General features: G+C 66.4%; 22 protein-coding genes and 1 pseudogene (1 of these 23 running past the window's edge). 18 read left to right on the top strand and 5 right to left on the bottom strand.

The window, feature by feature from the left end; all coding sequences use genetic code 11:
- Window positions 1–1,162: the final stretch of a Fe/S-dependent 2-methylisocitrate dehydratase AcnD gene (acnD, locus tag DFR29_RS09540; protein WP_133818365.1), read on the top strand. Its footprint begins 1,436 nt before the window's first position; only the last 1,162 of its 2,598 coding nucleotides appear in the window; the start codon falls outside the window, past its left edge; its stop codon occupies window positions 1,160–1,162.
- A 65-nt stretch (window positions 1,163–1,227) separates the two neighbouring features.
- On the top strand, window positions 1,228–2,412 hold the full coding sequence (gene prpF / locus DFR29_RS09535) for a 2-methylaconitate cis-trans isomerase PrpF (RefSeq protein WP_133818364.1): 1,185 nt from the start codon (window positions 1,228–1,230) through the stop codon (window positions 2,410–2,412).
- Window positions 2,413–2,645: 233 nt separating this feature from the next.
- Here the strand turns inward: prpF and DFR29_RS09530 are convergent, their stop codons facing one another.
- Entirely contained in the window at window positions 2,646–11,150 is an 8,505-nt protein-coding gene (locus DFR29_RS09530; RefSeq protein WP_133818363.1) for a glycoside hydrolase family 94 protein, read from the bottom strand.
- Between the two features lie 361 nt (window positions 11,151–11,511).
- On the bottom strand, window positions 11,512–13,452 hold the full coding sequence (locus DFR29_RS09525) for an LTA synthase family protein (protein WP_243746004.1): 1,941 nt from the start codon (window positions 13,450–13,452) through the stop codon (window positions 11,512–11,514).
- A 330-nt stretch (window positions 13,453–13,782) separates the two neighbouring features.
- On the opposite strand from DFR29_RS09525, the gene DFR29_RS09520 reads away from it, so the two are divergent.
- On the top strand, window positions 13,783–14,322 hold the full coding sequence (locus DFR29_RS09520) for a hypothetical protein (RefSeq protein ID WP_133818361.1): 540 nt from the start codon (window positions 13,783–13,785) through the stop codon (window positions 14,320–14,322).
- A gap of 143 nt (window positions 14,323–14,465) precedes the next feature.
- Window positions 14,466–15,479, top strand: a pseudogene (locus DFR29_RS29985) (TIGR03118 family protein).
- A 307-nt stretch (window positions 15,480–15,786) separates the two neighbouring features.
- Here the strand turns inward: DFR29_RS29985 and DFR29_RS09505 are convergent.
- Together DFR29_RS09505 and DFR29_RS09500 are read right to left on the bottom strand one after the other, a co-directional pair.
- Window positions 15,787–16,275, bottom strand: coding sequence for a glycine zipper domain-containing protein (locus DFR29_RS09505; RefSeq protein WP_133818358.1), 489 nt, complete (start codon window positions 16,273–16,275; stop codon window positions 15,787–15,789).
- 927 nt (window positions 16,276–17,202) lie between these two features.
- Window positions 17,203–18,126, bottom strand: coding sequence for a hypothetical protein (locus DFR29_RS09500; protein WP_208113552.1), 924 nt, complete (start codon window positions 18,124–18,126; stop codon window positions 17,203–17,205).
- A gap of 974 nt (window positions 18,127–19,100) precedes the next feature.
- On the opposite strand from DFR29_RS09500, the gene DFR29_RS09495 reads away from it, so the two are divergent.
- The 11 genes from DFR29_RS09495 (at window position 19,101) to DFR29_RS09445 (ending at window position 33,950) form a co-directional block, all read left to right on the top strand.
- Window positions 19,101–20,819, top strand: a complete 1,719-nt coding sequence (locus tag DFR29_RS09495) for an alpha-keto acid decarboxylase family protein (protein WP_133818357.1) — start codon at window positions 19,101–19,103, stop codon at window positions 20,817–20,819.
- A gap of 64 nt (window positions 20,820–20,883) precedes the next feature.
- Window positions 20,884–22,863, top strand: a complete 1,980-nt coding sequence (locus DFR29_RS09490) for a hypothetical protein (RefSeq protein WP_133818356.1) — start codon at window positions 20,884–20,886, stop codon at window positions 22,861–22,863.
- Between the two features lie 175 nt (window positions 22,864–23,038).
- The gene (locus DFR29_RS09485; protein WP_133818355.1) at window positions 23,039–23,833 is read left to right on the top strand and encodes a 4'-phosphopantetheinyl transferase family protein; all 795 of its coding nucleotides are present in this window, start codon (window positions 23,039–23,041) and stop codon (window positions 23,831–23,833) included.
- 305 nt (window positions 23,834–24,138) lie between these two features.
- A complete protein-coding gene (locus tag DFR29_RS09480; RefSeq protein WP_133818354.1) occupies window positions 24,139–25,560 on the top strand; it encodes an MATE family efflux transporter in 1,422 nt (473 codons plus the stop codon).
- Window positions 25,561–25,582: 22 nt separating this feature from the next.
- The gene (locus DFR29_RS09475) at window positions 25,583–27,085 is read left to right on the top strand and encodes an aldehyde dehydrogenase family protein (RefSeq protein WP_133818353.1); all 1,503 of its coding nucleotides are present in this window, start codon (window positions 25,583–25,585) and stop codon (window positions 27,083–27,085) included.
- Window positions 27,086–27,111: 26 nt separating this feature from the next.
- Window positions 27,112–28,074, top strand: coding sequence for an acyltransferase domain-containing protein (locus DFR29_RS09470; RefSeq protein WP_208113551.1), 963 nt, complete (start codon window positions 27,112–27,114; stop codon window positions 28,072–28,074).
- Between the two features lie 7 nt (window positions 28,075–28,081).
- On the top strand, window positions 28,082–28,843 hold the full coding sequence (locus tag DFR29_RS09465; RefSeq protein WP_133818352.1) for a metallophosphoesterase: 762 nt from the start codon (window positions 28,082–28,084) through the stop codon (window positions 28,841–28,843).
- A 123-nt stretch (window positions 28,844–28,966) separates the two neighbouring features.
- Window positions 28,967–30,331: a sigma-54-dependent transcriptional regulator gene (locus DFR29_RS09460; RefSeq protein WP_133818351.1), complete on the top strand. Its 1,365-nt coding sequence runs from the start codon at window positions 28,967–28,969 to the stop codon at window positions 30,329–30,331.
- Entirely contained in the window at window positions 30,328–31,686 is a 1,359-nt protein-coding gene (locus DFR29_RS09455) for a sensor histidine kinase (protein ID WP_133818350.1), read from the top strand. Before DFR29_RS09460 ends, DFR29_RS09455 begins: the two co-directional genes overlap by 4 nt.
- A gap of 196 nt (window positions 31,687–31,882) precedes the next feature.
- On the top strand, window positions 31,883–33,103 hold the full coding sequence (locus tag DFR29_RS09450; protein ID WP_243746003.1) for a beta-ketoacyl synthase N-terminal-like domain-containing protein: 1,221 nt from the start codon (window positions 31,883–31,885) through the stop codon (window positions 33,101–33,103).
- Window positions 33,104–33,149: 46 nt separating this feature from the next.
- Window positions 33,150–33,950: an enoyl-CoA hydratase/isomerase gene (locus DFR29_RS09445; RefSeq protein ID WP_208113550.1), complete on the top strand. Its 801-nt coding sequence runs from the start codon at window positions 33,150–33,152 to the stop codon at window positions 33,948–33,950.
- A 54-nt stretch (window positions 33,951–34,004) separates the two neighbouring features.
- On the opposite strand, the gene DFR29_RS09440 is transcribed toward DFR29_RS09445, so the two are convergent.
- Window positions 34,005–35,300: a cytochrome P450 gene (locus DFR29_RS09440; protein ID WP_133818349.1), complete on the bottom strand. Its 1,296-nt coding sequence runs from the start codon at window positions 35,298–35,300 to the stop codon at window positions 34,005–34,007.
- 530 nt (window positions 35,301–35,830) lie between these two features.
- Between DFR29_RS09440 and DFR29_RS09435 the strand changes: the two genes are divergently transcribed.
- The 3 genes from DFR29_RS09435 to DFR29_RS09425 all read left to right on the top strand — a co-directional run.
- Window positions 35,831–36,163, top strand: coding sequence for an acyl carrier protein (locus DFR29_RS09435; protein WP_133818348.1), 333 nt, complete (start codon window positions 35,831–35,833; stop codon window positions 36,161–36,163).
- 78 nt (window positions 36,164–36,241) lie between these two features.
- Entirely contained in the window at window positions 36,242–49,825 is a 13,584-nt protein-coding gene (locus DFR29_RS09430; RefSeq protein ID WP_133818347.1) for an SDR family NAD(P)-dependent oxidoreductase, read from the top strand.
- A 173-nt stretch (window positions 49,826–49,998) separates the two neighbouring features.
- A partial coding sequence (locus tag DFR29_RS09425; RefSeq protein WP_133818346.1) for an SDR family NAD(P)-dependent oxidoreductase occupies window positions 49,999–57,671 on the top strand: 7,673 nt, incomplete at its 3' end.

Raw genomic sequence — 57,671 nt, 5'->3', positions numbered from 1 at the left:
CGGTGCGCTGGATCCGGCCATTCAGCAGGAAATCATCGCCCGCGATCTCTACGCCACTGCCGTGCTGTCGGGCAACCGCAACTTCGACGGCCGCATTCATCCGTATGCGAAACAGGCTTTCCTGGCTTCGCCGCCGCTGGTCATTGCCTATGCCATCGCCGGCACCGTGCGTTTCGATATCGAGAAAGACGTGCTCGGCATCGACACGCAGGGCCAGCCCGTGCTGCTCAAGGACATCTGGCCCAGCGATGCGGAGATCGATGCCATCGTCGCCAGCAGCGTCAAGCCCGAGCACTTCCGCAAGGTCTACGACCCGATGTTCCGCCCTGCTGCGGCGCATGGCGAAAAGATCAGTCCCCTGTATGCCTGGCGCGCGCAGAGCACGTATATCCGCCGTCCGCCGTACTGGGAAGGCGCGCTGGCCGGCGAGCGCACGCTCAGCGGCATGCGCCCGCTGGCCGTGCTCGGCGACAACATCACGACCGATCATCTGTCGCCGTCCAATGCCATCATGGCCGACAGCGCCGCGGGCGAATACCTGGCGCTGATGGGCCTGCCCGAAGAAGATTTCAATTCCTACGCCACCCACCGCGGCGACCATCTGACCGCCCAGCGGGCAACCTTTGCCAATCCGAAGCTGATCAACGAAATGGCCGTGGTCGACGGCCAGGTGCAAGCCGGATCGCTGGCACGGCTGGAGCCCGAGGGCAAGGTCATGCGCATGTGGGAAACGATAGAAACCTATATGCAGCGCAAGCAGCCGCTGATCATCGTGGCCGGTGCCGACTACGGCCAGGGTTCGTCGCGCGACTGGGCCGCCAAGGGCGTGCGCCTGGCCGGCGTCGAGGCGATTGCCGCCGAAGGTTTCGAGCGCATCCACCGCACCAACCTGATCGGCATGGGCGTGCTGCCGCTGGAGTTCAAGCCCGGCACCAATCGCAAGACGCTGGGGCTGGACGGCAGCGAAACCTATGACGTGGCCGGCACGCGCCAGCCGCGCACCGATCTGACCCTGATCATCCGCCGCCGCAACGGCGAAGTGCTGGAGGTGCCCATGACCTGCCGCCTGGACACCGCCGAGGAAGTGTCGATCTACGAAGCCGGCGGCGTGCTGCAGCGCTTTGCCCAGGACTTCCTCGAATCGTCGTCACAGGCGGCCTGACCGCATCGTTCGCTACAGGCTCTTCCCGCTGGAACGCCACGGTGAAATAAAGGAAAAGTTACCGTATGTCGCATCTTCCGCAAATCCGCATTCCCGCCACGTACATGCGTGGCGGCACCAGCAAGGGCGTGTTCTTTCGCCTCGACGATCTGCCCGCCACGGCACAGGTGCCTGGCGAAGCGCGGGACAGCCTGCTGTTGCGCGTGATCGGCAGCCCCGATCCCTACGGCAAGCAGATCGACGGCATGGGCGGCGCCACCTCCAGCACCAGCAAGACGGTGATCCTGAGCCGCAGCAGCAGGCCCGGCCACGATGTCGACTACCTGTTCGGCCAGGTGTCCATCGATCGTGCCTTCGTCGACTGGACCGGCAACTGCGGCAACCTCACGGCTGCCGTCGGTTCGTTCGCCATCAGCAACGGCCTGGTCGACGCGGCGCGCATTCCCCGAGACGGCATCTGCACCGTGCGCATCTGGCAGGTGCAGATCGGCAAGACCATCGTCGCCCATGTGCCGGTCAGCAACGGTGCCGTGCAGGAAACCGGCGACTTCGAACTCGACGGCGTGACCTTTCCGTCGGCCGAGGTGCAGATCGAATTCCTCGACCCGGCTGACGAAGGCGAGGACGGCGGGGCGATGTTCCCCACCGGCAACCTGGTCGACGCGCTGGAAGTGCCCGGCGTCGGCACCTTGCAGGCAACGATGATCAATGCCGGCATACCGACCATCTTCGTCAATGCGCAGGATATCGGCTACAGCGGCACCGAACTGCAGGGCGCGATCAACGAAGACGCCAAGGCACTGGCCATGTTCGAGAGCATCCGCGCTCACGGCGCCGTGCGCATGGGCCTGATCGGCGACGTTGCCGAGGCGGCCGGCCGCCAGCACACGCCAAAAGTGGCGTTTGTGGCAAAGCCGGCGACCTATACCTCGTCCGGCGGCAAGGTTGTCGCGGCCGGGGACATCGACCTGCTGGTGCGTGCCGTGTCCATGGGCAAGCTGCATCACGCCATGATGGGCACGGCCGCCGTGGCCATAGGCACCGCCGCGGCGATTCCCGGCACGCTGGTCAACCTCGCCGCCGGCGGCGGCGAACGCCAGGCCGTGCGCTTCGGCCATCCGTCCGGCACCTTGCGCGTCGGCGCCGAAGCGCAGCAGGCCGACGGTGTGTGGACGGTGACCCGCGCCATCATGAGCCGCAGCGCGCGCGTGCTGATGGAAGGCTGGGTGCGGGTGCCGGCCGAGGTGTGATGGCTGCACCGGGTAGGGCGACAAGCGCAACGAATCGCGCCGTCAAGGCATGCCGTTTTTACGCAACGCCGCACACTTGGCGGCGCAATTCGCCACGCTCATCGCGCCCCGGACGATGCCGCGCGCCCTGCTTTTGTAGGGTGCGATGAGCGTAGCGAATTGCACCGTCAAGGCATCCGGGTTTGCGGCAATGCCACACCTCCCGCGGCGCAATTCGCATTGCTAATCGCGCCCTACGGAGCCTGCGCGATGACGAACTCCAGGAAATGCTCGCCGCCGTCGTCGACCAGTTCCAGCGTCGCCGGCAGCGCAATCGCCGTGCCTTCGCCGGCGACCACGATGCTGCAGCGGTAGACCGTCGCGCCGACGCGGTAGTTGAAGCGGAAGCCCGGCCAGTGCGGCGGCAGGCGCGGATCGATATGCAGGTGCATGCCGACCCGGCGCAGGCCGAGCAGCGATTCGACGATCAGGCGGTACATCCAGCCGGCCGAGCCGGTATACCAGGTCCAGCCGCCGCGCCCCGCATGCGGGTCTACCGCGTAGACATCGGCCGCGGCGACATAAGGCTCGACTTTGTACGTTTCCACATCCTGCGGCGTCAGCGCATGGCGCAGCGGGTTGATCAGGTCGAACAGTTCCCAGGCCTCGCGCGTGCGGCCCGCTTCGATGAAGGCCATGACCGACCAGATCGCCGCATGGGTGTACTGGCCGCCGTTTTCGCGCACGCCGGGGACATAGCCACGGATATAGCCTGGATCCAGCGGTGCCTTGTCGAACGGCGGATCGAGCAGCTGGATCAGCCGCGTCTGCGGCCGTACCAGATGCGACTTGAGCGCATCCAGCGCGCGCTGTGCGCGCTCGTCGCTGGCGGCGCCGGACAGCACGGCCCAACTCTGCGCAATCGCATCGATGCGGCATTCTTCGTTGCCGGCGGAGCCCAGCGGCGTGCCATCGTCGAAATAGGCGCGCCGGTACCAGTCGCCGTCCCAGCCGTGCAGCTCCAGGTTGGCGCGCAGTTTCGCGGCTTCGCTTTCGCAGCGGGCGGCGAACGGCGCATCGCCGCGCGCCTGCGCCAGCGGGGCAAAGTCCAGCAGTACGCGATAGAGGAAAAAGCCCAGCCAGACGCTTTCGCCGCGACCGTCCTTGCCGACGTTGTTCATGCCGTCGTTCCAGTCGCCGCTGCCGATCAATGGCAGTCCGTGCACGCCCAGGCGCAGGCCATGCTCGATCGCGCGTACGCAATGCTCGTACAGCGCTACATGTTCGTCCCAGCGCAGCGGCAGGTCGTAGTACGACTCTTCGCCCGGCACCAGCGCGCGCCCGTCGAGAAACGGCAGGGCTACGTCGAGTACCGCGCTGTCGCCGCTGCAGGTGACATAGCGGCAGGCGGCGAACGGCAGCCACAGGTAATCGTCCGAGCAGCGCGTACGCACGCCGCGGCCGCTGGGCGGATGCCACCAGTGCTGTACGTCGCCTTCCTTGAACTGGCGTTGTGCACAAAGCAGCAGTTGTGCGCGCAGCAGGCCTGGCGCGGCGTGGGCCAGGGCCATCGCGTCCTGCAGCTGGTCGCGGAAGCCGAACGCGCCGCCAGACTGGTAGTAGCCGCTGCGTCCCCACAGGCGGCAGGCGATCACCTGGTACAGCAGCCAGCCGTTGCCCAGCGCGTTGAGCGCCTCGTCCGGCGTATCCAGTTCTATCGTGCCAAGCAGGCCGCTCCATTGCGCGCGCACCGCATCCCAGGCCGCCCGGGCCGAGCCGGGCCGGCGCTGGCGCTTCACCAGCGCACTGGCCTCGTCGGCGCTCGCGGCCGAACCGAGGCGGAAGATGATTTCGCGCGACTGCCCTTCCTCCAATTCGAATGGAATCTGGATCGCGCCGCAGGGGTCCATCAGCGCGCCGACGCGGCCGGACAGGCGCGTGCGTTCCATTGCCGCCGGACGCGCCAGGTTGCCGTTGCGGCCGATGAATTCCAGCCGGTCACCGCTCAGGGTGCGGGCCGGCTCGTCGACGTCGAAGAACGACACCCACTCACCGAATTCCGGATGAAAGGGATTGCGCGCGAGCAGCGCACCACTGCCCGGATCGAGTTCGGTCACGACGTGCATGGCCGACTTGGAGGCCAGGTCGCCCAGCACCCATTCGACATAGCCGGTGGCCGACAGGGAGCGGCGCCGGTTGGATACATTGCGCAGTTTCAGCACGATGAATTTCACCGCGGCATCGGGCGCGACGTAGATGCGCTGCTCGCTGTGGATGCCGTTCTCGCAATGCTCGAACACGCTGTAGCCGAAGCCGTGGCGCGTGGTATACGGCTCGCTGCCGGCGGCGGGCAGGGCCGAGGGCGACCAGTACTGGCCGCTTTCCTCGTCGCGGATGTAGAAGGCTTCGCCGGCGCTATCGCCGACCGGATCGTTCTGCCACGGCGTCAGGCGGTATTCGTGCGCGTTCTCGCGCCAGCTGTAGCCGACGCCGCTTTCCGACACGATGCAGCCGAACTCGGGATTGGCGATGACATTGATCCACGGCACCGGCGTCGCTTCGCCCGGGCCGGTCGTGATCACGTATTCGCGTCCGTCGGCAGAGAATCCGCCGCGGCCGTTGAACAGGCGCAGCGGCGCGCGCACAACCGGCGCGGCCAGCTCCTTTGCCGTGCGCGGCGTGTTGTCTGTCGGCAGCAATCGCGGCATGCCGATGTCGGCGGGTTCGCGCCGCGCCAGGTGTTCGGCCAGGCTGCCTTTCTTGTCGTTGAGGACGATCCGCGCCACCGCCAGCAGCAGCATGCGGTCCTCGTGCGGAATCTGTTCTGCGGCGCGCACGAAAATGCCGCCTGGCCGCTCCAGCAGGTTGGCATCGACGCTGGCGGCGATCATGCCCATCAGGGCGTCGTGCAGGTTCTGCCGGTAGCCGCCGCGTTCTTCATTCCATATCACCAGGTCGGCCGACAGGCCTTTCATGCGCCAGTAGGCATGCGCCTGCACCGCATCGCGCGCCAGGCCCAGGTCGTCGCTGCTGCTGACCTGCAGCAGCAGGATAGGCAGGTCGCCCGAGATGGCGTAGGCCCATAGGCCCGGCTGGCCGCGCCGGTTGCGCAGCACCAGTTGCGCCTCGGCGCGCAGCGACGGATGGCTGTACAGCATGCGCCCGGCCAGGCGCGCATAGGTCTGTGCCTGGACTTCGCTGATATTGATCTGGCGCAACGAAACCTGGCTGTGCGTCCAGGCCAGGTCGATGACGCGGTCGGCCAGGCGCTGGTCGTGGTATTTGTCGACCAGTTGCAGGCAGATCTCGCGGTTCGGCGCGACGCCCATGACCAGGTCGACGTGTACGGTCTGTTCCGGCTGCACGACGATGCGGTGGCGCACCGCGACGACCGGGTCGAGCACCGAGCCCTGCGTGCCCGACAGCGTGGCGTTGCGTTCCATGGCCTGCGGATGGCTTGCCGAGCGGCGCCGGCCGAGGAAGCGCGCGCGATCGGTTTCGAACGTTACCTCGCGGCTTTCGCCATCGTGCACGGCGAGCAGGTGGAACATCCACGGCGTCGTGTCGTGCGCGTCGCGCGGCCGGCGCGAACAGAGGATCGCATCGCGCGCCGCAACGATTTCGGTCTGCACGAACAATTTGCTGAAGGCCGGATGCAGGCTGTCGCTGATCGCCGGCGCCAGCACCACTTCGGCGTAGCTGGTGATCTCGATGCTGCGTGCCGTTGCCGCGCGGTTGGTGATGCGGGTGCGGCGCAGCTCGATATCGTCTTCGGGCGAGACGACGATTTCGGTATGCGTTTCCCAGCCGTCGAGACGGCGGCGGAATTCCACGCGCGCTTCGGTGAACACGGTCTCGTAATCTTCGTCCGGCTGCAGCGTCGGCTGGAATGCGGTCGACCAGGTACGTCCGCTGTCCAGGTCGCGCAGGTAGCAGAAGCTGCCCCAGGCGTCGCGCGTCGGATCTTCGCGCCAGCGCGTCAGCGCAATGTCGCGCCAGCGGCTGTAGCCGCCGCCGGCGCTGCTGAGCATGACGTGGTAGCGCCCGTTTGACAGCAGCTGCAGCGCCGGCGTGGCCGGGTCGGGACGCTTGAAGACGCGCAGCGGCACGGCCGGCAGATCGCTGGTATTGCGCGCGTCGACGCGTTGTGGGTCGCTGGCCGGCGGTCCGGCGGCGCGCGGTACGCGCTCCTGCAGCAACAAAAGCGCAGACTGTACTTGTGCATCGGCCTCGAAGCGGCGCTGCATCGGCCGGTCCAGCAATACATGTGCGAAGGCGAGCAGGCTCATGCCCTGGTGATGCGCCATGAACGAGCGCACCACGGCGCAACGCTGCCCCGGCGGTATGCGCGGCGTGCTGTAGTCGATGGCTTCGTAGAAGCCGAACGGTGTCAGCCAGTTCTGCTCGGCCTGGCGCTGCAGGTTCGCCGCCGCCGCATTCGGTGCTACCAGCAAGGCGAGGGCGCTGGCATAAGGCGCGATCACCAGTTCCTTCGACAGCCCGCGCTGCAGGCCCAGGCCGGGTACGCCGAAGGCGCGGTACTGGTAGTTCTGCGCCGCATCGGTCAGGTGATAGCCGCATTCGGACACGCCCCAGGGCACGCCGCGCTCGCGCCCGTAGGCGATCTGGCGCGCCACCGCGGCCGCGGCGGTATGGGCGAGCAGCGACTGCGGATAGGCCGGCATGACCAGGTTTGGCATGAGGTACTCGAACATCGAGCCGCTCCACGACAGCAGTACCGGCGCACCGCCGGTGTGGGTCAGCAGCCGGCCCAGCGAAAACCAGGCTTTCTGCGGCACCATGCCCTGGGCCACCGCGACGAACACGCCCAGGCGCGCTTCGGAGGCGAGCAGGTCGTAATAGCCCGAGTCGCGGCGATGGTCGTTGACGTTGAAGCCGATGCTGAACAGGTCGCGCTTGCGGTCGTACAGAAACTCGTAGTCGAGTATCGCGAAAGCACCCGCGCGCTCGGCCAGTTCCTGCGCCGACTTCAGCCAGGCGCTGGCCGCGCTCGATCCCGCGTCGGCCAGGTCCGCCAGAACAGCGCCGGGTCGCGCTGAAAAAATCGCGATTTCTTCAAGGACTTCGGTGCATTGGGCGAGCAGTGCCTGGGCCCACTCGGCCGTTTCGGCGTCGGCGTTGGCGGCCGCGTCGTCGCGCAGGGTGTTGGCGAGGGCGAGCAGACGGTTCAGGTCGGCCGTCAGGTCGCTTTCGCCGGCATGCTGGGCGCGCTGCGCGGCGGCGGCGGTGCGGATGAAGTGCATCACCGGCGCCTGCAGCGCAGGCGGCGACAGGGCATGCAATACGCCTGCCGTGTCCTGCAGCCCGTCCAGCAGGCGTGCGCGCAGCGGCGTGTAGCGGCGCAGGCCGAGCAACCCCTGGCGCAGGGTGAGCAGGTGTCCGGCCAGGTTGCCGCTGTCGACGGTGGAAACGTAGCGCGGGTGCAGCGGCGCCAGCGTGCAGGTGTCGTACCAGTTGAACAGGTGGCCGCGATAGCGTTCCAGCCTGTCCATGCTATCGAAGGTGGCGCGGGTGCGTTGCAGCAGCCGGTTGAGCGTGAGGTAGCCGAAGTCGTGCGCGGCCAGGCTGGCGAGCAGGCTCAGGCCGATGTTGGTCGGCGAGGTGCGGTGGGCGATCACGTCGCCGGGCTGCTGCTGGTAGTTGTCCGGCGGCAGCCAGTTGTCGGCCGCGCCGACATGGCGCTCGAAGAAATGCCAGGTACGCCGCGCCGCATCGCGTAACAGCGGCTGATAGGCGGGGTCCAGCGTGGCCTGGGCCGACTGGCGCGGCCGGCTTGCGCGCCAGGCCAGCAGTGGCGCGACCAGCCAGAGCAGCAGCAGCGGCAAGGCCGCGGCGAGCGCGGCGGGATTCCAGTGCAGGAGGGCCGCGGCCAGTGCGATCGCCGCCAGCGGCGCAACCGCCATGCGGCGCAACAGACTGGGCAGGTCGTCGCCGCCGCCGTGCTCGACGACGCTCGACGGCGTCCATTCCAGCAGGTGGCGCCGCGACACGTAGAGGCGCCAGAGCGTGCGCAGGATCGCGTCCAGGGTGACCAGGGTTTCGAACGGCAGGAACGCCAGCGCGAATACGGTCTGGCCCAGGCGCTTGCCGGTGGCGCGGGCGACGACGTCGATATGTCCGCGCCAGCGCCAGTCGGCCGGCGCCCGCAGCAGCCCGAGCAGCGCTTCCACTGGCACCGGCGCCAGGGTCAGCAACAGCACGAAGACCGTCCAGCTGACCGCCTCCGGCAGCACCAGCCAGCCCAGCACGAACAGGGCGAACTGCGCCGGCGTGGCCAGGCTGCGGCGCAGATTGTCCAGCACCTTCCAGCGCGACAGCGGCGTCAGCGGGTTCTTGCCGGAGCCGGCCTCGGCGCGCGGCACGCGCGGCAGCAGCCAGCGGGCGATCTGCCAGTCGCCGCGGATCCAGCGATGCCGCCGCTTGATGTCAGAGCGATAGCTTTGTGGAAAATTCTCGAAAACTGCAATGTCGCTGACCAGGCCGGCACGAGCATAGCAGCCTTCGAGCAGATCGTGGCTCAGGATGCGGTTGTCGGGCAGGCGCCTGGCCAGGGCGTGTTCGAAAGCATCGACATCGTAGATGCCCTTGCCGGTGAATGAGCCTTCGCCGAACAGATCCTGGTAGACGTCCGATACGGCGCGCGTATACGGATCCAGCCCCGGGTCGCCGCCGAACAGCCGGGCAAAGTCGGACGCGCCGGCCAGCGGTAGGGTGGTGCCGACGCGCGGCTGCAGAATGCCGTAGCCCGACACGACACGGCCGCGCTCCGCGTCGAAGCGTGCGCGATTCAGCGGATGCTGCATGGTTGCGATGAGCTTGTGCGCGGTGTCGTGCGGCAGCCTTGTGTCGGCGTCCAGCGTGATCACGTAGCGCACCTGGCGCAGCAGTTCGATGTCGCCGACCAACTGGGCGAAGCGTTCGCCGCCAGCGCCACGCAGCAGCGCGTTCAGATCGCCGAGCTTGCCGCGCTTGCGTTCCTCGCCCATCCAGGCGCCTTCGCCCGCATTCCAGCGGCGCGGCCGGTGCAGCAGGAAGAAGCGCGAGCCGCCGCTGTCCGCATACAGGCGATTGAGGCGTTCGATGCCGGCGACAGCCGTGGCAAGTACGGCGGCGTCGCCGGGCTCGTGTTCGCTGGCGGCGTCGGGAAAATCGCTGAGCAGGGCGAAATGCAGATGATCGACGCGGTTGGCCAGGTAGCGTATTTCCAGGTCGTCCACTTCTTCCTGCGCCGAGGCGGTACTGCCCAGCAGGGTAGGCACGACGACCAGCGTGGCCGCTTCGGCGGGAATGCCGCGCGAGTAGTTCATGCGCGGCAGTGTCTTCGGCACGACGGCGAAGGTGGCGAGCCAGTTCACCACGACCAGGGCCAGCTGGCTGGCGGCGAACAGCAGCGGCAGCGCCAGCAGCGCAGTCCATTGCGCCGACAGGGTCAGGCCGGGCAGCAGCAGCGGCAACAGCGCAAACGCCGCCGTCAGCAGCAGGATGGCGCCCAGGTAGAGAGGCACCGGAATGCGCTGCAAGGTAGGGCGCAGGCCGAAGCCGCGCTCCAGTTGCGCCAGGCCGGCGTCGACCAGGTAGTAGCCCACATGGGTCTGCCGCGCGTCCGCTGCGTCGCCGCCCGCGGCCGCCAGGGCAACGGCCGCCCGAGCTACTTCGGCTTCGGGCCGAGCCGCCTTGCGCGCGACGCGTTCGACCACGTGGCGATAGGTGTCGCGCGTGCTGAAACTCATCTGCGTGTAGACGCCGGCCGGATCGCTGGCGAGCACCGCCTCGATCTGGCTAAGCCCCTCGACGAAGCCGCGCCAGTCCGTCGACAGCAGCAGGCGCAGGCTGCCGATGCTGTTGCTGACCGACATCTGGTCGGCGGCCTGCTGCTGGTTTTCCGATTGCACCAGCTGTTCGATCGTCACGCCGGCCTCGGCCAGGCGTTGTTCCAGCCACGACACGGGCAGCGCCAGCGACGCGTTCTGGCTGTGCAGGCGCTGCATCAGTTCGGCGACGAAGGAACTGCTCGCCGGCGGATCGGAGCGGGCCATGTCGGCGACGGCGAGGATCAGGCTTTTCGGATCGTGCGCGACGATCTCGGCCATGCGCTCGCCCCAGTCGGCGGCCAGGTCGCGATGGCGGCGGTCCAGCGCGACGCGCGTGGCGACGCGGCGCAGGTTCTCGATCAGGGCCAGACGCAGCATGATCGGGATCGCCCAGAGTTCGCCCAGGCTCAGCGGCGCCATGCCCTGGTAGGCGGCGACGAAGCGATGCAGGCTGTCCTGGTCGAAGCGGCCATCGCCATGGGAAATTGCGTTCAGTGCGATGTCGTAGATGCGCGGCAGCCCCGCCGACATGCCGTTGGCAAGGCGCGGCAATTGAGAACTGTAACCTTTGGGAAAATGCAGCCTTGCCGTGCGCAGGTGCTCGTCGATCAGGTAGTAGTTGTCGAGCAGCCATTCGCTGGCTGGCGTGACGCGGCGGTTTTCGCCGATCGCGCGGGCGAGCAGGGCGCAGGTGTCCAGCAGCACCGTTTCGTTCTCGTCCAGCCGCGCGAGCAGGTGGTTATGGCCGCGGCCGGGCTGTACGCGATGAAACGCCGCCAGGGCGCGGCCGTGGTCTTCCATCTGGTCGGCGCTGAACAGCTCGGCGCGCAGCGGCGATTCGGCGGCTTCGCTGTGGCGGCGGCGGTAGCGCGCGCCGGCCAGCAGCGAGACGAGCTTGTCACGGTAGTGCTTGAACGATTCTTTCACCGGTTTCCTCGGGTTTTCCACGGCGCAGGCAAGCCGGACATGGCGAACCGCGAAACCGTGCGTCGCGCTGAAGCCGCAGCGTCGGAAACGTCGTAGCGCGGTGCCGCGCGCAACAGGCGCCGGCAACCGGTAAAGCGAAGGCGGGCAGGGCAGTGGCGCCCCGCGACACAGGCGGAGCTGGGCGCGGGAAACCTCGGAGGCGCCGGTTATCATGCCTGTTTTTTCGTCGCTACGCGGTGAAAGCGGTTTGCGCTGTATGGATAGGCGGTCTCGTGCCGAGCGCCGCAAGTGCGCACAGCGGCCTGTCCGGTGAATGGCGGCGAACGATACCGGCAGCTTCCGGCGAACGTCGCCGACCCTGCTACGGCGTGGCCGCGACCTCAGTCCTCGGAGCCGACAGCATGCCCTTGCGGAACAGATAGCTCGCGGTCTGGTAGTAGCTGATCGCCTCGTCGGCCAGCGCCGGATCGATCGCTATGTCGGGCTGCTCGCTGTTCTTGTCGTAGTCGGGCCTGACGCTGTCGATATGACTGCCTGGCGCCAGTTCGATCAGCTGGTCGTTGCGCAGATAGCCCAGGCGCTGGTAGTTGCCGATGAAGGCGCGTTCGCGGCCGGGCTCCAGGCGGAAAACATCGGCACCGAAGAAACGGCTGCGGTAGTTCAGGCCGAGCAGGCCGATCACGGTAGGCGCGATGTCGATCTGGCCGACCAGGCGTTCCTCGCGCGCCGGCGGCACGTGCCTGGGGGAATAGATGAGCAGCGGAATGTGATAGCGGAATACCGGCAGGCTGGCGATGCCGCCGGACGAGGCACAGTGGTCGGCGGTGATGACGAAGACCGTATCGTCGAACCAGGGCTTTTCCCGCGCCCGGCGCAGCAGGTCGCCGATGGCCCAGTCGGTATAGCGCACCGCGCTTTCGCGCTTGCCCTGGGGCGCATCGATGCGGCCTTCGGGAAAGGTATACGGACGATGGTTGGACGTGGTCATGATATGGCCGAAGAACGGTTTGCCGGCGGCATGGATGCGGTCGAATTCGCTCAGCGCCAGGCTGTACAGGTCTTCGTCGGCCACGCCCCAGATATTCGCCTGGTGGATTTTTTCCGGCGCGATGGAGCCGCGGTCGCGCACCTCGTAGCCGTTGTTGCCGAAGAAATAGTTCATGTTGTCGAAGGCGCCATAGCCGCCGTAGAGAAACTGCGACTCGTAGCCGTTGGCATTGAACACCGTGGCCATGCTGAAGAGATTCTCGTTGTGCGGCCGCTTGACGATGGATTCGCCCGGCGTCGGCGGTATCGACAGGGCCAGTGCTTCCAGTCCGCGCACGGTGCGCGTGCCCGAGGCGAACAGGCGCGTGAACATCAGCGACTGGCCGGCCAGCTTGTCCAGTTCCGGCGTCAGGCTGGGATTGCCGCCGTAGGCGCCGGAATAGAACGCTGACAGGCTCTCGACGCTGATCAGCACGACATTGAGCTTGCGCGGCTCGCGATTGGCACGGATATCGCGGGTGATGTCGAACGGATCGTCGTTGACGAAGGTCGCGTCGGGTGTCTGCAGCAGGCGGCGCAGGTTGGCGAAGGCCTGCGCATCGGGCAGGTTCTTGTAGAAGCGCGGAAACGACAGTTCGCTGGAACGCACCGCGGCGAAGAACTCGTAGATGCCGTTGCCGGCGAGCTGGTTGACGTATTCGTTCGCGGTCTGCTGCTTCAGGTTGCCGTCGACGCCCAGGGTGATCAGTGCCGTGGCGACCAGCCAGCCCAGCGCGACGAGGCTGCGCGTCGCGAAGGTCGAGCTGTCGCCGACCGGCTGGCGCCAGCGCCGGGCCAGCAGGAAGATCGCCGTGGTTGCGAGCAGGATGCCGGCGAGGATGCTGCGGATCGGATACGACTCGCGGATATTGCCGATCACCTCGTTGGTATAGATCAGGTAATCCACCGCGATGAAGTTGAAGCGGGTCTGGAATTCGTCCCAGAAGGTCCACTCCGCGCCGGCGACAAACAGCACGATGAAGACCAGCAGGAAACACAGTGCTGCCAACGCAGTGCGGCCCAGGCGTGCCGTATGCCAGCGCCGCGGCATCAGCCACAGCAGCAGTACCAGCGGCCAGGCGAAATACACGAACGTGAGCAGGTCGTAGCCCAGCCCGACCAGGAAGGCAAACAGCCAATAGCCTGGCGACAGCGGAATGCCCGGTCCGGTCGCGATCAGCAAGGCCAGGCGGGTCAGTGTCGCTGCCGCGAGGAATACGCCAGCGAACCAGAGCAGCGGGCGGAAGCGGAGCCAGGTAGATTTGAATTTGTTCAAGATGGTTCCTGTGGATGTGTATACGCCGCGGCCGCGCGCGGCACTGACGGGGGCCGTATGCCGTTCATGCGCTGCGATGCGGCAGTTCGGCCAACTCAGGCGGCAAGCCTCGCGCTCGCGCTGTAAGCCGTTCTGAGCCGAATCTCAGGGGCCGGTTAACGCGGCCGTCCCGGCGGCGGAGGCGTATTCCGGGCTGCAAGCCGGAGCGGGCGATCGTCTGTGGCCCGTTTTTAATGCGAATCAATCGCATTAGCCTCATTTGGCTAGCGCAGGCCCGTGGGATTCGGCTGCCGCAACGGCGCAATCGGCTTGCCACAGAAGGGAGTTCAGATGGTCGACCGCAGCAACGGGCGGCGCCTGATCGCCTGCGCGATTGCCGTAATGCTTGCGCCGGCGGCGCAGGCGACGGAATCCATTTTTGCCAATACCTACCTGGTCGACACCCAGCCAGCCGGTGGCCACGAATGCGAACAGTGGCTGATCAACAAGCGCGGCAAGGCCGCGGGCGAATACAACGAGTGGTATCTGCGGTGCGAAGTGGAATTCGGCATTACCGACAAACTGCAGATTGCGCCGTATATCAATGTGCGCTACCAGAACGTCTACCGCAGCAGCGCCGACGGCCGCACCGAGGCCGAAAACGAAGCCCGCACCCTGTCCGGCGGCAAGCGCGAGCACCTGACCTGGTTCTTCGGCCCGACCCTGGCCTATGCCGACAAGAACTTCTTCGTCTCCGCCACCTGGGAACACCAGATGCCCTGGGCCAAGGTCTACGAAGCCGAATACCTGCCGGAAAAAGTCGGCGGACGCCTGTACGGCAACGAGCGCGAGCGCAACATCCTCACCTTCAAGTTCGGCATGCCGTTCTGACGTGCCCGTAGTATATAATATCAACTAATAAACTTTGTTGTATCGGTGGCGGCGTCCTCCTCGCCTTGCTGGTCGGCGCGGCCGCGGCCAATCCGATCACCGGCGGTTCCGGCAATCCGGGCAGTGCACTGACGTGCTACGAGGTGACGGTGCTGGTATCCAACAACGCGGTCTATCGGCCGCAGCTGGTCGACGAGCTGGTTGCCAATGCCTGGGGCATTTCGCTGCGCCCGGCCGGCCTGGGCGGCCACTGGTGGATCAACAATGCCGCCTCGGGCACGGTGACAGAATATGTCGGCGACGTCGGCACCACGCCGCTGTTCCAGGACGCGCTGAAAACCGTGCTGGTTGCCCAGTCGCCGTCGCTGCCGGATACGCCGGCCGAGCCGACAGGTATCGTATTCAGCGGCAGCGACACGGATTTCGTCGTCAGCCACGCTGGCCCGGTGTATACCGCGCCCAGTCGCTTCATCTTCTGCACCGCCAACGGCACCATTTCCGGCTGAGGCGAGCACCCCAACGGCGACGGCACCCTCACCCGTGCGCTGGAATCGGTAATGACCGTCGACAACGCCGAAGCCGGCGCGAGCTACTTCGGCTGCGCTGCGAGCGAAGCCGCCAGCGGCAATCGCCTTTACGCCGCCGACTTCGGCCGCAACGGCATCGACGTGTTCGACGCGAACTGGAATCCGATCGCGGTGGCCGGCGGCTTCGCCAATCCCTGCCTGCCGGCCGACTACTATCCGTGGAATATCCAGTACATCGACGGCTCGCTGTTCGTCGCCTATGCCAAGTACTCCGGCCTGCCGGGCGAGGAGCTGCACGGCAAGGGTTTCGGCCGCATCGCCGAATTCGACCTGGACGGCAATCTGATCAAGAACTGGGAAGACCTGGGCCTGCTGAACGCGCCCTGGGGCTTTGCCGTGGCGCCGGCGGATTTCGGCGACATGAGCGGCAAATGGCTGGTGTCGGATTTCGGCGACGGCCGCGTCACTGCCTTCGACCGCAGCAGCAAGAAAGCCACCGGCTACCTGCTCGGGCACAACGGCAAGCCGGTCTCGGTCGGTGGCATCTGTGGCATCTGGGGCATCGTATTCGGCAACGGCGCCAGCCTGGGCGAACACAATCACCTGTGCGCGCGCAGCTGGTCGAGGTGACGACTTCGCAAAGCGGCAACTTACGTGGTGCTACGCCAGCTGCCGGCGCTTCGCCCCGCCAACAGCGCAAGCCCGGCACACGGCGTGCCGGGCGATACGGTGGCGAAGACGGCTGCGGCACCGGTCGAGCTGCGTGTGACGCGCGAATAGCACCGCTGGTGCAAGGTGGCGAATCGTTGCCGTCCACGCAACCGGGTTTTCGTTTCCGCTCGAGCAAGCACTGCCCGCGCCAGCCCCGCCGCCTTCCGTGGCGGCGGGCTAGCCCTGGTACTAACTGGCGAAAGTGTCCCTGGCTGTATTGCGAAGGTCAGACCGCGCGGCGGCCGTCGAGGCGATACCAGGCGTCACGCACGGCTGGCTCGGCCCTGCTCCAGTCCAGGCCCGACATACCCGCGCGATGTGGCCAGCCGGCGGCGAGTTCCGGCGCTATCTCGTCCCATTCGCGGCCCGTGTACTGGGCGCGAGATTCCCAGCCATAGCGATACGCCGGTTCGTACTGCGGATACGGCTCGCCCGGCGCGACGTAGGGGCGTGTGGCGTAGTTGGCCTGCCAATACTGCGCTTCGGCGGTCGGGTCGATGGCTTCGGCCACGCCCTTGCCGGCAAGGCCGCCGATCACGGCACCGACGGCGGCGCCGACTGCCGTGCCGACAGGGCCGGCGACGGTACCGACAGCAGCGCCTGCTGCGGCGCCGCCCACGGCGGCACCGAGGCCAGTGCCCACGGGATGCGCGCCGGTGGCGCCGCTGAGTGGATCGAGATTGAGATCGGTCGAAACGGGCTTGGTGTTTGCCACGGTAGTTCTCCTGGTGGGTTGGAACAGCGGATGGGCTGTCGCAATCCACATGCCAAGCCTGCTGCGCGTGGTGACTTGCGTGAAAAGCCTGCAAAACAACGGGTTTTCGGTGCCGCATGCCGATCCGTCACAGGCAGCATGCCGCGCAGAACGCACGCCACGCGCACCCGGCCTCGCGGAATGCATGAACCTGCGCGCGGGCGCTTCTGTCGCGCAGCCATCGATAATGGAAATTGATGAATATGGACAATGCATGGGATGGACTGCGCCGGCGGACCGATGCAGTGCTCGGTCAGCCGCCTGCCTGCCTGACGCACCAGCCACAGGTTCAGAAGGCGTTGCGGGAAACGCGGCCGGAATGCAAGCGCTTTGACGGTACCGGGACGCGATCCGCGTCGATCTGGACGAGGCGCTGGTGCGGGTTGCGTCGCGGGTTGCTGCGAAACACGGTTCAGCGGGACGGTGCAGTCATCCGACCCCCGCGGCAGGGCCTGGCATGGCGACGCATCCAGCGGCTGGAATCGTTGAACAGAGTGAACACGGCCAGCCTCGCCACGACCCACTGGACCAGCAGAAGTCCGGCGGCAGACAGCAAACGACCGCTGCAGCCGCAGCGGTCGTTCGGAAAGCCGTGTGAACGCAGTGTGGATTTTTTCGGCTGCGGCTCGCTTGGACACTACAGGCAGCCAGCGCTCGCCGGGCAAGAACCGGCTACCGGCTGGCACGCGGGGATGCGCCGCCTGGGAGCCGGCGAACAGGGCAGGGCAGGGCAGCGAACAGCCTGCCCTGCCCGGTACATCAACGCACGAACAGGGCGATCAGAATCACGATGGGCAGCGGCACACCGAGCAGAAGCAGCAAAATGGATCGCATTGGATTCTCCAATAAGACAATAAGCAAGGAATTACATGAATCGAGGCGCTGGGCTCAGTCGATCAGGTCGCGCCGCTTGCCGCCCCAGGTTGCCGCATAGCTGGCGAAGAACGCACCGCCCAGCAGCGAAATGAACAGCCACAGCGCCCCCCAGGCCGTGGCCTTGCGCGCCTTGTCGGCGGCATCCTTGGCCGTGGCGATGCCTTGTTCCCATTGCGCATATGCCCTGCGCACGCGCGCTTCGCCTTCGGCCGCGCTCAGGCCGGTGCGGTTGGCGACCACCTGGCCGAGATAGCGCGTGTCTTCCGCGTTGAGCGAGCCCGCGCGCACCGCGTTGACGAAGATGCGGGCCGATTCGGCATTGGCATGGCCCGGCGGTTCGTTCGGCACGGGTCCGGCAGCGGCGGGCGCATTCGGTCCGGGGCGAAACAAGCTGTCGAGCAGATAGGCCTGGTTGTTGTCCGGCCTGCCGGCGACATCTGCCGCCATCGCAGCGGCGGCGCCGCTACCGCCGGCGACCGCGGCAGCCCCGATTTTCGCGCCGCCGCTGGCAATGGCGCCGATAGCGGAAACGAACAGCGCCGCGGTGGCGAGCGTGGCGACCGACCAGGCCAGAAAGCCATGTGCAGTATCACGGAAATACACTTCGTCGCTGTGCGTGTTCAGCCAACGCGTGCGCAGGCGACCCGCGAGATAGCCACCCAGCGCTGCTGCGGCGATCTGGGTCAGGGTGATCCATACGATGGAGCCCACGCCCAGCGCCTCGACGCTGGCGCCGCTGCCGGCCCAGGGCGAGATGGACGACATGCCCAGGCCGAAGCCGAGAAAGGCGAGGATCAGCGACAGCGATGCGGCGCCGGCGGCACCGGCCAGTACGGCGCCCCAGGAGACCGCGCCGGGGTTCGCAATTGCCGGCAGTTGCCCACGCTCGGCCAGGCGCGGTGCGTAAGGTGCAGTTTCGGTTAGCGGCTGTTGCATGCGGAATTCCTTGTCTCGCCAAGCCGACACGGCGTCGGGCTACGGGCGTGGCAAACGCATCGCAGGTTCCGTGCCGAAGCCACTTTGGCGTCAGAGCGCGCCGTGTGGCGCGCGGCGTCGCGCAATTCGCACGGAAGCGCACGGTCATCCTTGCGTTGGACACGCCGGGCTGCCGCTGGCCGGGCGTCGAGAACGGAATCGTGGCGACGGCCTGCCGGTCGTCTGACTGTGGCCGGTTCCGCACGCTGGCCTTGAGGCAGTATCGAGCCGCCCTTGGCCACCCCGTCTCGGGTGTGACGCCAGGCAAACGGGCTGGGCGCGAGTGGCGACTAGCCCGCGCTTTCGGTGGCGGTCCGGGTTGGGAGTGCTTCGCTATTCCTGCCGGATCGCTCCGGCCCGGTTCCGGCGCAGGCACCGATCAGTGCGACCAGCAGCACGCTGAACAGCAGGGCGAGCACCGACCGCAGCGTCCAGCGACAACCCACACGCCACGGAATATTTAGTGCCGTCTTCTCTATGAGCCTGCGTTCAAGTGGCAGCAGGGGGCGTCCCAGCCTGTCCACGGCGCTTGCCGGCAGGCTGTCCTCATTGCTGCTGTCGAACCCTTGGCGATGAATTTACTCACGTTTCCACTTTATTGCTGTTTGTGCAATTTCCAGCGGCTCTGCGGCGCGCTTTTCGCAGGCGATTGCTGACAGGAATTCTGCCGAAAATGCGCTAGTACCAGACAGCAGGGGCGAACGATGCAATGCCTCGGCCTGGGGTGAGATGCCAGCTCACGGCAGGAATGCGAGGGGATCGATGTGTCTATGAATAAAATGCCTTCAAATACAACTGCTACTAAGTCCTAGGGCATTTTTTGGATACCTATACGTGTGCAACCAAGCCGGCGCCGGCCGGTCGCCGGCAGTTCAGTGGGAGCTGCCGCCCCGCCTCCGACGAACTTCGAATTCCTGTTTGCCAAGGACCGCACCATGACCAGCACGCCATTCACCGTCGCCGACTATCTGTTGACGCGGCTGAAGCAGTTGAACGTGACCGAGGTGTTCCAGATCCCCGGCGACTACGTCAAGCATTTCACCCAGGCGCTGGAGCATTTCGACGGTGTGAGCGCCGTCGGTGCCATGAATGAGCTGGATGCGGGCTATGCCGCCGACGCCTACGGACGCACACGCGGCCTGGGCGCCATCTCGCTGCAGTACGGCGTCAGCACCTTCAGCGCGCTCAACGCGGTTGCCGGCGCCTATGTGGAACGCAGCCCGGTGGTGGTGATCAGCGCCTGTCCCGGCGCCGATGCCCGGCAGATCGGTTCCATGTACGGCGTGCTGTACCACCATTCCACCGGCAATCTGAATGCCGACCAGGAGGTGTATTCGCACGTGACCGTGGCGGCGGAAACCTTGTCCACCTCGGTCGGTGCTGCCGGCAGGATCGACGCCTTGCTGGTCGCCGCGCTGACTCACCGGCGACCGGTGTATATCGCCTGCTACAAGGAGGTGTGGGGCGAACCCTGTCCGCGTCCGCACGCGCAGCCGCTGCGTGCCCAGGTGCCGCACAGCGAGGCGCTGGCACTGGAAAACGCCGTGCAGATGGCCTGGACGCAGATCACTGCAGCGAAGAAACCGCTGATCTTCGCCGGGGTCGAGGTGCTGCGCTTCGGCCTGTCCGACCTGCTGCAGGAACTGATCGACGCCAGCGGCATGCTCTACACCACGACCAGCCTGGGCAAGACCGTGCTGGACGAACAGGGCGGCAAGTTCATCGGCACGTATTCGGATGCCGCATCGATCGCCAGCGTGCGCGAACAGGTGCGCGAGGCCGACTGCTTCCTGACCCTGGGCACCATCATCACGGACGACTACCTCTGGTTCGTCGAGAACAAGTACGCCCAGATGGTGCTGGCCACCAGCGAGGAAATCCGCGTCGGCTATTTCAAGTACAGCGGCGTGACCATGAAGGATTTCATGCAGGCGCTGCTGGCGCGGTTCAGGCACGCCAGGCCGGCCTATCCGCTGGACTGCGTGGCGCCGCCGCAGCCGCAGTATCCCGATCCCTGGGCCGCCAATTCCGACCCGAAATATAACCACGACCCGCAGACGCTGACCTATAACCGCTTTTTCCAGCACGCCATGAAGTTCCTGCACGAGCACAAGTTGCTCGACCAGATCGTGATGACCTACGGCGTCAGCTCGGCCATGTACGTGGCGACCAATGCCTACGGCCTGGCGCAGAACAGCTATCTCTGCTCGGCGGCTTGGCAATGCATCGGTTTCGAGACCGGCGCGGCCAGCGGCGCCCAGCTCGGCAGCGGCAAGCGCGCCTGGGCGCTGGCGGGCGACGGCGGCTTCATGATGGTCTGCCAGTCGCTGTCGACGCTGGCGCGCAACAAGCTCAACGCGGTGATCTTCGTGATGAGCAACGCGGTGTATGCCATCGAGCAGGTCTACGTCGACATCACCTCGTTCGAGCCCGGGCCCGAGCACCGATTCGACACCTTCGACCTGCTGCCACAATGGGACTACCTCGCCCTGGCCAAGGCCTATGGCGCGCGCGGCTTCCGCGTGACGACGGTGGACGAACTCAATCACACCTTGCATGCCTTGCAGTCGCTGCATGACCAGCCGGCTCTGGTGGAAGTGGTGATTCCGCAGAAAGACCTGCCACGGCAGATGTATCGCCTCGGCGTCGAATAGCTGGCCGAAGTCCCGGCTGCACGTTTGCAGAAAACCCTGTCCACCGGCTTGCAAGGAAAATCCCGTGACTGCCAAGACCTATTCCATCTTCGGTGCCGGCGCCGCCGGTCTGTATACCGCCTGGCGCCTGCTCACCGGCGAGGCCAAGGATGCTGCCAGCCGCAGCCGGCTGCTGAAAAAGGGCGACACCCTGGAGCTGTTCGACTGGGGCCAGTACGATTTCTCCAGGCGCCACCCCGGCACGCGCGCGGCGGGCGCGCGGGTATGCACCTGGCATTACCAGGACGATCCGAAGAATTCCTACCTGGAACTCGGCGGCATGCGCTATTCCGCCTGGGACGGCACGGCACAAGGGCAGGGCCACCGGCTGGTCACCACGGTGATCGCCCAGCTTGGCCTGGACAAGGATTCGGTGCCGTTCAACGAATCCACCAATCCACTCTTCTACTTGCGCGCGAAGAATATGTTTCTCAACGACATATCCTCGTCCAACCCGGCGCCGTACAACGTCGACCAGTATGGGGCGTCGGCCCAGCCCGACAACGGCTTCTCGATCGTGGAAAACCTGGCCGTGACCAGCGACTCGGGGCCGCAGACGCGGCGCCAGTGGTGCGAGTTCTTCCAGAGCGGGCGCATCAATGTCGAGGTTTCCGATAGCTCGGTATTCAAGAAAGGCGACCTGCTCAAGGACATCGGCTACTGGAACCTGATGTTCGACCAGCTCGGCGGCGAAGGTTTCACCTATACCGCCGACGGCAATGGCTATACCTCCAACGTGATCAACTGGAACACCGCGGTGGCGATGAATGCCAACAACGAGTTCACGCCCGGCAACGAATACAAGACCCTGACCCACGGCTATTCCAGCATGTTCAACGCGCTGTTCGATGCAGTCGAGGCGGCGGCGAAGTCCCGCGGCGTAAAGCTTGCCTACCAGCCGAATACGCGCCTGCATTCCATCCTGCATATCGACGGCAAGGTGCATTACACGCTCGCGACGCGGGCGCAGCCGAACAAGGCCAGCGCCAGCTGCACTACCGACGCTGCCTGGATGGCCATGCCGCCGGCCGCGCTGGACCTGGTTGCCCAGGCCACGCGCTATATCGAGCATGCCGGCGTCGATGTGCTCAACCACGAGAAGGTGCAGCTGTTCCTGCAGGCAGCCGTATTGCAGCCTTCCTACAAGGTCGGCATGTTCTTCGACGAGCCCTGGTGGCTGACCCAGGCCAGTTATGCGCCGCAACTGACCGGCTATGAAATCACCGAGGATGTGCTGCGCGCGCTGGCGAAGCAGAGGTTCCCGGCGGCCTGGCTCAAGGACATCAGGAAGAGCAAGGCGCTCCTGGAGCAGCCCTTCGCCAGCGCGGCGGCGTTCGTGCAGGCCGTGCAGCTATGTATCGAAGAGCGCCTGAGCGTAGTGCAGGAACAGCAGCTGCTGCAGGCGGCCGAGCGCAATACCATAGGCCCGAGCGTGACCGACCTGCCGATACGCCAGGTGGTCTACTTCGGCCACAATGCGCCTGATGCAAAATCCAAAAAAGTATACGGGTTGCTGGCCAGCTACGACGACGAGACCTTCACCAGCTTCTGGCACGAACTGGAGATCGGCGTCGACGGCCAGCGCAAGATACCCGACTCGGCCAATCTGCAGACCCTGGTCGGCCCGCGCAAGGCACCGCCTGTCATGGTGAAGATGCTGCGCAAGCAGCTGGCGTCGGTGCACTTCGGCCCGCAGGCCGACTACAGCGCCGTGCCCGAGCCGCTGGAGACGGCCTACATGGACTGGTCGCTGCCGCCGTTCAATGCCGGTTACCACGCCTGGGCGGCGCACTACAACGTCTGCGAGGTGCAGCAGAAGATCCGCAAGCCGTCGCAACTGGTCGATGGCGCCGACGCGAATATCTTCATCGTCGGCGAAGCCTTCTCCAACGACCAGGCCTGGGTGGAAGGCGCTTACTGCACGGCCGAGTCGGTGCTGAACGATTTCTTCGGCATCAAGCCGATCATCGACGACGCGGACTATCCGTTCATCTGTCCGTGCTGAGGCACTGAGCCGCCGCAGTCTTGGCGAGTACCCGCGGCAAACCAGGCCCTGCGGCGCGATCTGCCGCAGGGCGCCGCTCTGCGAGGCAGGGCGGCGGCAGCGCGGTCGATCGCGATGACTTGTCCGCGGCGCGCAGGCCGGTATATTGCGCGACCGGAGCGGAACGGCGGTTGTCATGATTGCGGATCTTTCGGCCACCAGCGACGGCGTCGACGTCTGGCTGGCGTTCTATAACGAGATCGACGATACGGCGCTGCTCGACCGCTTCGCCGGCCTGCTCAGTGTCGAGGAATGCCGGCAGGAGGCGCGTTTCCGTTTCGCCGACGATCGCAAGCGCTATCGGGTCACGCGCGCACTGCTGCGCACGGCGCTGTCGCGCTACGCGCCGGTGGCGCCGCTGGACTGGACCTTCGCGACCAACGCCTACGGCTGTCCGCGCATTGCCGAGGCGCATGGCGCAGCGGCGGGTATTTCCTTCAACCTGTCACATACGCGAGGTCTTATAGCGCTGGCGGTCACGCGGGGACTGGCTGTCGGTATCGATGTGGAGAACCTCGTCGTGCGCCAGGTGTCGACCGGCATTGCCGAGCGATTTTTCGCCCCGGCCGAAGTCGACGAGCTGGCCTCGGTCGCCACGGCGCAGCAGCAGGACCGCTTCTTCGAGTACTGGACTTTCAAGGAGTCCTACATCAAGGCGCGCGGCATGGGGCTGTCGATACCGCTGGACAAATTCAGTTTCCGCTTTCCGCACGCAGCGGCCGTGCAACTGGCCGTGCAGCCGGAGCTGGACGACGATGCCGCACGCTGGAACTTCGTCCAGTACCGGCCGACGCCGGACTACCTGCTAGCACTGTGTGTCGAACGCGCGCAGCAGCAGCCTGCATTGCCGCGCGTGACCCTGCGCAAGGTCGTGCCTACCTGCAGCCTGCAGGCTGTCGAGCTGCCGGCGCTCAAGACGAGCGCCCTGTGATGGATGCATCGAACGGCCAGCTGCGCGGTCCACTGGACTCGCTGCGCCGCGGCGCCATGCACAGTCGTTCTGATCGTGCATTGCAGACCGCCACCTTGTAGCAAGCAGCAGTATTGCCAAAGTATCGATTCATACCAACTCACCTTGCCAAATTGTAGGCAATAGACGATAAACTCCGCGGTTGCGGGGGAAGTCCGTTTTCTACGTGTACACCGGGGTTTGCGGGTACTCGCGCTGCGCTGCATCTGGCGGACCTGCCTGGCGGGTTCATCCATCGTTCGACTCGCGTTGCGCAAGAGGAAATCATGTCGTCCAAAGCGACCGATCTGGCCGCGGCTGCCCCGCTGTCCTGGTGGCGGGTTGTCATTCTTGCGCTGCAGGGCCGGCGCCATGACTACACCACCGAATCGCTCAATCGTGCCGTGCTGCTGCTGGCCGTGCCGATGGTGCTGGAAATGTTCGCCGAGTCGGTGTTCGCCGTGGTGGATACCTTCTGGGTATCGCGGCTGGGCAGCGAAGCAGTAGCTGTCGTCGGCCTCACCGAAGCGGTGATGAGCCTGATCTACGCGGTCGCCATCGGCATGAGCTTCGCTGCGACGGCGATTGTCGCGCGCTATGTCGGCCGTACCGGTTCGACGAGGGCGGCGGCACAGGTAGCCGGGCAGGTGATCGTTGCCGGCATCGTCGCTTCGACGGTCGTCGGCATGGTGCTGTGCTATTTCGCGCCCGACATCCTGCGCATTCTTGGTGGCGACCGTGTCGCCGAACTGGGCACGGGTTTCGCCCGCGTGATGTTCGCCGGCAACCTCACCGTGTTCCTGATGTTCCTCATCAACGCGATCTTCCGCGGCGCCGGCGACCCCGCCATCGCCATGCGCGCGTTGTGGCTGGCCAACGGCATCAACATGGTGCTGGCGCCCTGCCTGATCTTCGGCTGGGGACCGTTCCCCGACATGGGCGTGACCGGCGCGGCGCTCGCCACCACGATCAGCCGCGGCATCGGCGTGCTCTACCAGCTGTGGCACCTGTGCGGTTCGCGCTCGCTGATCGGCGTAGGCCTGCGTCATCTCAAGCCCGTGGCGGCGGAGATCCGCCTGATCGCCGTGACGGCGTCCAGCGGCATTGCGCAGATGGTGGTCAGTACCACCAGCGGCATCGGTCTTTTCAGTATTGCGGCGCTGTCGGGCACGGCGGCATTGGCCGGCTGTGCGATCGCGCTGCGCGTGGTGCAGTTCTTCCTGATGCCCGCCCTGGGCCTGGCGCATGCAGGAGCGACCCTGGTCGGGCAGAACCTCGGCGCCGGCAATCCGGAGCGTGCCGCCGCCGCGGTGTGGATCGCAGCGCGCTACAACATGATGTTTCTGGGCTCCATCGGCGTGCTGCTGTTCGTGCTGGCACCCTGGGTGGTCACGCTGTTCAGCACCGATCCGCTGGTGATCGTGGAAGCGTCGAACGCGCTGCGCATCGTCGCCATCGCGTTTCCTTACTACGCGGTAGGCATGTGCCTGCAGGCGGCGTTCAACGGGTCCGGCGATACCTGGACCGCAGCGCGCCTGAATTTCCTCTGCTTCTGGGTGGTGCAGGTGCCGCTGGCCTGGCTGCTGGCGGTGGTGCTGGACCTGGGCGCGATCGGCGTCTATCTGTCGGTGCCGGTCGCTTTCGGCCTGTTGACCGGGCTGGCCGCGGTGCTGTTCCTGCGCGGGCGCTGGAAGAAACACGAGCTTTGACTTTGTCAATAAGTGAACAATCATGAATGCCACTACTGCGATCGCGCCGCAACGTCCGGCCCTGTCGGCGGCCAGCGCCGGGTTCCTGCAGCGCCCCAAACAGCTGCTGATCAACAACCGCTGGACGGACGCCCAGTCCGGCGCGCGCATTCCGGTCGAGAATCCGGCGCTGGGCGAGGTGATCGTCGAGGTCGCCGCGGCGGGTGCTGCCGACGTGGAGCTGGCCGTCGCCGCGGCGCGCACGGCCTTCAAGCGCTGGTCGACGCAGCAGCCGTCGATGCGTGCGCGCCTGCTGTTCAAGCTGGCTGACCTGCTGGAGCGCCACGCCGGCGAATTCGCCGAGCTGGAATCGCTGGACGTGGGCAAGCCGCTGATGATCACGCGCATGCTCGACGTGCCGTTTACCGTCGACGCTATTCGCTACAACGCCGGCTGGGCCACCAAGCTCACCGGCGAGACCTTCGACCTGGCCTGTGCGCCGACGCCGTTCCAGGCCTTCAGCCTGCGCCAGCCGGTCGGTGTGGTCGCGGGCATAGTGCCGTGGAATTTTCCCTTGTTGCAGATGGCGATGAAGGTGTCTGCCGCGCTCGCCGCGGGCTGCGTGATCGTGCTCAAGCCGTCGGAACTCACGCCGCTGAGTGCTTTGCGGCTGGGCGAGCTGGCCCTGGAAGCCGGCTTCCCGCCGGGCGTGCTGCAGATCCTCACTGGCCTGGGCAGCGAAGCCGGCGCAGCGCTGGTGCGGCATCCGGGTGTGGACAAGATTTCGTTCACTGGGTCCACCGCAGTCGGACGCGACATCGTGCGCAGCTGTGCCGAGGACTTCAAGCGCGTCACGGTCGAGCTTGGCGGCAAGTCGCCGAACATCATCTTTGCCGACGCCGACCTGGAACAGGCCATCGCCGGCTCGGCCGCCGCGGCGTTCTTCAACGCCGGCCAGGTCTGCTATGCGGGTACGCGCCTGTACGTGCAGGACTCGGTCTACGACACGGTCGTCGCCGGCCTGGCCGAGGCCATGGCGAACTACGTGATCGGCGATCCCTTCGATGCGGAAACCCAGCTCGGGCCGCTGGTTTCGGCGCGGCAGCGCGAGCGGGTCGAAGGCTATGTGGACGAAGGCGTGCGCGCCGGTGCGGAGATCGTCGCTGGCGGTCGCCGCGTCGACCGCCAGGGGTATTTCGTTGAACCGACCCTGCTGGCCAAGACCGATCCCGCCATGCGCGTGATCCAGGAAGAGATCTTCGGCCCGGTCGTCTGCGTGGTGCCGTTCAAGAATTTCGCCGATGTGGTGGCGCAGGCCAACGGCACGCGCTACGGCCTGGCAGCTGGCGTCTGGTCGCGCGACGTGAAGAACGCGCATCGCGCGGCGCGCGCGATCCATGCCGGCACGGTCTGGGTCAACTGCTACCACGTGGTCGATCCCAACATGCCGTTCGGCGGCTGGCGCGAATCGGGCTGGGGACGCGAGTTCGGGCGTGCCGGCGTGGAGTCGTTCACCGAACTGAAATCCGTTGCGCTGAAGTTGTAGGCGCGGGCACGGCACGGAGAGCTGCAGTGAGGAAAACGGTGTTCCTGTTCTCCGGACAGGGATCGCAGCATTTCCAGATGGCGCGCGCGCTGTTCGAGCATGACCTGCGCTTCCGCGCCGAGATGAGCCGTCTCGATACCATGGTGGGCGATCTGGCCGGGCACTCGGTGATCGCGGCGCTGTACGACGACGCAAACGAAAAATCCAGGCCGTTCGATGCGCTGGAGCTGAGCCATCCGGCGATCTTCATGGTCGAGTACGCACTGGCGCAGACGCTGATCGCTGCCGGTATCAGGCCCGATCTGTGCCTGGGTACCAGCCTGGGCTCGTTCGCCGCCGCGGCGGTGGCGGGTTTCATCGATGTGGAGCAGGCGCTGGCGGCGGTCATCCAGCAGGCAGCTGCGCTGGAAGCCTGTTGCGAGGCGGGAACGATGATCGCGGTGCTGGCCGATACTGCGGTTTTCGAGCGCGAGCGGCTGCATGAGCTGGCCGAACTGGCGGCGATCAATTTCGCCGCGCACTTCGTGGTCGCTGCGCCGCGCGAGCGCGTCGCCGAGCTGGAAGGCCGGCTCAAGGCGGGCCAGATCGCGTTTCAGCGCCTGCCGGTCGCGTTCGCCTTCCACTCGCGCTGGATCGACGCGGCGCAGGCGCCGTTCGCATCATTCGCGCAGTCCTTGCGTAGCGGCGCAGGCAGGTTGCCGCTGATCTGCTGCGACCAGGCGGCTGTGCTGCAGGCGCTGCCCGGCGACTTCTTCTGGCAGGTGGTGCGCCGGCCGATCCGCTTCGGTGCCGCGGTGGCCATGCTCGAACGCGAGCACAGCGGCGACTACATCGACCTGGGGCCGTCGGGCACGCTGGCCACCTTCCTGCGCTATCTGCTGCCAGCAGAACGCAAGCCGGCCATCCACGCGGTGCTGAGTCCGTTCGGCAACGATCAGGCGCGTCTTGCCGCGCTGGTCGCGGGCTGGCCGCGGCCGGCAACTGGCTGAACCGGCCGTGCGCGTCTTTGCCCTGTCGGACATCCACGTCGACTACGACGGCAATTCCGCCTGGGTGGCCGGCGTTTCCCGCGCCGACTATCGCGACGATGTGCTGATTCTGGCCGGCGACGTGGCCGGTACCCTGTCGCGCCTGCAGCTGTGCGTGGAGGCGTTCGCACAGCGTTTCGCCCGCGTGCTGTTCGTGCCGGGCAACCACGATCTGTGGGTGATCCGCGAAGCGCAGCGCATGGACTCGCTGGAAAAATTCGAGCGGGTGGCCGCGGCGGTCGAAGCCTGCGGCGCTTCCCTGCAGCCGTTCACTGCCGGCGCTCTGTCGATCGTGCCGCTGCAGGGCTGGTACGACGATTCGTTCGGCGAGCCCGACGAACAGCTCAAGGCAGTGTGGATGGACTATCGTGCCTGCCGCTGGCCCGCGGGCTGGCAGACGCGCGATATCGCCGCACACTTCCTGCGCATGAATACGGCGCTGAGCGTACCGCCGGCGAACCGCGTGATCACGTTCTCGCACTACCTGCCGCGCATCGACCTGATGCCGTCGTATATCCCGCCGGAACACCGGCTGATATTTCCGGTACTGGGCAGCAGCACGCTCGACGCGCAGTTGCGCCGGCTCGGCTCGGTGCTGCATATCTATGGCCATAGCCACGTCAACCGCGAAGTCGTCATCGACGGCGTGACCTATATCAACAACGCCTTCGGCTATCCGTCCGAGACGCGCATCAGCGCGAAGCAGCTGCGCTGCGTATACGCCGACTAGGCGGACAGGGCAGGGCGGCACTATCGTCCGGACCGCCGCCGGGCCGCTGCTATACTCCCGCGGCTGCCGCGGCACCAGCCGCAGACGGCGGCCGCTGGCGCACGACGCGATGGAAAGCACGCGATGACCATACTGATAGTCGACGACGACGAAAGCATACTGACCACGCTGCGCGTCCTGCTCAAAAGCGAAGGCATGAGCTGCATTGCCTGCCGATCGCCGGCCGAGGCCGTCGCGGCGGCGCGGCGCGAGGCCTGCCAGCTGGCGCTGGTGGATCTGAACTATGTGGAAGATACGACTTCCGGCAAGGAAGGCCTGGCGCTCATCGCCAGCCTGCGCGAAGTGATCGAAGACCTGCCGATCATCGCCATGACCGGCTGGGGCACGATCGGCATCGCGGTCGAGGCGATGCAGCGCGGCGCGGTGGATTTCGTCGAGAAGCCGTGGGAGAACAACCGGCTGCTGTCGACCATCCGCACCCAGCTGGCGCTGCGCGCGGCACAGGGCCGCGAACGCAAGCTCACGGCGGAAAACGCGCTGCTGCGCCAGCAGGGCAGCGGCGGCAAACTGATCTCGCGTTCGGCGGAAATGGACCAGCTGCTGTCGATGGCGCGGCGCGTTGCGCAAAGCGCGATGCCGATCCTCATCACTGGCGAGAACGGTACCGGCAAAAGCCTGCTGGCGAGCTATATCCATCAGCATTCCAGCCGCGCGACGGCGCCGTTCATCAGCGTCAACATGGGCGCGATCTCGGAATCGACCTTCGAGAGCGAAATGTTCGGTCACACCAAGGGCGCCTATACCGATGCCAAGAGCGAGCGCGTCGGCCGCGTCGAACTGGCTGACCAGGGCACCTTGTTCCTCGACGAAATCGCCAATCTGCCGCTGACCCAGCAGGCCAAGATCCTGCGCCTGCTGGAAGAGCGCAGTTACGAAAAGCTCGGCAGTTCGTTCACCAAGCACGCCAGCGTGCGCTTCATTTCCGCGACCAACGCCAACCTCGACAGCCTGGTGGCGGAACGCAATTTCCGCCAGGACCTGCTGTACCGGCTGAATGGCGTGACCTTGAACATGCCGGCGCTGCGCCAGCGCCGCGAAGACATCCTGTTGCTGGCCGAAGGTTTCCTGCAGCGTGCCTGCCAGCACTACAACTCGCCGGCGCGGGCATTTTCCGCCGGCGCGCGTGCAGCGCTGGAAAACTACGCCTGGCCGGGCAACATCCGCGAATTGCAGCACGTGGTCGAGCGTTCGGTGCTGCTGGCGCAGCAGGCGCAGATAGGCGAGCACGACCTGCAGCTGGATACGCGCGCTGCGCCCGTGCAGAGCACCGACGACGAATTCGACGGCATGACCCTGCGCCATGCCGAGGTGGCGCTGATCCGGCGTTCGCTGGCGCGGCACGACGGCAATGCCGCGGTCGCTGCGAAAGAGCTGGGCATCAGCCGTTCTGCGCTGTACCGGCGCCTGGGCAAGCGGGAACCGGTGTGATCCAGGGCGCGCGCTCGCGCAGCACGCCGCCGCGACGGCGGCTGTCGGCGAGCGTGAGAGTGCTGTTGTGGATCGCCAGCTGCGCCATTCCGCCGGCGCTGCTCTGGCTGCTCGCGGTGCAGGACGCGCTGTCGCCACTGCGGGTGGAAGGCCTGGCCCTGCTCGGCATCGTCTGGATACTCATCGTCGCCGTTGCGGTGCGCGCCGGCGTGCTGCGCCGCGTGCGTGCGCTGAGCAATCTGGTAGAAGCGGCGCACGCGCAGGATTTCAGCATCAAGGCCGCGCATGCGCGGGAGTCGGGCGAACTGGGCGAACTGTATCGCCAGCTCAATGTGCTGATCGGCGACCTGGAAGCGGGCCGGCATACCGAGCAGGAACTGCTCGGCATGCTGCAGAAAGTCGTCGACCAGATCAGCGTGGCGATCGTCGCCTGCGATGCGTACGACCGCATCCGCCTGGTCAATCCGCTGGCCGCGCAACTGCTGCGCGTGCCGCCCGAGCAGCTGATCGGCACCGACTACGCCGCCACGCCGCTGGCGGCGATTCCGTTCTCGGCCGAGCCGCGCGTGGTCGATTTCCGTTTTCCCGGTGCCGAAAGCCGCTGGCAGGTCAGCCAGCAGTTCTACCGGCGCCAGGGCCGGCCCAGCCGCATCGTGTTCGTCGTCGATCTGCGCCTGGCGCTGGCGGAAGAGGAAATCCTGGTCTGGCAGCGCCTGATCCGCGTGATCAGCCATGAGGTGAACAATTCGCTGACGCCGATCATGTCGCTGTGCCAGACCCTGGAGAACGTGGTCGCCCGCGGCGATGCCGCGCAGCAGATGGACATCATGCGCGACGGGCTGGACGTGATCTCGCAGCGCGCGAAAGGGCTGAAGGAATTCATTTCGGTATATGCGCGCATCGCGCGGCTGCCCGAGCCGCAGAAAGTCGTATTCCCGGCGGCGCGGCTGCTGCAACGCGTGCTGGCCATGTTTCCGGGCGGTGCGGTCGAACGCGTCGGCAGCGAGCCGCAGGCGAACCTGTTCGGCGATCCGGTGCATCTTGAGCAGGCGCTGATCAATCTGGTCAAGAATGCGGTCGAAGCCAACGACGGCCATGCCGTGCCGGTGCAGTTCGGCTGCCGCGTCGTCGATGGCAATGCCGAGTTCGAGATCGTCGACAACGGCGCTGGCATCCGCAACCTGGGCAATCTTTTTGTACCTTTTTATACAACAAAGCCCGGCGGCGCCGGTGTGGGGCTGGTGCTGTGCCGCAAGATCGCCGCCAAGCACCACGGCCAGGTCAGCCTGGAAAACCGCGGTGACGCACCGGGTGCGGTAGCACGGCTTAGCGTGCCGCTGTCCCGGGACGCTTAGGCAGCACCAGCGGCAAGCCAGTGCGCAGGGAGAAGGTGCCGCAGCCGTGTGGCTAGTTCCGGTGCGAATACGACGATCTGCACAAACTGCCAAATCCACAGGTCTGCGTTCTTGCACAGGCCACGGCCTTGCCCGCAAACTCACGTGCTTTGCCGCGAGCGACATGCGCCGTGGCACTATCGGGATGGAGCGCGCGATGGCTACGAACCTGGTTGTCACCGGCATCGGCGTGGTATCGGCCATAGGACAGGGCAAGCAGGATTTCACGGCCGCACTGCTGGCGGGACGCAGCGCCTTCGGCGTGATGCAGCGGCCCGGCCGCCGGCGCGACGACGTGCCGCTGATCGGCGCCGAAATCGCTGCGCTCGCGGTGCCGGAGGCAATTCCGCGGCAACTGTTGCGCACTGCCTCGCTGTCGGCAACAGCGGCCTTGACGGTAGTGCAGGAGGCCTGGGACGAAGCCGACCTCGGCCAGCTCGATCCGCAGCGCATCGGCCTGATCGTCGGCGGTTCCAATGTGCAGCAGCGCGAGCTGGTCAACCTGCACGACAGCTATCGCGAGCGCATCGCGTTCCTGCGGCCTACCTATGCCTTGTCCTTCATGGATTCCGACCTGTGCGGATTCTGCACGGCGCATTTCGGCATACAGGGGCTGGCCTATACCGTCGGTGGTGCCTCTGCCAGCGGCCAGCTCGCGGTGATCCAGGCGGCTCAGGCCGTGCTGTCGGGCCAGGTCGATGCCTGCATCGCCGTTGGCGCGCTGATGGATCTGTCGTACTGGGAATGCCAGGGCTTTCGTGCCATCGGCGCGATGGGCTCGGACCGCTTCGCGGCGACGCCGGAGCTGGCCTGCCGTCCCTTCGATCGCGATCATGATGGTTTCATCTACGGCGAATGCTCCGGTGCGGTGGTGATCGAATCGCTGCAATCCAGCCGGCGCCGCGCCGCAGCACCGTATGCGACGCTGGCCGGCTGGGGGCTGGCGATGGATGGCAACCGCAATCCGGATCCGTCGCTGCTCGGCGAAACGCGCGCGATCCGCGCGGCGCTGGCGCACGCCGACTGCGCAGCGGCGGCGATCGACTATGTCAATCCGCATGGCACCGGCTCCATCGTCGGCGACGAAACCGAAGTGCGCGCGCTGCGCGAATGCGGCCTGGCGCACGCGCATCTGAACGCGACCAAGTCGCTGGTCGGGCACGGCCTCAGCGCCGCCGGCGCCGTCGAGATCATTGCAACCTTGTTGCAAATGCGCGCAGGCCGGCTGCATCCGACGCGCAATCTGGACAATCCCATCGATCCTGGCCTGCACTGGGTGGATGCGGCAGGCGCTGCGCACCAGATCGAAAACGCACTGAGCCTGAGCATGGGATTCGGCGGCATGAATACCGCGCTGTGCTGGCAGTCTTGTCCGTGAGCCGGCGACGCCGCGCCGCCATTCGCCCAAGCAGGAGCTTCATTGCATGAACATGTCAGTTACTGCGTCCAGCGCCGACTTCGCGCACCTGGAAACCCTCAAGGTGCGCATCGAGGAATCGGTCTGCTATCTGCAGTTCCACCGGCCCGAAGCGAACAACGCGATCAGCGCGCAGCTGGTTGCGGAATGCTCCCAGGTGCTCGATGCCTGCGAGCCTGCAGTCAGTATCGTCGTGCTCAGCGGCCTGCCGGACGTGTTCTGCTTCGGTGCCGATTTCAAGGAAGTGACCGCCGGTTGCGCGCCGGTGCATGCGGCCTACGAAGGGCCGGGGCCGATGTACGACCTGTGGCTGAGACTCGCCACCGGGCCGTTCGTGGTGATCTCGTACGTGCGCGGCAAGGCCAATGCCGGCGGCCTGGGTTTCATCGGCGCCAGCGATATCGTGCTGGCCGACGAGTCGGCCCAGTTCAGCCTGTCCGAGCTGCTGTTCGGCCTGTATCCGGCCTGCGTGCTGCCGTTCCTGATGCGTCGCATCGGTTTCCAGAAAGCGCACTATCTCACGTTGAACGCGCAGGCGATCACGGCGAAGAACGCGCTGGACTGGGGTCTGGTCGATGCCTGCGAAGCGCAGGGCGAACCCTTGTTGCGGCGTCATGTGATGCGCCTGCGGCGCCTGTCGCGCACGGCGCTGGCGCGCTACAAAAGCTATGCCAGCCAATTGGGCCCGCCGTTGGCGGCGGGCCGCGATGCGGCAGTCGCCGGCAATCTGGAAGTGTTCACGGATGAACAAAACCTGCGTGCGATCGCACGATACGTGCAGGACGGGCTGTTTCCCTGGGAACAATGACGGCACCGACGCCGCGCCCCGGGCATTGCGGCCGCGGCGCGTTCGCGCGTCGTATCAGGCCGCTTCGAAACGGATCGGCAGGGACTTGAGTCCGCCGACGAAGACCGCTTTCGAGTGGCTGGCATTGCCGGCTGACGACAGCGACTTGATGCGCGGCAGCAGTTCCTCGAAGAACACGCGCATTTCCATGCGCGCCAGATGCTGGCCCAGGCACATGTGGCCGCCGAAACCGAAGGCGAGTTGCTTGTTCGGCGTGCGGTCGATGCGGAAACGGAATGGGTCGGCGAAGACATCTTCGTCGCGGTCGCCGGATAAATAGCACAGCATCAGCCAGTCGCCTTCGCGGATGTCCTGGTCGCGCATCCGGTAGTCGGAGGACGCAGTGCGCATGAAATGGCGCACCGGGCTGGTCCAGCGTATCGCTTCCTCGACCAGGCCCGGAATCAGTTCCGGGTTGGCTTTCACCTTGGCCAGTTCTTCCGGGTATTCGCACAGCGCCGAGATCGCGCCCGCTGTCGATGCGCTGACCGTGTCGTGGCCGGCGGTCGCCACCAGCGAGTAATACGACATCGCCTCGAAGCTGCCGATGGGGGCGCCATCGATACTGCCGTTGGCGATGACGGAGGCGAGATCGTCGCGCGGGTTCTCGCGACGGTCGCGCGTGATCACGTCGAAATACTTGAAGAAGGTTTCCACCGCGCCACTGAGGCCCATCAAGGCCTGCTCGGCGGTCTGCTTGGCCTTGCCGCTGCTGTTCTGGTCTTCATCGAGATTGCCGAAGACCTGCTTGGTCAGTTTCAGCATCAGCGGCTCGTCTTCGACCGGCACGCCGAGGATCTGCATGATCACGTGCAGCGGATAGTGCACGGCGACATCCGTGACGAAGTCGCATTCGTTGCCCTGCGCCAGCATGCGGTCGATGAACTCGCGGGCGATGCCGCGAATGGCATCTTCGCGCCGCGCCAGGTTCGATGCCATGAACCAGCTGCTGGTCAGCGCGCGGTACTTGCGGTGATCCGGGTCGTCCATGTGCGCGAGGGTGCGCGCCAGATGCGGACTGCCGTCGCGCAGGTAGCGCACCATCGCGTCGGTGTACTGGTCGGTCAGGATGGTGGCGCGGTCGCCGTTGCGGAAGACCTTGTTGTTCTTGCTGACTTCGAGGATGTCTGCGTGCTTGGTCACAACCCAGAACGGATCGAAGTCACGCGACTTCGCCACGCCCAGCGGCATGTGCTCGCGCAGCCAGGTATAGGCATCGGTAATGCGTTGCGAATCGGCATACGCACTGGGGTCAATCAGAGTTGCGGTGATCTCGCTCGGAAGGGTAGGGGCAAGCGTTGCCGTTTCCATTGCTGACCATTTTGTCATTGAGCAAGATTGAACAGTCTAGCATTGGGTAATGCATTGACAAGGCGCGGAGTGTGCCCGATTGCGCTTGACATCGGCGACGGTTGCTGGTTGCGCGCAGCCGTTTCGGCGGCCGGACTTCTGATTCAGCTTCGTCAAGATTTTGCGGCTATCGGACAGCGCCTCAAGTGCGGCAGGCATGACACCGGGGTCAAATGTGATGCACTTCGCATCGGTAAGGGCACTGTCACGCAAGCTGTATACCTTTCACCAATGCGCCGGCACACCCAACATGAAAAATCTTTATTTCAAGCTTTTCGTGAGCCTTTTTGATGCCTCGTCGATTTGCCGGTCTCGGCCATTCGACGTCGCGCTGTCTTGCTTGACCTTAAAGGACATTAAGTGATATCCATACAATTCCGGATCGTCCAAGTGGAACATCTTGAACAGTTCACAGTGTGACAAGGGGCGTGCTCAGCGCCCTGTCCGGAACCAGGCATAACGTCGTACCAGGGAATTTAGGGGGATAGGGGATGATTGACCGCGATTTGCTGCAGGAACTGACCGAGACTTACCTCAGAGGTGTGGTGCTTGAGTCGTTCGAAGCTGCCGAACCACCGCTGGACCCGGCAGAACACCCATTCGATTCGTTCACGCCGTTCCGCGAGTTCGGCATCGACTCTTTTCTGGTCCTGAAAATCCTGCGCCGCCTCGAGAAAGACTTCGGCACGCTGCCCAAGACCCTCCTGTTCGAGAACTTCAATATCTGCGACCTGGCGAACTACTTCGCCGACAAGCACGTACAGACTCTGTCGCAGCTCTTCGCAGAGCAACTGCAAGAAGCAAGCGCGCCTGCCTTGCCCTGAAGTTCGTCACGTTTTCTGAGGCAAGCCATTGTGGAAGACGCAAGCAGCTCACCTGAAGTTCATGGTGGACATAGTGCCGTGGCCGCAAATAGCCAGCAGACCTCCGTCCAGGCGCCGATGCCGATACTGATGCTGGAGAAGGATGTGCTTGCGCATCCGGCTCTGGCCGCCGTGGCACAGGAACTGTTCGATACCTGCAAGAACGAAGGTTCGGCATCGCGCGGCATCAAGCACATCGCACCGAACCTGTTCATTGGCAGCGAGCGGCGCGGCTATTTTCACTACAGCCGCCATCGCAAGATCCTGCTGGTGTATGCCTATACCGGCAGCGACGAGTACTTTGCCACTGTCGCCGCCGAGTTGCTGGCCCACTGCGAACGCAAGGGCTATCAGCTGAATATCCTGTCGCACCGGCCGATCGCGGCAATCGGCGACGTGGCGTTTACCGCCACGCCGTTCGGTGTCGTGCAGCGCATTCTCGACCTGCCGTCGTTCACGCTCGAAGGTGGCGCCATGCGCCGTCTGCGCTACCAGGTCGGTACCTTCGAGAAAGCCGGCAGCTGCAGCGTGGCCGAATACCGTTGCGGTACCGACCCTGCTGTCGATACCGACATCGCGCGAGTCATCGACAGCTGGTGCGCGGGCAAGACCAAGGTCAACCCGCTGGTGCGCAGTGCGCGCGAGGAAATCCTCGCCGGCACCTTGCACGAGCGTCACCGGCTGTTCCTCACGCGCGTCGATGGCGTGCTGCAGAACGTGGTGCTGATTTCGCCGCTGTCGGATTCCGACAACGGCTACCTGATGGACCTGGAATTCTACGGTCCCGACATGCCGCGCGGCGGGCTGGAATTCGCCATCGTGCGCATCATCGAGATCCTGGTCGCCGAAGGCCGCACCATGCTCAGCCTGGGCGGCACCTACGGCTGCCGCATCGAGCAATCGCCGAATGCGGACGCGGAAGTCGACCAGATACTGGACGATCTGCACAAGCAGGAAATTTTCAACGACCAGGGAAATTTCCAGTTCAAGAACAAATTCCGTCCGCAGGCACAGAGCATTTTTCTGTGCCGCAAGGCGGGCTGCGGCAATCCCGACAGCATCATCGACATCATCATGATGATCGCCGATCCGTTGCGCATGCAGACTTCGGATGTGGAGAACCACACCGTGCTGTCCGAGCAGGAGCCGGCTGCCTTCACCCCCAGGGGCGATGCGGAAAGCGTTCCTGCGACGGATGAGGCGGATGCAACAGCGGCAGCTGCGGCGGACGAAAAAAAAAACTCTGCTGAACTTTCCCGCCACGACGACAGCTTGACGGCGCTGCCGCAACCGCGCGCGCGCCTGCTGGCGGAAGCTGGCTTCAATCCGCTCCTCCTGAGTGCCGAGCAGGTGGAGTTCGATCTCAAGACCGACTCCTGGGCGCAGCTGAAGCTGCCTGCCATCGAATCGCGCATGCAGCGGCTGCATGCGCGGCTGCAAAGCTGCACCGACGCGGAAAGCAGCTTGCGGGAGATCTTCCCGTTCGCCCATTTCGTGCTGGCCGACTCGGGCCGCAGCGCCGAGCAGGCGCTGTACCGCGCCTGGCCGAACAAGGGCAAGGTGCTGCAGAACCTGCTGTTTCCGACCAATCTGTATCATCAGATCGACAACGACTTCGATCCCAAAGAACTGCCCAGTCCAGTGCTGTTCCGTATCGAGTCGGACGAAGCAGGCAAGGGCGAGCTGGACCTGGCTGCGCTCGACGCTGCGCTGGCTGGCGATGCAGCCGCCATCGCGCTGGTCTGCATCGAAACCTGCAATAACGCCGCCGGCGGCAACCCGGTATCGCTGCAGCACCTGCAGCAGGTGAAAGCCCGGCTTGCGCCGCATGCGATTCCGCTGCTGCTGGATGCAACCCGCATCGTCGAGAACGCGCGCTTCCAGCAGCGCAACGACGCTGCCGGTGCAGCACAGGATCTGTGGCAGCTGGTGCGCGAGATGCTGGCCTGCGCCGATGTCGTCGTGGTCAGCCTGGCGAAGGACTTCGGCCTTGGCATGGGCGGCCTGATCGCCACCAACGATGCGGCCCTGCACCGCGCCGCGCGCGCCGCGGTTGAGCAGGCAGGCAGCGGACTGGATCTGTTCGAACGCAAATTGATCGCGCTGGCCCTGCGTGATCGGCGTTTCATCGAAAACGCGGTCGATCGGCGCATGCAGGCTGTGCGTACGGTCTGGCAGGCGCTGAAGGACTGCGGTGCGCCAGTGCTGCAGCCGGCCGGCGGACACTGCGTGCTGATCGACGTCAAGCGCATCCCGGCCGTGGCCGGCTTCGAGTTGCCAGTCGCCTCGTTCCTGGCCTGTCTCTATCTCAACACCGGCATCCGCGCCGGCGCGCACAGCGTCGGCATGCAGCGCCGTCGCGAAACCTCGCACCTGGTACGCCTGGCCTTGCCGCTGGGCCTCGAAGACAGCGACGTGGCGCAGATTGCGCAGCGGCTGGCCGCGCTGTTCCACGACATGACCGCGATTCCCGAGCTGTTGCCGCGCAAGGACGCCCCCGCGTCGTTCGGCGAACTGGCGACGCAGTACACGCTCAAGCACTACCACAACGTCCGCGCTGCACGCGTGGCGGCTGATGCGCCCGCGCCGTTGTCCCAGGCCGCGCTGCACGCCGAGCCGGTGCAGGCTGCGCCCGTGCAGGCCGAGTCCGTGCAGGTTGCGGCGGCCGACGGCGAAGGCATCAACAGGGGTTCGATCACGATGCAGGCGACACCGGATACCGAGGCGCGCAGCACGCGCCGGACTTGCGATATCGCCGTAGTCGGCATGGCCGGGCGCTATCCCAGGGCGAAGAACATCGACGAGCTGTGGCAGAACCTCAAGCAAGGTCTGGATTGCATCGAGGAACTGCCGGCCGATCGCTACGAGCAGCGGCTGCGCTACGGCCCAGCGGCCAAGTACCGCGGTGGCTTTATCGCCGATGTGGACAAATTCGATTCGCTGTTCTTCAACATTCCGCCCAAGGACGCCGAGCGGCTCGATCCGCAGGAACGCCTGTTCGCCGAAGTGGCCTGGGAAACGCTGGAAGACGCCGGCTACTACCCCGAGCTGCTCAACCGTGACGAGGGCGGCAGCAATGTCGGCGTGTATGTGGGCGCGGTGTGGGCCACCTACCAGACGGTCGGCGTCGAGGAAAAGCACCTCGGTGGCACGCAGGCGCCGAGTTCGTTCCTCTGGAGCATCGCCAACCGCGTCTCCTACGGCATGAATTTTTCCGGTCCCAGCCTGACCATCGATACCGCCTGCTCTTCCAGCCTGACGGCCTTGTACCTGGCCTGCGAAGCGATCTACGCGGGCGAATGCAATTCAGCCATCGTCGGCGGCGTGAACCTGGATCTGCACCAGAGCAAGTGGGACATCAACTGGTCCGGCGGTGCGCTGTCCAAGGATGGCGTCTGCCGCAGCTTCGGCCACGGTGCCAACGGCTACGTCGCCGGCGAAGGTGTCGGCGCGGTGTATATCAAGCCGCTGGCGCAGGCGGTCGCCGACGGCGATCACATCTACGGCGTCATCAAGGGCATCGCCGTCAATCACGGCGGGCGTACCAGCGGTTTCGTCGTACCCAATCCCAAGGCGCAGACCAACCTGATCCGTGCCGCGCTGGAGCGGGCCGAGGTCAGTGCCGCCAGCATCGGCTACATCGAAGCGCATGGCACCGGCACCGAGCTGGGCGATCCGCTGGAAATCGCCGCGCTGAACAATGCCTTCGACGGCCAGGGTGTCGCCACGCATGCCTGTGCGGTCGGTTCGCTGAAGACCAATATCGGCCATCTCGAAGCGGCAGCCGGTGTCGCCAGCCTGAGCAAGGTGCTGCTGCAGATGCAGCATCGCCAGCTGGTGCCATCGCTGCATTCGGCCGTGCTCAACGAACATATCGATTTCGACACCTCGCCGTTCCGCGTGCAGCAGCAGCTGCAGGACTGGCTGCCGCTGCAGGTCGACGGCCTGGCGCAGCCGCTGCGCGCCGGCATCAGCTCGTTCGGCGCCGGCGGCTCGAATGCGCATGTCATCCTCGAAAGCTATGCCGGCGACGCTGCCGCGGCGGAATCCGCGGCGGATCGCGAGACGCATATCTTTCCGCTGTCGGCGCGCACCGAGGCGCAGCTGGTCGACGTGGCCACGCGGCTGCGCGACTACCTGCAGCAACCGGACGCAGTCGCGCCGCTGCGCGATATCGCCTTTACTCTGCAGTGCGGGCGCAAGCCGTTCGAATTCCGCGTTGCACTGTTGGCGCGTTCGCGCGCCGAGCTGGTCGAGCGCATCGGCGCGTTCCTCGCCGGCAAGAAGCACGAAGGCGTGGTGATCGGCAACGTCAAGAATGCCGACGTGATTCTCAAGCTGATGAGTCGCAGCGAACGCGAGCAGGTGATCGGCCTGCTGTCGCGGCGCCGCGATGCGGGCAAGGTTGCGCGCCTGTGGGCCGAAGGCGTGCTGCTGGACTGGCGTGGCATCAACGGCGCCAGCAGCGGACGGCGCGTTTCGCTGCCGACCTATCCGTTTGCCGACAAGCGCCACTGGGTGCCGGTCACGGCGGCCGGCAGCGTGGCCGCGCTTGCCGCGCGCCGCGGCATTCATCCGCTGGTTGACAGCAACGAGTCGACCTTCGAGCGCCAGCTGTTCAAAAAGACCTTCCACGACGGCGAATTCTTCATCTACGACCATCGCGTCATGGATGTACCGACCCTGCCCGGCGTGGCGTATCTGGAGCTGGCGCGCAAGGCCGGCGAACTGGCTGCGGGCCGGCCAGTGCGGCGCCTGCGCAATATCCTGTGGGTCAGCCCGATCGCCGTGCGCGATGTGCCAGCAGAGGCATGGGTGGAACTCAAGCCCTCCCACGACGCGATCCAGTTCGAGGTCTTCAGCGACGGCGACAGCGGCAAGAAAGTGCTGCATTCCCAGGGCAAGATTCTCTACGCCAGCGAGAGCGAACTCGCTGCCGCAGACGAGTACGTCGACCTGGCCGCGATCCGGGCGCGCTGCGCCAAGGTCATGAACGGGCGCGACGCCTATCCGCTGTTCAAGTCCTTCGGCCTGGATCTGGGCCCGGGCTTCCAGTCGTTGCAGGAGGTCTACCGCAGCGATAGCGAGACCCTCGGCCTGCTGCAATTGCCGCCGGCGCGGCTGGACGACCTGCAGTCGCTGCTGCTGCATCCCTCGCTGATCGACGGCGCGCTGCAGGCTGGCGTTGCCGCGCAGCTCGGCGGCGCCAGTTCCGAAATGCTGGTGCCGTTCTCCATCGGCGAAGTGGAAGTCATCCATCCGCTGCAGCCGCGCTGCTGGAGCTACGTCACCGAGATGACCGACGGGCGCGTGGAGAATTCCCGCGTCTCGCGCAAGAACGTGCTGATTCTCGACGACGACGGCAAGATCCTGGTGCGCATCCGCGAGGCGACCGGCGTGCCGATTGCCGAGGTGCACAAGGAGCCCGCGCGCAAGGACGAAGCCGGTTTTGCACGACTGTTCTACGCACCGGAATGGGAAGCCGCGCCATTACCGGCCCTCGCCGTGGCTGAGGCGCCGGAGCAGGGCGACGCGATCCTGCTGTTCGATCGCGACGACACCCTGCGCGAGCTGTACCGCCGCCAGCTCGCCGCCGCCGGGTCAGTCCAGCGCGTCGTGCTGGTGCGTCCGGCAGCGCAGTTTGCCCGCATCGACGCCGATACCTATGCTGTCGATCCGGCAAATTTCGATCATTTTGCACAATTAATCGATGCAATTGTTGAGAGCAAGTACACATTCCGCCATATCGGCTTCGCGTGGCCGCTGGGTGGTCCGGTGCCGGCGCTGGACGAGGCCGCGATCGGTGCGGCCTTGGCCAGCGGCGTGCGCTCGCTGCTGCCGTTGTGCCAGGCGCTGACCAAGCTCAAGTTCGACAACAAGCTGCAGCTGGTCTACCTGCACGCCAGCGGCGATGGCGAGCTGCCGGTCACGCACGACGCGGTCGCCGGCTTTTTCCGCGCGCTGCACCTGGAATTCCCCAAGGTCCAGTGCAAGACGCTGGAGCTGAACGGCTACGACGGCAATGGCGACAGTGTGCTTGCCGCGCTGCGCGCCGAGTTCCGCGCCGATGCGGGCGACGCGGTCGCGCTGCGCATCGTCGGCGGCGAACGCCAGCTGCGCCGGCTGAAACTGTTCGACCTGGCGCCCGCCGCGGCGGACACGGCCACGCCGTATGCGCCACGCGCGCGCGGTGTCTACCTGATCACCGGCGGTGCCGGCGGGCTGGGGCTGATCTTTGCCGAATTCCTCGCGCGGCGTTACCAGGCCCGCTTGCTGCTGACCGGCCGTTCGGCGCCGTCGGCCGAACGCGAGGCGCAATTCGAGCAACTGCGCGCGCTCGGCGCGGAAGTGGTCTATATCGAGGCCGATGTGTCCAGCAATGCCGACGTGCAGCGCCTGGTGGCGACCGGCAAGCAGCACTTCGGTGAAATCAACGGCGTCATCCACAGCGCCGGCGTGCTGCGCGATTCTTACGTGCGCAACAAGCCCGCGGCGGATTTCGATGCGGTACTCGCACCCAAGGTGTTCGGCACGGTCTACCTGGACGAGGCGACCCGCGCCGAACCGCTGGATTTCTTCGTGCTGTTCTCGTCGATGGCTGCGGTGACCGGCAATGCCGGACAGAGCGACTACGGCTACGCCAACCACTTCATGGATTCGTTCGCGTTCCGCCGCGAACAGCAGCGTGGCGCGGGGCTGCGTGCGGGCAAGGCACTCAGCCTGAACTGGTCGCTCTGGGCCGACGGCGGTATGCGCGTCGACGAACAGACCGAGCAGATGTTCACCAAGACCCTCGGCATCAAGCTGCTGGGCACCGATACCGGCATCGACGCGTTCGTGAATGGTCTCTCCTCCAATGCGACCCAGCTCGCGGTGCTGGAAGGCAACCAGGAAAAGATCGAGATCGCCTGGGGCATGCGCAAGAAGCCCCAGCCGGTGCCGGCTGCCGCAGCCACTGTTGCAGCGGCGCCCGGCACACAGCAGAACATGGCCACGCTGGTGCAGGCGGAACTCACGCGCATGGCGATGGAGTTCCTCAAGCTCGACGCGGCGGATATCTCGCCGGACAGCGTGCTGCTGGACCTGGGCTTCGATTCGATAGGCCTGACCACCTACGCCAACGAGATCAACGACAAGTACGGCGTCGATGTCACGCCGGTGCTGTTCTTCGACTATCCGTCGATCCAGGAAGTGTCCAAATACCTTGCTGCCGAACGCAGCGCCGAAGTGGCGCGCGTACATGCGTCGGCTGGCGGCGGCACGGTGGCGAAGAGTGCTGCCGCACCGGTTGTGCCGGTAGATTCCGGCCAGCCGCAGCGCATCAGCAAAGGCTGGGACTCGCGCGCCTACGAGGCGGCACCGCACGCAGCAGCTGGCCGCGCCGCGCCGGTCAACCGTTTCGATGACATGCCCATCGCCATCGTCGGCATGAGCGGCGTGATGCCGCAGTCGGACAATCTCGACGAATTCTGGCAGCACCTGAAGAACGGCGACGACCTGATCAGCGTCATTCCCGAGGATCGCTGGGACTGGGAAGAGTTCTACGGCGACCCGTTCAAGGAAGTGAACAAGTCGAACTCCAAGTGGGGCGGCTTCATGCGCGAGGTCGACAAGTTCGACGCGCTGTTCTTCGGCATTTCCAAGCGCGAAGCGCAGATGATGGACCCGCAGCAGCGCATCTTCCTGGAAACCGTGTGGAAGGCGATCGAGGATTCCGGCCATCGCGTGTCGGACCTGTCCGGCACGCGCACCGGCCTGTTCGTCGGTGTCGCGACGAATGACTACGTCGATGTGATGAACCGGCTGAACATCGGCCTGGACGGCTATTCGGCCTCGGGCAATTCGCATTCGGTACTGGCCAACCGCGTCTCGTTCCTGCTCAACCTGCGCGGCCCCAGCGCGCCCATCGACACTGCCTGTTCCAGTTCGCTGGTGGCGCTGCACCGGGCCATCGAATCGATCCACACCGGCAGCTGCGACATGGCCATCGTCGGCGGGGTGCAGGTAATGCTCAGCCCCGCTGCCTACATCTCGTTCGGCATGGCCGGCATGCTCAGCAGCGATGGCAAGTGCAAGACCTTCGACAAGCGCGCCAACGGCTACGTGCGCGGCGAAGGTTCCGGCGCGATCCTGCTCAAGTCACTGGCCAAGGCCGAAGCCGACGGCGACCATATCTACGCCGTAGTGCGTGCGACCGCGGAAAACCACGGCGGCCGTGTCACCACGCTGACCGCGCCGAACTCCGCGGCCCAGGCCGAACTGCTGGTCGACGCCTACGACAAGGCGCAGATGGACCCGGCTACGGTCGGCTATATCGAATGCCATGGCACCGGCACCGGCCTGGGCGATCCGATCGAGATCCAGGCGCTGACCAAGGCGTTCAGTGAGCTGTACAAGCGCCACGATCATGCGCCGGCCGTTGTGCCGCACGTCGGCCTGAGTTCCGCCAAGACCAATATCGGCCATCTGGAAACCGCCGCTGGTATTGCCGGCATCCTGCGGGTGCTGCTGGCGATCCGCCATCGGCAGATTCCGGCCAATGTGCACTTCGAGGAAATCAACCCCTACATCAACCTGGCCGGCACGCCGTTCTACATCGCCGACAAGACGCGCGACTGGCAGTCGCCGCAGGGCAGGGACGGCAGCGTGCTGCCGCGCCGTGCCGGCGTCAGCTCGTTCGGTTTCGGCGGTGCCAACGCGCATATCGTGCTGGAAGAACATCTGGCGTCTGCCGAACGTGTATACAACGACACGGTTGGGCCGCAGCTGGTCGTGCTGTCGGCCAAGACCGACGACCGCCTGCATGCCTATGCGGAAGCGATGCTGGAACGCGCCGAAGCCGATGCGCCGGACCTGCTCGACTTCGCCTATACCTTGCAGGTGGGCAGGGACGAGATGCCCGAGCGCCTGGCCTTCGTCGCCGCGACGATCGACGACGTGCGCGGCAAGCTGCGCGCGTTCCTCGACGGCAATGCGGCATCCGGCGTCAGCCGCGGCAGCAGCCGTGCACGCAAGGACGCACCGCCCATCGCCGACGCGGCAACGGTGCAGGCGCTGATCGAAGCGCAGGATCTGGCCGCGCTGGCCGCGGTCTGGGTGAACGGCGCAGACATCGACTGGCGCCGCTTGCCGCGCCTGCGCACGCCGCGGCGCATCGCCTTGCCGACCTATCCGTTCGCGCGCGAGCGCTGCTGGATTCCCGGCGTGGAAGGTTTCCGCCGCAGTGATGCGGCAACGCCGGCGTTTACCGGTGCAACGGCAGCTGCGGCTGCGCCCGCCCGCACGGCCACTGTCGCCGCCACGGCAGCCGTCGCGACAAGCGCTGCACCGCAGACCCTGTACTACCGCAGCGTGTGGCAGGAAACCCCGCTCGCCGCGAGCGCGGCGGCGGGCATGTCGGCGGCACCGATCCTGCTGCTCGCCCATGGTGAAGCACTGCGCGAACAGCTGCGCCGTCGCCTGGGCGAACAGGGCAGGGCCGTGCCAGCCATCGTGCTGGTGCAGCCGGGCGACAGTTTCCAGGCGCTTTCCGCCGATACGTATCGGCTGCAGCCCGCGCAGCATGCCGACTACGCCGCGCTGTTTGCCGCGCTGCAGACGCAAGGCCTGCGGCCGCGGCATATCGTGCATGCCTGGAGCGGCAGCGAGAGTGTGCTCGATGCAGACGCACTGCGTGCCGGTCTCGATCACGGCGTGGGCTCACTGTTTGCCCTGGGCCAGACCCTGGCCGGCGCCGCGCAGGCGGACAAGGCCGCTGCAGCTCCGGCGTTCGCGACGAACCTGTTCTGCCTGATCCCGGCCGATGCGGGCCAGGCGCAGCCGCAGCACGCGGCCCTGGCGAGTTTTGTGCGCAGCGCCGCGCTGGAAATTCCGCAACTGAGCAGCAAGTGCATCGCCATCGGCGTGGCCGTTTCGTCCGGCATGCCGGACGAAACGGCGGTCGACCGCCTGATCGCGGAACTGGCCGATGACGCGCGCGGCAATATGGAAATCCGCTACACGGCACAGCAGCGCCTGGTGCGCAGCCTGCAGCCGTGGACGCCGTCCGTGGCCCTGCCTGCGGCCGTGCGCGAACGCGGCACCTACGTGATTACGGGCGGTGCCGGTGGCCTTGGCCTGATCGTGGCGAAATTCCTCGCCTCGCAAGCCAAGGTGAATCTGGCCCTGATCGGCCGTTCGCAACTCGATGCGGCGCAGACCGCCAAGCTCGCCGAACTCGAAGCCTTGGGCGCGCAAGTCGCCTATCTGCGCGGTGATGTCGGCCAGCGCGACGCGGCGCAGGCGCTGCTGCAGCAGGTGCGCGAGCGCTTCGGCAGCATCCACGGCATCGTGCACGCGGCCGGTGTGATCCGCGATGCGCCGATCGAACGCAAGACGGTTGTGGATTTCGACGCAACCTGTGCGCCGAAGCTCTACGGCACCATCCACCTGGACCAGGCCAGCCAGTCGGACGACCTGGATTTCTTCGTGCTGTTTTCCTCGCTCGCAGCGGAACTGGGCAGTTCCGGCCAGTGCGACTATGCCTATGCCAATGGCTTCCAGCACCACTACGCGGCGTTGCGCGAGCGGCTCGTCGCGCAGCAGCAGCGCCGCGGCCGTACGCTCGCCATCGACTGGCCGCTATGGCAGGACGGCGGCATGCAGGTCGAACGCATCAAGGGCATACAGCTCGATGCCAAGACCAAGGCCATGCTGCAGGAATCCTCCGGCATGTACGCGCTGGATACCGATGCAGGCCTGGCCGCGTTTGCCGCGGCCCTGCTCGGCGGCGAAACGCAGCTGCTGGTGATGCACGGTAACCCGGCCAAGATCGACCGCGTGCTCGGCCTGGCCCCGGCAGCCGCGGCGCCGGCACTGCGTGCACCAGCGCACAGCGCTGCGGCACCGCGTAACGATGCGGAGTTCGTGCGCCGCCTGCGCAGCGATCTGCTGCGCATCGTCGCCGAGGTATTGCTGGTCAGTCCGCAGCAGATCGTGGCCGACGTGAACCTGAGCGAATACGGCCTCGATTCGCTGGGCGTGGCGAACCTGTTCCGCCGCCTCAACGACAGCTATGCGCTGAGCCTGGCGCCGGCCGTCGTGTTCGAATACCCGACCTTCGATGCGCTGAGCGGCTACCTCGCCAGCACGCATGCAGCCGAACTGCGGCCGTTCTACGCCGATGCATTCGACGCGACAACCGTCGACGTGTCCGAAGCGGTGCGCCCGCTGGCCGATACAGGCGGGACCGACATCGCCGCCGCACCGGCGGCGAGCCTGGTACCGGTCGCCATCGTCGGCATCGCCGGCGTATTCCCGGGCGCCGACACGCCGGACGAGCTGTGGCAGCAGATCCTGGCCGGCGCCGACCTGGTCTCGGAGATTCCGCCGGAGCGCTGGGACTGGCGCGCGCATCACGCCGACAGCGGCGCGCAGCGCAACACCACGGCGGCGCGCTGGGGTGGATTCCTGCGTAATGTGGACAAATTCGATGCGCCGTTCTTCGGCATAGGCGCGCTGGAAGCGGCGCTGATGGACCCGCAGCAGCGCTTGTTCCTGCAGGTCGCCTGGAATGCGATCGAGGATTCTGGTCATCGTGCCTCCGAGCTGGCCGGCACGCGTACCGGCGTCTTCGTCGGCCTGGGCGGCTTCGACTATGTGGAACTGCTGCGCGATGCCGACACCGAAGTCGTCGGCTACTCCGCCACCGGCATGGCACATTGCGTGCTGCCGAACCGCCTGTCCTACCTGCTCGACCTGCGAGGCCCCAGTGAAGCCATCGACACGGCCTGCTCCAGTTCCCTGGTGGCTATCCACCGGGCCGCGGAAAGCGTTGCCAGCGGCCACTGCACAGCGGCGATAGCCGGCGGCACCAATGTGCTGCTGACGCCGTCGCTGCAGCTGGCCCTGGGCAGTGCCGGCATGCTCGCCGCCGACGGCCGCTGCAAGACCTTCGATCACCGCGCCGACGGCTACGTGCGCGGCGAAGGCTGCGCCGCGGTGCTGCTCAAGCGCCTGGACCAGGCCGTCGCTGACGGCGACACGATCTACGCCGTGGTCAAGGGCAGCGGTGTGAATCACGGCGGCCGCGCCATGTCGCTGACGGCGCCGAATCCGAATGCGCAGGCCGAGCTGCTGGTCGACGTGTATCGCCGCGCCGCGGTCGATGCAGGCCAGGTCGGCCTGATCGAAGCGCACGGCACCGGCACGGCCATGGGCGATGCAGTCGAACTGAATGGCCTGAAGAAGGCCTTCCGCGAACTGGGCGTGGCCACGACGGCGCGCTGCGCGGTCGGTTCGATCAAGACCAACATCGGTCATCTCGAAGCGGCTTCCGGCGTCACTTCGCTGATCAAGACCGTGCTGGCGATGCGCCACCGCAAGATTCCGGGCGTGCTGCACTTCGAGCAACTGAATCCGCAGATCCGCCTGGACGACAGTCCGTTCCATATCGCCCGGGGCACGCAGGACTGGACCGCCTGCAGCGACGCTGCCGGCGCCGCACTGCCGCTCACCGCCGGTATCAGCTCGCTCGGTTTCGGCGGCGTCAACGCGCATCTGGTGGTGCAGGAATACCGCGCAAGCCAGGCGCTCGCAGCGAACGCACCGCATGCACAGAAACTCGCGCGCCTGATCGTGCTGTCGGCCAAGACGCCGGAACAGCTGGTGGCGCGGGCCGGCGATCTGCTGGCCTATCTGCAGGCCAGTGGGAACATGGCCGCAGCGCCGCTCGCGCGCATCGCGGCGACCTTGCAGGTCGGGCGCGAGAACCTGCGCGAGCGGCTCGCCTTCGTGGTCGACTCGGTGGCGGACCTGGCGGCCAGGCTGCAGGCCTTCGTCGCCGGCGACGGCGCGATCGCCGCGGCCTACCGCAGCCGCGGCGAGCGCGACTCCGACAGCGTCGGCCTGATCAATCGCGACGCTGACATCAAGGCGATGATCGTGTCGAAATGGCTGTCGAGCAACGACCTGGGCCCGCTGCTGGAATTGTGGACCCAGGGCGTCGATATCGACTGGCTGGCGCTGTATGCCGGCGCGCTGCCGCCACGCATCAACCTGCCGACGTATCCGTTTGCGCGCGAGCGCCACTGGGTCGACACCGTGGCCGCGGCGGACGCAGCGGCGACGGAAAGCCCGGCGCCCGCACGTACTGCCGCCAGCCGGAAGCCGCCGTCGACGGCGCGCCTGGCCGGCCTGCGCAGCGCCGCGGATCTGGCCGCGCAATTGATCGGCGAGGAACTTGCCCGCCAGCTGCAGATACCGGCCGCGCAACTGCCGGGCGACAGGAACCTGCTGGAGCTGGGCGTGACCTCGCTGGGCATTGCCTCGCTGGTGCGCGAAGTCAACCGGCGGCTGGAGCTGGATCTGTCGCCCAGCCTGATCTTCGAGTACCCGACCATTGCGCGCTTTGCCGCCTATCTGGGCGAAACCTGCCCCAGTGCGATCGGCCGCGCCATGGCGACGGCGGTCTTGCCGGAGTTCGGCGACGGCGACACCGCGGCCGCTGCGGCGGCAGATGTGCCCGACGGCCTGGGTACGCCGGCCGAGCCGGTGCAGCGGCGCGAAAGCGCGCGGGAAGTATTGGAAAGCATCGTCTGGCAGGACAGCGCCACCGGCGATGAGTACGAACGCATGACGTTCTGATGCGCCAGCGGCGTCGGGGGGCGCCGCTGGCGACAAACGACAACGCGACGAGGTGCCGTTCCGCACGGAAGCGGAACGAACAGCGTCGGGTTTTCGCCGATACAGAACGACAGAAGGACAGGCGGGCAGTACGCGCACAGCGGCTCCCGTGAACGGCATGGGGTGGAGGATTCGTGGAACCGATTCAGTGCTGCTACGGCTACCTGGCAACCGCGTTGATCGCGTGTTGCCGGCGTCTGGGTGTTTTCGATCGTCTCGCGACAGGGCAAGGACTCGACGGCGAAACGCTGGCGCGTGCTCTGGATCTGGACGCCGCTCCACTTCAGGCCGTGCTGCGCAGTCTGCAGGCGCTGGGCTGGCTGCAGCGCGGCGACGACGGCGCCTGGCGCCTGGCGCAGGACGTGCTGCCGGCGGCGCCGCTCGACGCGTTCGCCGCGCTGAATGCGCAGGCGCCGTCAGCCCTGCGCGACGGCGAAGCGGCGCTGTCACTGGCCGCGCTGATGCGCCAGTTGCCGGGGCAGGGCGGCGGCAGGCCCGGCGAGTGGGAATTCCTCGCCAACGGCGCGCTGGACGTGCTGGTCGCCGCGCTGCTGAAGACGCTGGACTGCAGCCGCGTGAGCGCCGCACTGAAACGTCTGCAGCCCGATCTCGCCACCGCGCTGCAGCAGCGTTTCGTGGCGCAGGGCTGGCTCGACGAAGCCGCCGATGCGCTGACGCCGCGGGCGGTGGATCTGCTGCATTCGCCCGTGCTGGCCACGCTGACCGGCTACCGGCCGCTGCTCGCGGCGCTGGAATCGATCGTGCGCGGCGACACGACGGCGCTGGCCGGATACCGCGCGCAGCACAGCAGCGCAGCGCAACGTCTGGAACGCGCGCTGGCCTTCGCCGACAGCGCCCGCGCCGATTTCTTCGATGATCTGCGCAGCGACCTGCAGGTGCTGTTCGCCACGGCTGGCGAATCCTGCGCCGGTATCGCCGGCGAGGCTGGCGATGCACTGTTCGCCGCCGTGGTGCAGGCGGCCAGCGACTGGAATGTCGATGCCGCGAATGCGCAGAGCGCACCGGCACGGGTCATCGCGGCCGACGCGGCGCAATCGCCGTCGCTGTACCGGTGCGCGCAGCAGGAAAATGCCGGCGAACGTCTGCTGGTCGTGCATGCCGGCCTGGAACGCACCGACAGCACCGTGCCGGCGGACCCAGGGCTGCATGTACTCGCTGGCGAGCAACCGCCGTACCTCGCCGCAGACGGCAGCCCGCGCGCGGCCATCGCCGTGCTTTCCGGCTGGCAGCAGGAACTGCAGCGCTGGGCCGAGCTGGATTCGGTCGCTCAGCTGCTGTGGCTGCAGTCGCACGCGACGGACGCCGCTGCGTTGCCGGCAACATCGATCGACAATGCCTGCCTCGAAGGCCTGGACGCGCTGAGCGGGCGCGAGCTGATCAGTGCCGAAGCGTTTCTTTGCCTCGCCGCGCGCTGTGGCTGGTTCAACGACGGCCATGTGCGCCGCTATCCGGCCGTGTCGCCGGCCTGCAGCGCGAGCCTGCATCTGCTTGGCCGCCGTGCCTACCGCATTCGTCATGCGGCCGCAGACGATATCGCGCGCCTGGTCGAGCTGGAACAGCTGTGCTGGCAGCACACGCAGAGTTCCGAGGCGACGATCCGTGCACGCATCGAAAACCATCCGCAGGGCCAGTTCGTGCTGGAACGCGAAGGCCAGGTGCTCGGCGTCGTCTACAGCCAGCGCATCGCGTCGGCCGAAGCGCTGATCGGACGCAAGGCGTCCAACGTGCACGAACTGCACCGCGCCGACGGCGCGGTGGTGCAGCTGCTGGCGGTGAACATCGATCCGCAGGCGCAGAACCTGCGCTACGGCGACCAGCTGCTCGAATTCATGCTGCAGCGCTGCAGCCTGCTGCCGGGCGTGCGCCGCGTGGTCGGCGTGACCTTGTGCAAGCGCTACGACGCCAGCCTGGGCGAGACGCTTGAGGATTACATCCGGCGCAGCGGCGCCGGCCAGGATCCGGTGCTGGCCTTCCATCACAGCCACGGCGCGTCGATCGCGCGGCTGGTGCGCGGCTACCGTCCCGACGATACGCAGAACCAGACCCACGGCGTGCTGGTGTCCTACGACATCCTGGCGCGGGCCGAGCAGCTGCGCCAGCGCGGGCAGCACGACGAGGGCGCCAGCGCCGCGCTGCCTACGCGCAGCCGCGAACAGATCCGCGATTTCCTGCGCGAGCAGGTGCTGGCCCTGCTGGCCGACGAAGCCGCGGCCTTCGCCACCGAGCGGCCGTTCATGGAAATGGGCGTGGATTCCGCCGGCCTGCTGCAATTGCAGCAGTTGCTGGAACAGGAATGCGGCCAGCGCCTGCCCACGTCGTTCTTCTTCGAATTCAACAGCGTTGCCAAGGTCGCGGTGAAGCTGGGCCGCGAACCAGCCGAGCCGGTGCCGTCGCGCCGTGCCGCTGTAACGGTTGCTGCGCCCGCGTCCGCAGCGGTGCCGGCGCCACAGCGCAACGCGCCGGCGCGCACGACTACGGCCGCCGAGACCGACATCGCCGTGATCGGCCTGTCGTGCCGCCTGCCGGGCGGTATTTCATCACCTGTGGATTTGTGGAATGTACTGGCCGAAGGGCGCTGCGTGATCGGCGCGTATCCGCCGCAGCGCGGCAGCTGGCCCGATCCGGCCGAGTGGCCGGGCATAGACCAGGGCGGCTTCGTCAGCGACGCCGATGCGTTCGACGCGGCGTTCTTCCGCATCTCGCCGGCCGAAGCGCAGCTGATGGACCCGCAGCAGCGCCTGGTGCTGCAGCTGGCCTGGTCCTGCCTGGAAGACGCCAACCTGCGGCCGGCCGATATCGCCGGCAGCGCGGTCGGCGTCTTCGTCGGCGCCAGCAACAGCGACTACAGCCGTCTGCTGCAGGATGCGGGCGTGGAAGTGGAAGCGCACCTGGGCGTGGCCAGTTCGCTGGCGGTCATCGCCAACCGCGTGTCGTATTTCTTCGACCTGAGCGGGCCCAGCCTGCTGATCGACACGGCCTGCTCGTCGTCGCTGGTGGCGCTGCATACAGCGATGCAGTCGCTGCGACGCAACGAATGCAGCAGCGCGCTGGTGGCCGGCGTCAACCTGATCTGCCATCCCGATCTGTCGCTGGCCTATCACAAGGCTGGCATGCTCGCGCCGGATGGCCGCTGCAAGGTATTCGACGCACGCGCCAACGGTTATGTACGTGCTGAAGGTGCGGTGGCATTGCTGATCAAGCCGCTGCGCCGGGCCATCGCCGACGGCGACCGGGTGCATGCCGTGATCAAGGGTTCGGCCATCAACCACGGCGGCCTCGCCGGCGGCCTGACCGTGCCCAACCCGGTCAAGCAGCGCGAACTGCTGATGGCCGCCTGGGACGATGCCGGCGTGCGCGCGCGCCAGCTCAGCTACATCGAAGCGCACGGCACGGGCACGTCGCTGGGCGACCCGATCGAAGTGCAGGGCATCCAGTCAGCCTATGCGCAGCACAACAGCGCAGCGCAGCGCGGTGCCTGCGGCCTGGGCTCGCTGAAGAGCAATCTCGGCCATCTGGAGTCTGCCGCCGGCCTGGCCGGCGTGCTCAAGGTCATCCTGGCCATGCAGCACCGCCAGCTGCCGGCGACAGTGAATTTCGGCGCGCTCAATCCCAAGATCGAACTCGGCGACGCGCTCTACATCCACGACAGCCTGCGCGACTGGAATGCGCCGGTGCTGCTGGCCGGCGTAAGCAGCTTCGGTTCCGGCGGCGCCAACGCGCATGTCGTGATCGAGGAATTCGTTGCACGCGCGGCGGCCGCCGACGACAGTGCACCGCAGCTGTTCGTGCTGTCGGCGCCGGACCGGGAACGCCTGCGCGCCTATGCGCAGCGCGTGCTGGACTGGTGCGACGGCGCCGCAATGGGCGATTTCGCCGCCGCGATGCGCAGCTGGCAGCTCGGCCGTACGCCGATGAAGGCGCGGCTCGCGCTGAAGATCGCCAGCTTCGCCGAACTGAAAAGCAAGCTGGCGTTGTGGCTGGCCGGCAAGGATGCGGCCCAGTCCTGGTCTGGCGACGGCATGGCCAGCGCCAGCGCGGCGCTGTGGCAAACCCGCTCCGGCCGCCAGCTGATCGAGCAGGCGCTGCACGAGAAAGACCTCGACCAGCTCGGCCTGCTCTGGGTTTCCGGCATCGATATCGACTGGGCGCCGCTGCATCGCAGTGGAGCACGGCGCGCCAGCGTGCCGACCTATCCGTTTGGCCAGGAGCGCTTCTGGATCGCGACTCCGGCTCCGGCCACCAAAAGCGCGGCTGCGGCGGTACAGCTGCATCCGCTGCTGCATGCGAACGTGTCGGACATGAGCCGGCAGTGCTTCCGCTCGCTGCTCAGCGGTGCGGAACCGTTCCTGGCCGATCACAAGGTGCGCCTGCGTGGCGTCGACGAACGCGTGCTGCCTGCGGTCGCCTATCTGGAAATGGCGCGCGCCGCGGTAGAGCAGGCCACGCCGGCTGCCGCGCGCGGCGCCGTGCTGGAGTTGCGCAACAGCGTCTGGGCGTCGCCCCTGATCGTGCGCGCCGCGCCGCTGCCGGTCAGCATCGTGCTGGCGGCCATGCCCGACGGCGAGATCGATTTCGCCATCGCCAGCGGCGAAGGCGAGCGGCAGAACGATCATTGCCAGGGCCGCGCCGCCTATGTCGCGGCCGCGGCACCGGACACGCTGGATATCGCGGGCCTGCGCGCAGCGATGGACCGCGGTGTCCTTGCTGCGGACGCGGTCTACGCCGCGTTCGACCGCATGGGCCTGGTCTACGGGCCGGCCCATCGTGCGGTGCGCCAGGTATTGCGCGGCAGCGATGCCTTGCTGGCGCAACTGGAACTGCCCGCCGGCGTGCGCGCCGAGGCCGGCCGCTTTGTTCTTCATCCCAGCCTGCTGGACGGCGCGCTGCAGGCCTGCATCGGCCTGGCCGCCGGCAGCAGCAGCCAGGCGCGGCTGCCGTTCGCGCTGGAAACGCTACGCATCTTCAGTGCCTGTCCCGCTGCGGTCTGGGCCTGGGTGCGTCCGGCACCGGGCAGCAGCGTGGACGCCGCCGTCAGCCGGCTCGATATCGATCTGTGCGACGCTGATGGCAATGTCTGCGTGCAGCTGCGCGGGTTTTCCGCCCGTGCCGTGGGACAGCCCGAGGCAAAACCTGTCAGCGAGGCAAGCGGGCTGCTGCTCGCCGCCCCGCAATGGCATGACATTGTGGAAACAGCAACAAATCCGCCCTGGTCGGAACGCCAGGTCGTCCTGTGCGAACTGCCCGCTGTTGCCGCCGATGCGCTGCAGACCCTGCTGCCCGGCAGTGTCTGCAACAGCTGGCCGGCGCTGCCGGGGCAGGATCTGGCCCAGCGCTACACGGCCCACGCACTGGCCTGCTTCGAACAGATCCAGGCGGTTTTCGCACGCAAGCCGGCCGCGCCGGTATTGCTGCAGATCGTGCTCGGCGACGAACCCGGCCAGGCGCTGTTCGCCGGCCTGTCAGCCTTACTGAAAACCGCCACATTGGAAAACCCGCTGTTCTGCGGCCAGATCGTGCAGAGCCAGTCCGGCATCGACGCCGCGGCTCTCGCGCAGCAGTTACAACAGGCCCAGGCGCATCCGGCGCAGAGCCTGCTGCGCTTCGACCGCCGCGGTATGCCGCAAGGGCTGCGCTGGAAAGAGCAAGCGGCCAGTACCGAGGCGGCGGCGCCGTTCAAGGAACATGGCGTCTATCTGATCACCGGCGGCCTGGGCGGGCTCGGCAGCCTGTTCGCGCGCAACATCCTCGAACAAAGCGCTCATGCACAGGTGATCCTGAGCGGCCGCGACGCGCCCTCGGGCGAACGCCGGCAGCGGCTCGATGCCTTGACCACGCTGGCGCCGGGACGCGTGCACTACCGCGCCGTCGATCTCGACGCCGCCACCGACGTGGCGGCCCTGGTCGCGGACATTGTCGGCGTGCACGGCGCGCTGCACGGCATCGTGCACAGCGCCGGCATGATTGCGGACAACTTCATCGTGCGCAAAACCGCGGCGGAATTCCGCGCGGTGCTGCAGCCGAAAGTCGCTGCCGCCCTGCAGCTGGATACGGCTACCGCGGCGCTGGACCTGGATTTCTTCGTGCTGTTCTCGTCCACGGCCGGCGCGTTCGGCAATGTCGGCCAGGCCGACTACGCCGCGGCAAACGGTTTTCTCGACCAGTTCGCCGAATGGCGCAGCGCGCGTGTCGCTGCGGGCGAGCGGCGCGGCCGCACGCTGGCCATCAACTGGCCGCTGTGGCAGGCGGGCGGCATGCAGCTCGATGCCGCACTGCAGGTGGAACTGGAACGCAGCACCGGCATGCAGCCGCTGAGCAGCGCCAACGGCCTGCACGCCCTCCAGCACAGCCTGGCCCAGGGGGCGCCGCGCAGCCTGGTGCTGCAGGGCCGGTTGGCCAGGCTGCAGCGCCTGCTCGACGGTGTGCCGTTCGCCGCACCAGTCGCCGTGGCAGCGCCGCCGGTGCTGGCGCCGGGCCAGGCGCTGGACGGCCAGGAACTCAAGGACAAGACCCAGGACTGGCTGCGCCGGCAGTTCTCGCAGCTGCTGAAACTGTCGTCGCACCGCATCGATGTGCAGGCGCCGCTGGACCAGTACGGCATCGATTCGATACTCGCGATGCGCCTGACCAACCAGCTGGAAAAGACTTTCGGCTCGCTGTCCAAGACCTTGCTGTTCGAATACCGCAGCATTGCCGAACTCGCCGGGCATTTCCTCGACGCGCATGCGGCAGTGCTCAACGGCATGTTCGTCAGGACGGCAGCGGCCGACAGCAGCCCGGCGCCCACCGCCGCCAAGCCCGCCGCGGCGGCGGGTTCGCGCCTGCTGCCGCTGCGCCCGGCCGATGCCGTCAAGGCACCGGATGCGGCAGCTGCAACAAATGATAGAAATTCGACCGGCATGGTGCCGGCGCTGGCCGAGCCGATCGCCATCGTCGGCCTGAGCGGGCGCTATCCCGAATCGCCGGATATTGCCGCGTACTGGAACAACCTGCGCGACGGCAAGGACTGCATCGTCGAAGTGCCGGCGGAACGCTGGGACTGGCGCGAGCATTTCAGTGCAGACCGCAGCGAAGGCGGGCGCCACTACAGCCGCTGGGGTGGCTTCATCGACGGCGTGGACGAATTCGATCCGCAGTTCTTCAATATCGCGCCGCGCGAAGCGAAATACATTGATCCGCAGGAACGCCTGTTCCTGCAGCACGCCTGGATGGCGGTCGAAGACGCAGGCTATTGCCGCAGCAGCCTGCGGGGCGCGGGCAGTGCAGCCAGCGATGTCGGCGTGTATGTCGGCGTGATGTGGAGCGAGTACCAGCTGCTCGGCATCGCCGCCGACACGCAGTCGCTGCGCATGGGCTTTTCCGGCAACGTCGCCAGCATCGCCAACCGCGTCTCGTATGCGCTGGATTTGCACGGACCGAGCATGACGCTGGACACCATGTGTTCCTCGTCGCTGACCGCGATCCATGTCGCCTGCCAGGACCTGCGCCAGGGGCGTACGCGCGTCGCCATCGTTGGCGGCGTGAACATCAGCATCCATCCGCAGAAATACCTGCTGCTCAGCGTCGGCCAGTTCATCTCCGGCGATGGCCACTGCCAGAGCTTCGGCGAAGGCGGCGACGGCTATATCCCGGGCGAAGGCGTCGGTGCGGTGGTGCTCAAGCGGCTGTCGGATGCGCAGCGCGACGGTGACCATATCTACGCCACGATCCGCGGCAGCGCGCTGAGCCACGGCGGCAAGACCAACGGCTATACCGTGCCCAACCCGCAGGCGCAGACCAGCGCGATCGC

Origin of the sequence: Tahibacter aquaticus, assembly GCF_004363655.1 — a bacterium.
Taxonomy (GTDB): Bacteria; Pseudomonadota; Gammaproteobacteria; order Xanthomonadales; family Rhodanobacteraceae; genus Tahibacter; species Tahibacter aquaticus.
The sequence above is the reverse complement of the archived record's forward strand: the minus strand, read 5'-3'. Positions and strand labels throughout refer to the sequence as shown.

Excerpts from the sequence above, each read along its gene's own strand:
- DFR29_RS09495 (WP_133818357.1), top strand. The coding sequence starts at position 19,101 with ATGACCAGCACGCCATTCACCGTCGCCGACTATCTGTTGACGCGGCTG.
- DFR29_RS09445 (WP_208113550.1), top strand. The coding sequence starts at position 33,150 with ATGAACATGTCAGTTACTGCGTCCAGCGCCGACTTCGCGCACCTGGAA.
- DFR29_RS09460 (WP_133818351.1), top strand. The coding sequence starts at position 28,967 with ATGACCATACTGATAGTCGACGACGACGAAAGCATACTGACCACGCTG.
- DFR29_RS09450 (WP_243746003.1), top strand. The coding sequence starts at position 31,883 with ATGGCTACGAACCTGGTTGTCACCGGCATCGGCGTGGTATCGGCCATA.
- prpF (WP_133818364.1), top strand. The coding sequence starts at position 1,228 with ATGTCGCATCTTCCGCAAATCCGCATTCCCGCCACGTACATGCGTGGC.
- DFR29_RS09435 (WP_133818348.1), top strand. The coding sequence starts at position 35,831 with ATGATTGACCGCGATTTGCTGCAGGAACTGACCGAGACTTACCTCAGA.
- DFR29_RS09480 (WP_133818354.1), top strand. The coding sequence starts at position 24,139 with ATGTCGTCCAAAGCGACCGATCTGGCCGCGGCTGCCCCGCTGTCCTGG.
- DFR29_RS09475 (WP_133818353.1), top strand. The coding sequence starts at position 25,583 with ATGAATGCCACTACTGCGATCGCGCCGCAACGTCCGGCCCTGTCGGCG.
- DFR29_RS09440 (WP_133818349.1), bottom strand. The coding sequence starts at position 35,300 with ATGGAAACGGCAACGCTTGCCCCTACCCTTCCGAGCGAGATCACCGCA.
- DFR29_RS09500 (WP_208113552.1), bottom strand. The coding sequence starts at position 18,126 with ATGCAACAGCCGCTAACCGAAACTGCACCTTACGCACCGCGCCTGGCC.
- DFR29_RS09485 (WP_133818355.1), top strand. The coding sequence starts at position 23,039 with ATGATTGCGGATCTTTCGGCCACCAGCGACGGCGTCGACGTCTGGCTG.
- DFR29_RS09520 (WP_133818361.1), top strand. The coding sequence starts at position 13,783 with ATGGTCGACCGCAGCAACGGGCGGCGCCTGATCGCCTGCGCGATTGCC.